General features: G+C 41.7%; 60 protein-coding genes and 1 pseudogene (2 of these 61 cut by a window edge). 59 read left to right on the top strand and 2 right to left on the bottom strand.

The window, feature by feature from the left end; translation table 11 throughout:
• From WS08_RS01745 to WS08_RS01990, 52 genes and pseudogenes are all read left to right on the top strand, one after another.
• Positions 1-774: the end of a penicillin-binding protein gene (locus tag WS08_RS01745; protein ID WP_241761917.1), read on the top strand. The gene continues 1,329 nt to the left of window position 1, outside the view; 774 of the gene's 2,103 nt are visible here — the last part of the coding sequence; its start codon lies off the left edge, out of view; it ends in the stop codon at positions 772-774.
• Between the two features lie 21 nt (positions 775-795).
• Positions 796-1,788 (top strand): phospho-N-acetylmuramoyl-pentapeptide-transferase, encoded by a 993-nt coding sequence (gene mraY / locus WS08_RS01750; RefSeq protein ID WP_009495822.1) that lies wholly within the window; start codon positions 796-798, stop codon positions 1,786-1,788.
• Positions 1,789-1,917: 129 nt separating this feature from the next.
• Complete coding sequence (gene murD, locus WS08_RS01755; RefSeq protein ID WP_009495824.1) at positions 1,918-3,249, top strand: UDP-N-acetylmuramoyl-L-alanine--D-glutamate ligase; 1,332 nt, start codon at positions 1,918-1,920, stop codon at positions 3,247-3,249.
• A 12-nt stretch (positions 3,250-3,261) separates the two neighbouring features.
• A complete protein-coding gene (murG, locus tag WS08_RS01760; protein WP_009495826.1) occupies positions 3,262-4,371 on the top strand; it encodes an undecaprenyldiphospho-muramoylpentapeptide beta-N-acetylglucosaminyltransferase in 1,110 nt (369 codons plus the stop codon).
• A gap of 38 nt (positions 4,372-4,409) precedes the next feature.
• Complete coding sequence (locus WS08_RS01765) at positions 4,410-5,396, top strand: cell division protein FtsQ/DivIB (RefSeq protein WP_009495828.1); 987 nt, start codon at positions 4,410-4,412, stop codon at positions 5,394-5,396.
• A 128-nt stretch (positions 5,397-5,524) separates the two neighbouring features.
• Complete coding sequence (ftsA, locus tag WS08_RS01770) at positions 5,525-6,898, top strand: cell division protein FtsA (RefSeq protein WP_009495830.1); 1,374 nt, start codon at positions 5,525-5,527, stop codon at positions 6,896-6,898.
• 25 nt (positions 6,899-6,923) lie between these two features.
• Positions 6,924-8,204 carry a cell division protein FtsZ gene (ftsZ, locus tag WS08_RS01775; RefSeq protein WP_009495832.1) on the top strand — a complete coding sequence of 427 codons (1,281 nt, stop codon included), beginning with the start codon at positions 6,924-6,926 and terminating at the stop codon, positions 8,202-8,204.
• Between the two features lie 10 nt (positions 8,205-8,214).
• On the top strand, positions 8,215-8,640 hold the full coding sequence (locus WS08_RS01780; protein WP_038566625.1) for a cell division protein SepF: 426 nt from the start codon (positions 8,215-8,217) through the stop codon (positions 8,638-8,640).
• Between the two features lie 21 nt (positions 8,641-8,661).
• The gene (locus WS08_RS01785) at positions 8,662-8,931 is read left to right on the top strand and encodes a YggT family protein (protein ID WP_009495836.1); all 270 of its coding nucleotides are present in this window, start codon (positions 8,662-8,664) and stop codon (positions 8,929-8,931) included.
• A pseudogene (locus WS08_RS07010) lies at positions 8,924-9,139 on the top strand (YlmH family RNA-binding protein); the annotation flags it as partial. The gene WS08_RS01785 and the pseudogene WS08_RS07010, both read left to right, overlap by 8 nt.
• Positions 9,140-9,145: 6 nt before the next feature.
• On the top strand, positions 9,146-9,706 hold the full coding sequence (locus WS08_RS01790) for a YlmH family RNA-binding protein (RefSeq protein ID WP_009495837.1): 561 nt from the start codon (positions 9,146-9,148) through the stop codon (positions 9,704-9,706).
• A 14-nt stretch (positions 9,707-9,720) separates the two neighbouring features.
• Positions 9,721-10,392, top strand: coding sequence for a DivIVA domain-containing protein (locus WS08_RS01795; RefSeq protein WP_009495839.1), 672 nt, complete (start codon positions 9,721-9,723; stop codon positions 10,390-10,392).
• Positions 10,393-10,629: 237 nt separating this feature from the next.
• Positions 10,630-13,422, top strand: coding sequence for an isoleucine--tRNA ligase (gene ileS / locus WS08_RS01800; RefSeq protein WP_009495841.1), 2,793 nt, complete (start codon positions 10,630-10,632; stop codon positions 13,420-13,422).
• Positions 13,423-13,560: 138 nt separating this feature from the next.
• A complete protein-coding gene (locus WS08_RS01805) occupies positions 13,561-14,226 on the top strand; it encodes a histidine phosphatase family protein (RefSeq protein WP_009495843.1) in 666 nt (221 codons plus the stop codon).
• 23 nt (positions 14,227-14,249) lie between these two features.
• On the top strand, positions 14,250-14,894 hold the full coding sequence (locus WS08_RS01810; protein WP_009495844.1) for a tetratricopeptide repeat protein: 645 nt from the start codon (positions 14,250-14,252) through the stop codon (positions 14,892-14,894).
• Between the two features lies 1 nt (position 14,895).
• Complete coding sequence (gene recD2 / locus WS08_RS01815) at positions 14,896-17,388, top strand: SF1B family DNA helicase RecD2 (protein WP_009495846.1); 2,493 nt, start codon at positions 14,896-14,898, stop codon at positions 17,386-17,388.
• Positions 17,389-17,474: 86 nt separating this feature from the next.
• On the top strand, positions 17,475-18,197 hold the full coding sequence (locus WS08_RS01820; protein ID WP_009495848.1) for a YebC/PmpR family DNA-binding transcriptional regulator: 723 nt from the start codon (positions 17,475-17,477) through the stop codon (positions 18,195-18,197).
• Between the two features lie 112 nt (positions 18,198-18,309).
• Positions 18,310-19,152, top strand: coding sequence for an ATPase, T2SS/T4P/T4SS family (locus WS08_RS01825; RefSeq protein ID WP_009495850.1), 843 nt, complete (start codon positions 18,310-18,312; stop codon positions 19,150-19,152).
• Positions 19,153-19,313: 161 nt separating this feature from the next.
• Entirely contained in the window at positions 19,314-20,135 is an 822-nt protein-coding gene (locus WS08_RS01830) for a type II secretion system F family protein (protein ID WP_157788560.1), read from the top strand.
• A complete protein-coding gene (locus tag WS08_RS01835) occupies positions 20,132-20,443 on the top strand; it encodes a competence type IV pilus major pilin ComGC (RefSeq protein WP_009495854.1) in 312 nt (103 codons plus the stop codon). The genes WS08_RS01830 and WS08_RS01835 overlap by 4 nt, the downstream gene beginning before the upstream one ends.
• A gap of 32 nt (positions 20,444-20,475) precedes the next feature.
• On the top strand, positions 20,476-20,829 hold the full coding sequence (locus WS08_RS01840; RefSeq protein WP_009495856.1) for a hypothetical protein: 354 nt from the start codon (positions 20,476-20,478) through the stop codon (positions 20,827-20,829).
• Between the two features lie 13 nt (positions 20,830-20,842).
• Positions 20,843-20,995 carry a hypothetical protein gene (locus tag WS08_RS06895; RefSeq protein WP_157788561.1) on the top strand — a complete coding sequence of 51 codons (153 nt, stop codon included), beginning with the start codon at positions 20,843-20,845 and terminating at the stop codon, positions 20,993-20,995.
• 50 nt (positions 20,996-21,045) lie between these two features.
• Positions 21,046-21,468 carry a hypothetical protein gene (locus WS08_RS01845; protein WP_009495858.1) on the top strand — a complete coding sequence of 141 codons (423 nt, stop codon included), beginning with the start codon at positions 21,046-21,048 and terminating at the stop codon, positions 21,466-21,468.
• 34 nt (positions 21,469-21,502) lie between these two features.
• Positions 21,503-21,691, top strand: a complete 189-nt coding sequence (locus tag WS08_RS01850) for a hypothetical protein (protein WP_144242015.1) — start codon at positions 21,503-21,505, stop codon at positions 21,689-21,691.
• Positions 21,692-21,829: 138 nt separating this feature from the next.
• Positions 21,830-22,822 carry a class I SAM-dependent methyltransferase gene (locus WS08_RS01855; protein WP_009495862.1) on the top strand — a complete coding sequence of 331 codons (993 nt, stop codon included), beginning with the start codon at positions 21,830-21,832 and terminating at the stop codon, positions 22,820-22,822.
• A gap of 108 nt (positions 22,823-22,930) precedes the next feature.
• Entirely contained in the window at positions 22,931-25,351 is a 2,421-nt protein-coding gene (gene priA, locus WS08_RS01860; protein WP_009495864.1) for a primosomal protein N', read from the top strand.
• Positions 25,352-25,407: 56 nt separating this feature from the next.
• Positions 25,408-26,370 (top strand): methionyl-tRNA formyltransferase, encoded by a 963-nt coding sequence (gene fmt, locus WS08_RS01865; protein ID WP_009495866.1) that lies wholly within the window; start codon positions 25,408-25,410, stop codon positions 26,368-26,370.
• The gene (gene rsmB, locus WS08_RS01870; protein ID WP_009495868.1) at positions 26,354-27,727 is read left to right on the top strand and encodes a 16S rRNA (cytosine(967)-C(5))-methyltransferase RsmB; all 1,374 of its coding nucleotides are present in this window, start codon (positions 26,354-26,356) and stop codon (positions 27,725-27,727) included. The genes fmt and rsmB overlap by 17 nt, the downstream gene beginning before the upstream one ends.
• A 39-nt stretch (positions 27,728-27,766) precedes the next feature.
• A complete protein-coding gene (locus WS08_RS01875) occupies positions 27,767-28,507 on the top strand; it encodes a Stp1/IreP family PP2C-type Ser/Thr phosphatase (RefSeq protein WP_009495870.1) in 741 nt (246 codons plus the stop codon).
• Positions 28,507-30,231: a Stk1 family PASTA domain-containing Ser/Thr kinase gene (gene pknB / locus WS08_RS01880; protein ID WP_009495872.1), complete on the top strand. Its 1,725-nt coding sequence runs from the start codon at positions 28,507-28,509 to the stop codon at positions 30,229-30,231. Before WS08_RS01875 ends, pknB begins: the two co-directional genes overlap by 1 nt.
• A 36-nt stretch (positions 30,232-30,267) precedes the next feature.
• On the top strand, positions 30,268-31,182 hold the full coding sequence (rsgA, locus tag WS08_RS01885; protein ID WP_009495874.1) for a ribosome small subunit-dependent GTPase A: 915 nt from the start codon (positions 30,268-30,270) through the stop codon (positions 31,180-31,182).
• Between the two features lie 26 nt (positions 31,183-31,208).
• Positions 31,209-31,868 (top strand): ribulose-phosphate 3-epimerase, encoded by a 660-nt coding sequence (gene rpe, locus WS08_RS01890; RefSeq protein WP_009495876.1) that lies wholly within the window; start codon positions 31,209-31,211, stop codon positions 31,866-31,868.
• On the top strand, positions 31,868-32,509 hold the full coding sequence (locus tag WS08_RS01895) for a thiamine diphosphokinase (RefSeq protein ID WP_009495878.1): 642 nt from the start codon (positions 31,868-31,870) through the stop codon (positions 32,507-32,509). The genes rpe and WS08_RS01895 overlap by 1 nt, the downstream gene beginning before the upstream one ends.
• A 134-nt stretch (positions 32,510-32,643) precedes the next feature.
• A complete protein-coding gene (gene rpmB / locus WS08_RS01900; protein ID WP_009495880.1) occupies positions 32,644-32,844 on the top strand; it encodes a 50S ribosomal protein L28 in 201 nt (66 codons plus the stop codon).
• Between the two features lie 144 nt (positions 32,845-32,988).
• Positions 32,989-33,351 (top strand): Asp23/Gls24 family envelope stress response protein, encoded by a 363-nt coding sequence (locus WS08_RS01905; protein WP_009495882.1) that lies wholly within the window; start codon positions 32,989-32,991, stop codon positions 33,349-33,351.
• A 26-nt stretch (positions 33,352-33,377) separates the two neighbouring features.
• Complete coding sequence (locus tag WS08_RS01910; RefSeq protein ID WP_009495884.1) at positions 33,378-35,054, top strand: DAK2 domain-containing protein; 1,677 nt, start codon at positions 33,378-33,380, stop codon at positions 35,052-35,054.
• Between the two features lie 60 nt (positions 35,055-35,114).
• Positions 35,115-37,151, top strand: a complete 2,037-nt coding sequence (recG, locus tag WS08_RS01915) for an ATP-dependent DNA helicase RecG (protein ID WP_038528119.1) — start codon at positions 35,115-35,117, stop codon at positions 37,149-37,151.
• 78 nt (positions 37,152-37,229) lie between these two features.
• Positions 37,230-38,276, top strand: a complete 1,047-nt coding sequence (gene plsX, locus WS08_RS01920) for a phosphate acyltransferase PlsX (protein WP_009495888.1) — start codon at positions 37,230-37,232, stop codon at positions 38,274-38,276.
• A gap of 12 nt (positions 38,277-38,288) precedes the next feature.
• On the top strand, positions 38,289-38,525 hold the full coding sequence (gene acpP / locus WS08_RS01925) for an acyl carrier protein (RefSeq protein ID WP_009495890.1): 237 nt from the start codon (positions 38,289-38,291) through the stop codon (positions 38,523-38,525).
• A 116-nt stretch (positions 38,526-38,641) separates the two neighbouring features.
• Positions 38,642-39,346: a ribonuclease III gene (gene rnc / locus WS08_RS01930; RefSeq protein WP_009495892.1), complete on the top strand. Its 705-nt coding sequence runs from the start codon at positions 38,642-38,644 to the stop codon at positions 39,344-39,346.
• 26 nt (positions 39,347-39,372) lie between these two features.
• Positions 39,373-42,921 carry a chromosome segregation protein SMC gene (gene smc, locus WS08_RS01935; RefSeq protein WP_038536138.1) on the top strand — a complete coding sequence of 1,183 codons (3,549 nt, stop codon included), beginning with the start codon at positions 39,373-39,375 and terminating at the stop codon, positions 42,919-42,921.
• Between the two features lie 17 nt (positions 42,922-42,938).
• Entirely contained in the window at positions 42,939-44,276 is a 1,338-nt protein-coding gene (gene ftsY, locus WS08_RS01940) for a signal recognition particle-docking protein FtsY (protein ID WP_081855543.1), read from the top strand.
• A 2-nt stretch (positions 44,277-44,278) separates the two neighbouring features.
• Positions 44,279-44,620 (top strand): putative DNA-binding protein, encoded by a 342-nt coding sequence (locus WS08_RS01945; RefSeq protein WP_009495898.1) that lies wholly within the window; start codon positions 44,279-44,281, stop codon positions 44,618-44,620.
• A 3-nt stretch (positions 44,621-44,623) separates the two neighbouring features.
• Complete coding sequence (gene ffh, locus WS08_RS01950) at positions 44,624-46,063, top strand: signal recognition particle protein (protein ID WP_009495900.1); 1,440 nt, start codon at positions 44,624-44,626, stop codon at positions 46,061-46,063.
• Between the two features lie 103 nt (positions 46,064-46,166).
• Positions 46,167-46,439, top strand: coding sequence for a 30S ribosomal protein S16 (gene rpsP / locus WS08_RS01955; protein WP_009495902.1), 273 nt, complete (start codon positions 46,167-46,169; stop codon positions 46,437-46,439).
• 162 nt (positions 46,440-46,601) lie between these two features.
• Positions 46,602-47,105 carry a ribosome maturation factor RimM gene (gene rimM / locus WS08_RS01960; RefSeq protein WP_009495904.1) on the top strand — a complete coding sequence of 168 codons (504 nt, stop codon included), beginning with the start codon at positions 46,602-46,604 and terminating at the stop codon, positions 47,103-47,105.
• Between the two features lies 1 nt (position 47,106).
• Positions 47,107-47,844, top strand: a complete 738-nt coding sequence (gene trmD, locus WS08_RS01965) for a tRNA (guanosine(37)-N1)-methyltransferase TrmD (RefSeq protein ID WP_009495906.1) — start codon at positions 47,107-47,109, stop codon at positions 47,842-47,844.
• Between the two features lie 112 nt (positions 47,845-47,956).
• Positions 47,957-48,310 (top strand): 50S ribosomal protein L19, encoded by a 354-nt coding sequence (rplS, locus tag WS08_RS01970; RefSeq protein WP_009495908.1) that lies wholly within the window; start codon positions 47,957-47,959, stop codon positions 48,308-48,310.
• A gap of 123 nt (positions 48,311-48,433) precedes the next feature.
• The gene (locus WS08_RS01975; RefSeq protein WP_009495910.1) at positions 48,434-49,384 is read left to right on the top strand and encodes a YitT family protein; all 951 of its coding nucleotides are present in this window, start codon (positions 48,434-48,436) and stop codon (positions 49,382-49,384) included.
• A gap of 31 nt (positions 49,385-49,415) precedes the next feature.
• Positions 49,416-49,601: a 2-hydroxymuconate tautomerase gene (locus tag WS08_RS01980; RefSeq protein WP_009495938.1), complete on the top strand. Its 186-nt coding sequence runs from the start codon at positions 49,416-49,418 to the stop codon at positions 49,599-49,601.
• Positions 49,602-49,700: 99 nt separating this feature from the next.
• Complete coding sequence (glpK, locus tag WS08_RS01985; RefSeq protein WP_009496073.1) at positions 49,701-51,203, top strand: glycerol kinase GlpK; 1,503 nt, start codon at positions 49,701-49,703, stop codon at positions 51,201-51,203.
• A gap of 135 nt (positions 51,204-51,338) precedes the next feature.
• Complete coding sequence (locus WS08_RS01990; RefSeq protein WP_009764922.1) at positions 51,339-51,788, top strand: NUDIX hydrolase; 450 nt, start codon at positions 51,339-51,341, stop codon at positions 51,786-51,788.
• Between the two features lie 88 nt (positions 51,789-51,876).
• Here WS08_RS01990 and WS08_RS01995 read toward each other — a convergent pair whose 3' ends face one another.
• Positions 51,877-52,521 carry a deoxynucleoside kinase gene (locus WS08_RS01995; protein WP_009764923.1) on the bottom strand — a complete coding sequence of 215 codons (645 nt, stop codon included), beginning with the start codon at positions 52,519-52,521 and terminating at the stop codon, positions 51,877-51,879.
• Between the two features lie 161 nt (positions 52,522-52,682).
• Positions 52,683-53,051 carry a large conductance mechanosensitive channel protein MscL gene (gene mscL, locus WS08_RS02000; RefSeq protein ID WP_009764924.1) on the bottom strand — a complete coding sequence of 123 codons (369 nt, stop codon included), beginning with the start codon at positions 53,049-53,051 and terminating at the stop codon, positions 52,683-52,685.
• A gap of 137 nt (positions 53,052-53,188) precedes the next feature.
• Between mscL and WS08_RS02005 the strand changes: the two genes are divergently transcribed.
• The 7 genes from WS08_RS02005 to pepF form a co-directional block, all read left to right on the top strand.
• Entirely contained in the window at positions 53,189-54,025 is an 837-nt protein-coding gene (locus tag WS08_RS02005; protein WP_009764925.1) for a Cof-type HAD-IIB family hydrolase, read from the top strand.
• Positions 54,025-54,237 (top strand): hypothetical protein, encoded by a 213-nt coding sequence (locus tag WS08_RS02010; RefSeq protein WP_009764926.1) that lies wholly within the window; start codon positions 54,025-54,027, stop codon positions 54,235-54,237. The genes WS08_RS02005 and WS08_RS02010 overlap by 1 nt, the downstream gene beginning before the upstream one ends.
• Positions 54,221-54,931, top strand: coding sequence for a CPBP family intramembrane glutamic endopeptidase (locus tag WS08_RS02015; protein ID WP_009764927.1), 711 nt, complete (start codon positions 54,221-54,223; stop codon positions 54,929-54,931). The genes WS08_RS02010 and WS08_RS02015 overlap by 17 nt, the downstream gene beginning before the upstream one ends.
• A gap of 40 nt (positions 54,932-54,971) precedes the next feature.
• On the top strand, positions 54,972-55,490 hold the full coding sequence (locus WS08_RS02020; protein ID WP_009764928.1) for an antibiotic biosynthesis monooxygenase family protein: 519 nt from the start codon (positions 54,972-54,974) through the stop codon (positions 55,488-55,490).
• 15 nt (positions 55,491-55,505) lie between these two features.
• Complete coding sequence (locus WS08_RS02025; protein WP_009764929.1) at positions 55,506-55,970, top strand: phosphate-starvation-inducible PsiE family protein; 465 nt, start codon at positions 55,506-55,508, stop codon at positions 55,968-55,970.
• A 34-nt stretch (positions 55,971-56,004) separates the two neighbouring features.
• Positions 56,005-56,694 (top strand): adaptor protein MecA, encoded by a 690-nt coding sequence (locus WS08_RS02030; protein ID WP_009764930.1) that lies wholly within the window; start codon positions 56,005-56,007, stop codon positions 56,692-56,694.
• 132 nt (positions 56,695-56,826) lie between these two features.
• A protein-coding gene (gene pepF / locus WS08_RS02035) for an oligoendopeptidase F (protein ID WP_009764931.1) crosses the window boundary here: on the top strand, positions 56,827-57,671 show its start. 967 nt of this gene lie beyond the right edge of the window; only the first 845 of its 1,812 coding nucleotides appear in the window; its start codon is at positions 56,827-56,829; the stop codon falls past the right edge of the window.

Genomic DNA, 57,671 nt, shown 5'->3' on the forward strand with positions numbered 1-57,671 from the left:
GATTCTGAAAAAGGTGACGTCTTGTTTGAGGCTAAGCGTGAAGTTGTTGATAAGCCAATCAGCGAGAAAACAGCTAAAGAAACACGAAAGCAGTTAGAAGAAGTTATCTATTCTCCGGCTGGAACAGGTAAGGAATTTGCCATACCAGATGTCCGTACATCTGGTAAGTCAGGAACGGCGCAAATTGCGACATCAAGTGGATATAGCACACCAGGAGACACGACAAACGAAATTCATTCATGGATGGGAATGGCGCCGGCAGATAAGCCACGTTATTTGATGTATGTGGTGGTTAAAAAACCAGCTAAAAATGGAGGCAATATAAATAAGTATATTGCAGACGTCTTTACACCGGTTATGCAACGTGCATTAACGATGTCTGAAGATGACAACAAGATCATTGTGAGTGAAGACCAAGAATTCGCAATGCCAGATGTCACAAATATGGCAACGAAAGAAGCGACTAAGAAATTAAAGAAGCTTGGGTTAGAACCAATTGTCATTGGAAATGGATCAACCATTAAAAAACAAGACACCCCAAGTGGACGTAAGTCCTTAGCTGCCCAGCGCGTATTTGTTGTAACGGATGGTGATATAATAACTATGCCTGATATGACTGGATGGTCAAACAGTGACGTCTTGGCATGGGGGAAGTTAGCCAACGTCGAAGTGAAAGTGAAGGGACAAGGTTTTGTTCAAAGTCAATCAGTCGATGTTGATGCTAAGTTAGATAAAAGTACTAAAGGCATAACAGTAGAATTAAAAATGCCATAAGGCAAAATAGAGGAGTTAATAATGTTTGTTTGGATGATTGGTTTAGTTGTAGGTATCATCGCCACTGCCATTTTGGTGCCGATTGTACGTGATTACTTCAAGAAGAAAAAGGTTGAGCAATTAGTCATGCGTTCTGGGGAATTTGGTCCAGATCATGCGGCCAAGGCTGGAACACCAACAATGGGTGGTGTCGCATTTATTGCTGTCGTTGTTTTGGGTTACATGATTATCGGATTGTTTACACAATCTTATGATGCAACTGCATGGGCGACACTAAGTGGAATCGTCTTATACGCCATTGTCGGTGCCATTGATGACAGCGTGAAGGTCTTTAACAGTCGTGATGAGGGATTACGTTTCCTTCCTAAGTTGAGCGTAGAAATCATCGCAGCCATTTTGGCGGTTGGTATTTTGTACGCCAATAACTTTGAATTTAGTTGGCCAATGCCATTTGGTCTAGAACCCATTCAAAGCGTGGTTATCTATACACTATTTGTGATTGTCTGGTTAGTCGGTTGGTCAAATGCGACCAACCTAACAGACGGTCTTGATGGATTGGCAACTGGGGCAAGTATCATTGCATACTTCGCATACTTGATTATTGCGATGCAAGCAGGTAACACATCAATGATGCTATTGGATGCATTGATGGTTGGAGCGCTTATTGGTTTCTTCATCTACAATCACTATCCAGCATCTATTTTCATGGGTGATACAGGTTCACTAGCGTTGGGAGCCGGACTAGCATTAAATGCTATTGTTTTGCACGTTGAATGGTCATTGTTGCTAATTGGAATTGTTTTCTTCATCGATACACTGTCTGTCATTATTCAAGTTGGAAGTTTCAAGCTACGTGGTAAGCGTGTCTTCCTAATGACACCTATTCATCACGGATTTGAAAAGGGTGGTTTGACTGGTAACACAGACAAGCCATGGAATGAATGGCAAGTTGATACTTTCTTCTGGGCAATGGGATTGCTAGGAGCCGCAGCTTACTTCATTTTCTTTAATTAAGACATACATCTGGGGCGTGGCCCCATACATAGTTTAATCGGATTGATTGCATGGGAATCGTCAATCTACACACGGGTAAATAGGCCCGTACATATATCAACAACACTCGGAGAAAGGATATATATTGTTATGAAAGCATTAGTTATTGGTTTTGCCCGATCAGGGGCAGCAGCTGCGACTTTATTAAAGGCTGAAGGGGCGGACGTCATTGTATCGGATCCTAAATTAGATTTAAATGATGAGAAAGTCCAGAAGTTGATTGAAGCGGGTGTTGTGTTTACGCAAGATCAAAGCGATGATCTGTTAACAGATATTGATGTTATTGTGAAAAACCCAGGAATTCCCTATGGTATTCCAATTTTGAAAACTGCGATGGCACGAGATATTCCGATTGAAGTAGAAGTAACTCGCGCCCAAGCGTATATCAAAGGACCTTGGATTGCGTTGACTGGATCAAATGGGAAGACAACTGCTACAAAAATGGTTGCCAGTGTACTTGAATCAGTGGCGGATGCGAAGCATCCAGTTAAAGTAGCGGGAAACATTGGTACACCTGTAAGTGAATTAGCTGCCACGTTATCAGCTGATGATACGTTGATAACAGAGCTATCTTCATTTCAATTAATGGCGATGCCAAATGCCCAACCGAATATTGCGGTGATTACCAATATTTTTGCATCACACTTAGACTTTCATGGAGATCGTGAAGGCTATGTTGCGGCTAAAATGAATATCACCATGCATCAAACGGCCAACGATTTCTTGGTTATGAATTATGACCGACCAGAATGGGCCGCAATGGTACAAGAAACAAAAGCAGAGATTGTACCATTCAGTCGTTTGAACATGACGCAAGCTGGAGCATATCAATTAGAGGGTGACCTTTACTTCCGTGAAGAACGTATTATGTCAGCTGATGAAATTGGCGTACCGGGTGATCACAATATTGAAAATGCACTGATTGCGATTGCTGTTGGGAAATTACGTGGTGTACCAAACGAGAACATCGTCACGGCATTAAAGAACTTTGGTGGGGTTGCCCACCGATTACAAAAAGTCGGCGTATTTAACGACCGTCTTGTCTTCAATGATTCAAAAGCAACAGACATTGAGGCGACTGAAAGTGCCTTATCTGGATTTAATCAACCAGTCGTATTGTTAGCCGGTGGTCTTGATCGCGGGGATGACCTAATGCGTTTGGCTCCTGTGTTGAAGGACAAAGTGAAGCAAATGATTGTATTTGGTGAAACAGCCGACCAATTGGTGGCTGTTGCAGAGGCTTGTAACATTCCGGTTGTGAAAACAGCCGACGTGAAAACAGCAACGCCGTTAGCATTTGAAACAAGTGCATCAGGGGATGTTATCTTACTTTCACCAGCAGCGGCATCATGGGATCAATATACAAACTTTGAAATCCGTGGTGATTTATTCATCGATGCGGTAAAAACATACACAAACTAGAGAGGGAAAATTATGCGAATTGTGGTATCAGGTGGTGGAACCGGTGGTCATATCTATCCGGCATTAGCAACAATTAAGAAGATGCAAGAACGTGACCCAGAGTTAGAAGTTCTGTACATTGGTGGCCAACGTGGTCTTGAAAAGGATATTGTTCCTGCCGCAGGTGTAGACTTTGAAGCAATTGAAATTCAAGGATTTAATCGTTCTGCGATTTTTGATAATTTTAAGACAATCAACTTGTTCTTAGCCGGAACAAAAAAGGTTCGTAAGATGTTACGTGACTTTAAGCCAGATGTTGTGATTGGTACAGGTGGTTATGTGTCTGGTCCTGTTTTGTATGCCGCACAAACGTTGAAGATTCCAACGGTTATTCATGAACAAAATTCTGTTGTTGGGGTAACCAATAAATTCTTAGCACGTAAAGCAACGAAGGTTGGGGTTGCCTTTCCAGCGGCTATGCCTGCGTTTAAAGAAAACCAAGCTTCTGTTGTGGGAAACCCACGTGCACAAGAAGTTGTTGAATCAGGTGGTGAGTTCGATTGGCAAGACTTGGGACTATCAGCAGATGTTCCAACGGTACTTATTTTTGGTGGGTCACAAGGAGCATTGAAGTTAAATAATGCAATGGTAGAAGCAGCCAAGGAATTTACAGGTCGTGACTATCAAGTTGTGTTTGCAACTGGATCAAAGCGTTTTGATGAAGTGCAAGCGGCTATTACAGAACAAGATGTAACTATTCCAGCCAACGTTGCGATTGTGCCATACATCAATAACATGCCAGCGCTAATGCCAGAGGTAGATTTGGTCGTTGGACGTGCGGGGGCGACAAGTTTGGCCGAACAAACAGCGCTTGGAAAGCCAATGGTGCTAATTCCAAGTCCATACGTAACAAATGATCATCAAACAAAGAATGCACAAAGCTTGGTTCAAGCAGGTGCAGCCACAATGATTACAGAACCAGAATTAGTGGGTGCGACATTGTTTGGGGCGATTGATGACATTATGTCTAACGTCACAACACGTCAAACGATGGCTGAACAAGCTAAAAAGTTGGGTGTTCCTGATGCAGCTGATCAATTCGCAGATTTGATTGAATCAACCATTATTGATTATCAAGCGTAATGTAACATAGAAAATTCCGACGTTAGGAGGGAATCTTTATGACGAAAGAAAAAGATGAAGCACAAGAACAAAGTAAAACCGCGCATATTCAAGATCATCTGAATCAACTATTAGCCGAAGAAGACCGCCTAACAGAGGAGCATGATAGCCAAAGTAATAAGAAGACGGCTATCGTACATACTGACAGTGCGGAAAAGCTATCATGGCGTGAACGTCTGGTAAAGACACTGCGTACTTTTTATAGTGACGATGGAGAAACACTACACGTGGCAACACCAGCGGAACTAAAGGAGATGGACGACAGTACCAAATCGAAACGTCAATTCTCGATTCCTGTTCTAGATACAATGGAGCAACAAGGCGTGATGACAATTGCAGGTCTATTAGTCGTTGCGGGACTATTAGGCTTTTTGGTCTCGCCTTGGGGTTCTGTTTCAACGTATAAAGTCAAAGGGAATCAAGAAGTTCCCACGGCGCAGTTGTTGGATAAATTAGAATTAGATAAAGGACAATCGTCACTTCTTTTGTTGACGGAAGAAAGAGCGTTGGCTAAAAAAGCGCATCAATTTGATCCGCAAATTCAAAATGTGAAATTCACTTTGAAGTCACCGACTGTTTTGGAAGTAAAAGTAACTGAAATTCCGAGTGTGGGATATATCAAAGAAAAAGATATGTATGTGCCATTGTTAGCTGACGGTACCCGATTAACTGAGGATGCTAAAAAATGGCCTGCTGAAAATTTCCCTGTGTACTCAGGATTTAAATCAGATGAGCAGTTAGATAATGTCTTAGAGTCGTTTGGAACGTTATCATTAGCATTACGTCAGGCTGTTTCGGAAGTTATCTGGTCACCAACAAGTGAAAATAGTAGCCGTTTAATCTTTGTAATGAACGATGGGAATCAAGTTTTTGCGAATGCTGAAAATTTTGAAAAGAAGTTTAAATATTATCCAGGAATGGCAACACAATTAAAGAAAAATGGTGTGATTGATTTACAAGTAGGAGCATATGCAAAACCCTATTAATAATCCATTTTTTAATCTTATTATTTGTGCATAAAACCTAGTGAAATCAAGGTTAAGTATGGTATCATCATAGAGAAAGTTTTATTTTCGAATGGACTAATGGTGAGTATGTAAAAAGGAGGGGACACATGGCCAATCATGGGATGATTGTTGGGCTCGATGTTGGGACCAACACAGTAAAAGTTCTGGCTGCAGATGTCCGCGATCAACAAGCGAATATTATCGCAGTAGGTCGTTCTGTTTCACATGGTGTGAATAAAGGTGTCGTTGTTGATATTGATTCAACTGCAAACGACATTCGACAAGCAGTGGCTCAAGTAAATGAACAAGCAAATGAAGCCGTAACAGATGTGATTGCGTTATTACCGGCAAAAGATATTCAAATGAGTCATGTTGAAGGGACGGTAACCGTTGAGGAAAGCCAACATATCTCTTATCATGATGTTGCCGCAGTAGTACAAGAATCTTTGAAGGGACAAGTTAGTCACGATCGCGAAGTGATTGAAATGTTACCAGAAGAATTTATCGTGGATGATTTTGATGGTATTCAAGATCCAAACGATATGGTTGGGATGCGCCTGGGAATGCGAGCAACCGTATATACTGCACCACGTAACTTAGTACGTAACTTGCGTATGGCAATTGAAAAAGCTGGTTTGAATGTACGTGACATGGTTTTGACACCTGTTGCGGAAGGTAAAACAATTCTAAGTGATGCTGAGCAAGAATTTGGCACAATCTTACTTGATATGGGTGCGGGTCAAACAACCGCAACCGTCATTCAAGATCGCATGACCAAATTCATAACGACATTTCCTGCTGGTGGAGATAACATTACGCGTGATATTAGTACGGTGTTATCAATCGGCGGGTACGATGCGGATATGCTGAAGTTAGATGCTGGAGTTGCATTGGTTGATCATGCTAACGGTGAGAATCAAGTGATGATTCAAAAAGTTGGTGAAGATGAACCAGAGCGTATCTCTGAAAAGCATTTAGCAGAAATCGTTGAAGCACGTACAATGCAAATTCTAACGAAACTTCAAGAACCGTTGGCAGAAGCTGATGCATTATCAGTTCCTGGTGGTGTGACCTTAATTGGTGGCACAGCAACGCTTCGAGGAATGCCAGATGCTGTTAGTGCAGTGTTTGACATGAAGGCGCGTGAATTCGCCCCTGATGACATTGGACTTCGTCATCCGGGTATGTCAGGTGTGTGGGCAGTTGTTCAATATGCTGCATTACAAACACCAGTACAGTTGATTGTGAAACAAGCTTTGTATGGTCTGCCGCTTTATGTGGTTGGAAAGCCCCAATTAGGAGCGCCGTTCAAGGCTGAGAAGAAAGCATTCTTTGAACCAAAGCAAGAAACGCGTACAACACGTCCGGCCATCGAACGTGAGACGATAATTGAAGATGATGAAATAGATACGAATAATCAAATTGAAGACGAGAAAAAAAGCGCTCGCGCAGTAAACTTCTTAAAAGACTTTTTTGATTAACATGTAAAAAAACGAGGAGCTCAGTATGGATTTCCAAATGGATACAGGCGCAAGCCAAGAATATGGTGCAACAATCAAGGTGATTGGTGTTGGTGGTGGTGGTGGAAACGCCGTTAACCAAATGGTCAACGCTGATGTGGAAGGTGTGGACTTTATCGTAGCAAACACTGATGCACAAGCATTAGAAAGTTCAGCTGCAGAAATTAAGATTCAAATCGGGACAAAAGCAACCCGTGGTCTTGGTGCCGGAGCAAAGCCCGAAGTAGGGGAAGTTGCGGCAAAGGAAAGTGAAACTGAAATTGCAGAAGCACTTGCTGGCGCAGACATGGTCTTTGTTACAGCAGGAATGGGTGGAGGAACTGGAACTGGTGCCGCCCCTGTTATTGCTCAAATTGCTAAGGAATCAGGTGCGTTAACAATTGGTGTTGTGACACGTCCATTCTCATTTGAAGGACCAAAGCGTGGTAAGTCTGCTGCTGAAGGTTTGGCTAAGTTGAAGGAAAACGTCGACACATTGATCGTTGTGTCAAACAACAACTTGTTGGAAATCGTTGATAAGAAGGCGCCTATCATGGAAGCCTTCCGTATGGTTGACGATGTCTTGTTGCAAGGAGTTGCCGGTATTTCAGACTTGATTACAAAGCCTGGAATCATTAACTTGGACTTTGCGGACGTTAAGACTGCTATGGCTGATCAAGGAAGTGCCCTTCTTGGAATTGGTAGTGCCAGCGGTGAAAACCGTGCGGCTGAAGCTACTAAGCAAGCAATTGCATCTCCATTGCTAGAAGCTAAGATTGAAGGGGCAAGTAATGTCTTGCTTTCAATTAAGGGTGGTATGGACATGTCATTGTTCGAAGCACAAGAAGCATCTGAAGCCATTGCGCAAGCAGCAGGAACAGATGTTGACATTATCTTCGGAACAACAATTGACATGGATGTTGAAGGCGAATTGGTGGTAACAGTTATTGCAACTGGTATCGACAAGCCTAAGAAGCAACCAGTTCGTCCAGAAATCAACTTGGGAGCTACTGCTACACCAAGCCCTTTTGAACAAGTAGCTGAACAACCAGCTGCACCTGTTCAACCAGTTGTAGAAGAAACACGTCAAGCAACTAACAATGTGGCTGATCCATTTGAAAACTGGAACATGTTGAACAAGGGAAACGGAAACGTAACACCTGAACAACCTGTTGCCCCAGAACAAGCACCTGCACCAGTAGCACCAGCACAACCTGTTGTGTCTGCAGGCGAAGAAGAATTGGAACAACCACCATACTTCAACTGGAACAAGCGTAACGAAAAGTAGGTAAATAAATATGGCATTTAATATTAAAGAATTGTTCATCCCAGCGGATGAATATGACGAAGAAATCATCGAGCAAGATGGTTCTGACAATATTGAAAATGCTGATGTAAAGGAACCCGTTACGCGTAGTAAGAAAGTGCAACGGAATGTCATCAGCATGGACGGTAACCGTTTTGCTCCATCAAAAATTGCGCTTTACGAACCTCGAACATACGCTGATGCACAAACAATCGCTACACAAATCCTGCAAGGAGAAGCGGTGATTGTTAACTTTGGTGGTATCGATGAACGTAATCAACTACGTGTATTGGACTACATAGCTGGGGCTGCATTTGCAGTTGACGGTATGGTAGAACGTGTTGGAGAACAAATTTTTCTAGCAACACCACACAATTTTGAAATTACGGGATCTATTTCGCAAAATCAAGGTCAATAAACATAAGGAGAAACAACACCAATGGGTATGATATTTTATGTCTTGAGCTTAGTACTACAAGCATTTCAAATTATTATCATTGTTTGGGCGTTGTTGTCTTGGTTACCTGGTGGACAACAATCAGGCTTTGGGCAATTACTGGGACGTATTGCTGGGCTGATTGTGGATCCAATCCGTCGTATTTTGCCAACAATTGGGATGCTTGATTTTTCACCTCTTGTGGCAATCTTGTTATTGCAAGCGGCGCAATCAGGATTGGTAAATATTGCTCGGATGGTTCTTTATGGATGATCTCAAGCAACATTTTCGACCAAGTGAAGCAGCTTTTGTGAATCAATCTCAGGGATGGGTGAATCAAGCGAGTAAAGAATATCGCCCCATCCTGACGCCTTTTCTAAATCCTCGCCAACGTTACATTCTCACCACATTAGTCAACAGGCAAGAGGAACTTAAAATTGAATCTCAAGGCATATTTAATCACGCAGAAAGTCAACGGGTGTTGATTATGCCTGATTATTATGTGTCATCACCTGATGACTTTGAGATGACATTATTAGAACTTGAGTATTCACAAAAATTTGCGACCTTACAACATCGCACTATTTTAGGTGCAATGGTTCATAGCGGACTAAAAAGGGAAAGCTTTGGCGATATCGTTGTTGATGATAATCAACGTTGGCAAATTGCAGTATCAAATCATATTGCACCGTTTGTGCAACAAGATTTGACGCGTATGGGCCGTAACAAAGTTAAACTTAAGCCAGTATCAGCAGAACAAGCGATTACGTTGGTTCAAGATTGGGTCGAATCAGATGTGACGGTAACGTCATTACGATTAGACACAGTTGTTGCCCAAGCATATCGTTTGTCGCGTACACAGGCTAAGGAACTTATTGAACGCGGGCTAGTCAAAGTTAACTGGACTGAAATCACCCAAGCTGACTTTACAATTGCGACAGATGACTTATTATCTGTCCGTGGGTATGGGCGAGTCCGAATTACGCAGAACAATGGTATCACCAAAAAAGAAAAGCATCGTTTGACGATAGCTGTTATTCAAAAGTAGAGGAGTAAGTTACGATGATCACCCCACAAGAAATTCACGCAAAACAATTTACAGAACGTTCAAATAAATGGTACGACAAGTCTGAAGTAACTGACTTCTTAGACCAATTGGCGATTCAATTAGAAGAAATGCAACAAGAAAACAACAACTTGCGTACTCGCGTAAGTGATGCAGATCAAAACTATGCACAAGTTGAAGAAATGAAGCAATCTGTTAATTCTTCTATCTTGATTGCGCAAGAAGCTGCTGAACGTTTGAAGCGTCAAACTGAAGCAGAAGCAGAGGCAACTTTGCAACAAGCGCAAATCGAAGCGCAAAAGATTGTGATGGAAGCTAACGTTAAGGCAAATGCTTTGCTAACTGAAAGCCAAGCGTCTAACGAAGAATTGGTTAAGCACCATGACGGTCTAGAAAATGAAATGGCGGCCTTCAAGGTACACGTTTCATCTTTGATGGCAAATGTACAAGAGATGTTATCATCAAAGGACTGGGCTGAATTCCAAACTAAGGGACGTCATGCAAGTATTGCGATTGTTCCTGAAGAAGTAGAAACACCAGTTTACGAAGCTGAAGCAACTGTTGTTGCTGAACCTGTAGCTGTTCCAGTGGAAGAAGATCAAACAGAAACAATGGTTATCTTCCCTGATTTAGAAGAAAATCAAGAAAACTTCTTGAATAAAGATTAATAATTCGTTATTCTTCTATATGTAGTTCTTTAACCAAACGGTAGATAGTATTCTAAAAAGCGACTTAGGGATTGGTGTGAGCCTAAGATAGTAACGCTAGCTACTTATCAGTAAAGAAATCATTTGAATAAAACTGTTGAGGCGACTATTGTCGCAAAAACGGGTGGTACCACGTTAATTAACGTCCCGGGTCAGTGTATACTGGCCTGGGACTTTTTATTTAGAAAGGGTTTTATAATGAAAATTAAAGAAACGCTAAACTTAGGAAAAACTAAGTTTCCCATGCGTGGAAACTTGCCCCAAACAGAATTGCAACGCGAAAATGTTTGGTTTGAAAACAAGGTTTACGAAGCACGTCAAAAGTTGAATGAAGGTAAGCCTTGGTTCATGTTGCATGATGGACCTCCATACGCCAACGGAAACATCCACATTGGTCACGCTTTGAACAAGATTTCTAAGGATATCTTGGTTCGATACAAGTCAATGAACGGCTTTAACGCACCATTTGTACCTGGTTGGGACACACACGGGTTGCCAATTGAACAACAATTGACAAAGGCTGGTAAGGACCGTAAGAAGGTTGGACCAGTTATCTGGCGTAAGATGGCGGCTGAATTTGCTGATAAGCAAGTGAAGAAGCAAAAGGATGATTTCAAGCGTCTTGGAATTTCTGCAGATTGGGACAACCCATATTTGACAAAGGACCAAGAATTCGAAGCAGCTGAAGTCCGTGTATTCGGAAAGATGGTTGCGCGTGATTTGATTTACCGTGGGAAGAAGCCTGTGCTTTGGTCATGGTCATCAGAATCAGCACTAGCGATGGCTGAAATTGAATATCACGATGTGACATCAACATCAGTTTCATTCTCAGAACGTGTTGTGGATGGTAAGGGTGTGTTGGATAACGACACATACTTTGTTGTTTGGACAACGACACCATGGACTATTCCAGCGTCACAAGCGATTGCGGTTAACCCAAACTTTGAATACGTTGTTGTAAAGCCAGCAAACTCAGACAAGAAGTTTGTTGTGGCAAATGCCCGATTGGCTACTGCAGCAGCTGATTTTGGTTGGGAAGAATACGAAATCATCAAGACTGTTAAGGGATCAGACATTGACCGTGTAACTGCGCAACACCCATACTTGGACCGCGAAGTTTTGGTTATCAATGGAGACCACGTTACAGATGAAGCTGGAACTGGACTTGTTCACACAGCGCCTGGATTTGGTGAAGATGACTTCTATGCAGCACAAAAGTACGATTTGCCTGTTATCATGAACGTTGATGGTCAAGGTAAGTTGACTGACGAAACTGGTGAAGACTTTGCTGGTGTGTTCTATGAAGACGCTAATGAAATTTCATTGCAAAAGTTGACTGAAAATGATGCTTTGGTTAAGGCACAAGAAATTACACACAGCTACCCATTTGACTGGCGTACAAAGAAGCCAGTTATCTACCGTGCTGTACCACAATGGTTTGCATCAATTGAACCATTCCGTCAAGAAATCTTGGACAGCCTAGACGATGTTGAATTCCAACCTGCATGGGGAAAGAAGCGTCTTGGAAACATGATTCGTGACCGTGGTGACTGGGTTATCTCACGTCAACGTGTTTGGGGAGTGCCATTGCCAATTTTCTACGCAGAAGATGGGACACCAATTCTAGATCCTGCATTGATTGACCACGTCGCAAACTTGTTTGCAGAACATGGATCAAGCATCTGGTTTGAAAAGGAAGCGGCAGAATTGTTGCCTGCAGGCTACTCAAATGAACACTCACCAAATGGTATCTTTACTAAGGAATCAGATATCATGGACGTTTGGTTTGACTCAGGTAGCTCACACGAAGGTGTGCTAAAGGAACGTTCAAACTTGAACTTCCCAGCAGACGTTGTGTTAGAAGGTTCTGACCAATACCGTGGATGGTTTAACTCATCATTGATTACATCAGTTGCGGTTAACCATAAGGCACCTTACAAGCGTGTTATCTCTCAAGGGTTCGCCTTGGACGGTAACGGGGATAAGATGTCTAAGTCAATCGGAAACACAATTGTGCCTGAAGAAATCGTTAAAGACATGGGTGCCGAAATTATCCGTCTATGGGTAACTTCAGTGGACTCATCTGCTGACGTGCGTGTATCTAAGGAAATCTTGGCAAAGACATCAGACACTTACCGTAAGATCCGTAACACAATGCGTTTCCTATTGTCTAACGTTGATGACTTTAACCCAGAAACAGATGCGGTCGCATTTGCCGACATGACACCTGTTGACCAATACTTCTATGCACGTTTCAATGAATTTGTACGTGACGTTAAGGCTGCTTACGACGCCTACGATTTCCAAGCAATCAACAAGTTGATTATCAACTTTATCAACGTTGATTTGTCTGCATTCTACTTGGACTTCGCTAAGGACATTTTGTATGTTGAAGCACCTAAGGGTGAATTGCGTCGTTCATTGCAAACAGTGTTGTACAAGATTTTGGTAGACATGAACAAGATGTTGTTGCCAATTTTGCCACACACTGCAGAAGAAATCTTTGAATACATGCCATTTGAAACAGCTGAATTTGCCTACCTTACAGAAATGGCTGAAGTTGAAGATCTTGGTGACACAACGACTTTGATTGCAAACTGGCAACAATTTATGACATTGCGTGACGCAGCCAACAAGGCGCTTGAAGTTGCACGTGATGCTAAGTTGATTGGTAAGCCAGCTGAAGCTGCATTGACTGTTTACTTGACTGCTGAACAAGCTGAATTGTTGTCAGCGCTTGGTCAAGATGTTCGTGTCTTGTTGTTGGTTTCTCAACTACACTTAGCTGATATCGCCGATGCACCAGCTGATACACCAGTATTCGATGAATACACAATCGCAGTGGCACATGCCGAAGGTGAAGTTTCACCTCGTGACCGTATGTACCACACTGATTTGGGTACCGATGCTGACTTCCCTATGTTGTCAGCACACGAAGCACAAATCGTGCGTGAAAACTACCCTGAAGCAGTTGCTGAAGGTCTAGAATAATTAAGAAAGCCTCTACGTCTTGTAGAGGCTTTTTTATTTCGCTGATTGCGTAAATTAAACATGTTGCACAAGCAAAGCTGTGGCATAATTAGAACATATATATAAGCGAGTGTTTGCGGAAAAGGATGTACATGAGAAATGACAAAGTTATATTTTATTCGCCACGGTAAGACAGAGTGGAATCAAGAAGGACGTTTTCAAGGAAAAGATGGAGATTCACCATTATTAGCAGAGTCATTCGATCAAATTAAGCTATTAGGTGGTGCATTAGCTGATGTTTCATTTGATCATGCATTTACAAGTCCAATTAAGCGTGCAGTAGATACAGCAGAGCTAACATTAGAAGCCATGCATCAAGCAAATGTACCTTTGACAAAATTATCAGGTCTTGCAGAATTTGGTATGGGTGTTTGGGAAGGGATGCGCTTTGTGGATGTAGAAGCGGGTTGGCCTGAAATGCTCTATGCATACCGCCATCAACCAGAACTATTTGACGCGACACAAGTCGAAGGCGCAGAAACATTTGCCCAAGTACAAGGTCGTTTCATGGACGCTGTAAATGAAGCGGTGGCTGAATTTGGTGGTCCAGATGTCAATTTAATTTTCTTTAGTCATGGTATGTCTTTGACGGCAGGAATGGCTGCATTGGTGGAACTACCCTTGTCAGAAACACGTGCTCGTGGCGGGCTATCAAATACGAGTACCTCAATTTTAGAAACTAGTGACGGTATCAATTACGTTGAATTATCACGTAATGATACGAGTTATTTAAATCTTGGTGATGACAGTACAAACACTGTTTAATCCAGCAGTGAAGGAGTAAAGCAATGCCAGAAACAAATGCAATGGAACGAAGCGTTAGTGAATTAGTACAATTAATCGAGATGGACGCGGACAATTGGTCTGCCTATGTGGATTTAATTGGTGCTTTGGTATTATCTAATGCTTTGCCTGAAGCAGAAGAATTAGGCTTGAAGAGTCTGACGTTATTTGCAGATAATCCTGAAGCTGTTGATCATTTGTTGTATGCGGTTGGAAATGTCTATTACACAGCGGGAGCCTATGACCGTGCACAAACATTTTTTGATCGCATCACACTTGAGTCATTACGATTGGATGCTGCATTAATGCAGGCACAAAGTTTATATGGACAAGGGCAATATAAAAAAGCGTTGGCCTTTGCATTAACATACACTGAAAAAGTGCCCACAGACGTTGATGGGCATGTCCTTTTGGGACGTGTTTGGTTAGCGCTGAATAATCTAGATACGGCTAAGGACATGTTTGATAAAGCCTTAGGATTAGATGCGGATCATTATGGTGCTAATTTTGGTCGTGGAGTTGTGGCAGTCTCTAATGGGGATGCGCAACATAATGAATGGTTAGAAAAAGCCAAGCAATTGAATCCTGTCCAATTTAAATCAGATGCAGAACAATTAGATGGACTATTAACGGTGTTAGGAGGCAATTGATATGAATCAAGAAGCCAATTCGAATCAAGCAACAGTTCAAGGTCGGGTTGAACATATTGTGTTCGCCGCACAAGATTCTTTTTATAAGGTCTTAGCCATTGAAGTTGATGATAATAATTTTGATTATGATGATACTGTCTTAACCGTTACAGGAAATTTTGGTGATATTCAACTGGATGGTGAATATGAATTCTTTGGTCGCGTGACGACGCATGCCAAATATGGTCGTCAATTTTTAGCGGAGAATTATCAACGTATTTCAACGGGGACAATTTCTGGATTAGTCCAATATCTATCAAGTGAGCGTTTCAAAGGGATTGGAGAAGCGACAGCGCAAAAAATCGTGGATGATTTGGGGATTAATGCTGTTGAATTAATTTTAGATGATCCCGATGTGTTGGCTGATATTAATGTATCGGACAAAATTAAACAAACATTGTACGCACAATTACAACAATCTGATGGGATGGAACGCGCTATTTATGCGTTAAATACCTTTGGATTTGGTGCGACATTGGCCACGAAAATTTACGAGATGTACCAGTTAGAAACATTGCAGGTCTTGAAGGCGAATCCATATCAGCTTGTGCAAGATGTTGATGGGGTATCTTTCAAGCGAATTGATCAATTAGCTCAGCAACAAGGGATTTCTTTTGATGATGAACGTCGTGTACGTGCCGCTGTGATTGCTGCGTTAAACGCTGTGACATTTGATTCAGGTGATACGTATATTGATGTCACACAATTAATGCAAGCGACTCAGCGTTTGCTAGGGAGTCGTGTGTCTGGAGAGCAAATTAAGGATGCTTTCGAGAATTTACTGGCTAATGACTATATCGTTCAAGAAGGTGAACACGTCTATATTGAAGCGGTGTATGAAGCAGAAAAAGCCATTGCACAAAAAATGTTACGCATGACAAAGCACAATCGGGTTTCTTTTGATCGTCAAACTGTCGTTAAAGAATTGAGTGTTGTTGAAAAGAATAATCAATTTACGTACGATGAGGACCAAAAAGAAGCCATCATTGCAGCATTGACCAATCGTTTGTTTATTTTGACCGGGGGACCTGGAACGGGTAAAACGACGATTGTGAATGCGATTGTTGCAACATACAAGCGATTGTTACGTGCCGAAGGGTTAAAAGAAGATGCTGTACAAGCCAATATTCTTTTAGCAGCGCCAACTGGTCGTGCTGCCAAACGTTTATCTGAAGCAACAGATATGCCAGCTTCTACCATTCATCGTTTGTTAGGTATCACTGGTCGTGAGAATTTAGATGCGATTGATATCGAGCCACTCGAAGGTCGTTTGTTAGTTATCGATGAAATGTCGATGGTGGATACACAATTATTTGCCTTATTAGTTGAAGCAATTGCTTCAAACATGCATGTTATTTTAGTGGGTGATAAGGACCAATTGCCATCAGTTGGGCCAGGACGTGTCTTTTATGATTTGTTAGCAAGTGGCTTATTGAGTTATCGTGAGTTAGAAATTATTCATCGCCAAGGTAAAGGGTCAACAATTATTGAGCTGGCTAATGAAGTGAAACAAGGTCGTTTACCTGATAATTTGACGGAACGTCAAGTGGATCGTTCTTTCTTTCCAGCGTCTGGTACGCAAGTACGTGATATTGTCCAAAAAATTGCTGAGACGTGGCAGAAACGTGGATTTAGTGTCGCGGATATGCAAATTTTGTCACCGATGTATCGTTCAGCCGCTGGGGTGAATGAGTTAAATGAATTAGCACAAGAAATCTTTAACCCACTTACCGGGAAAAAGCGTGAAATTGTGATTAAAACAGGTGAGATGCCAACGAGTTTCCGTGTTGGTGATAAAGTGATGCAAACGGCTAATGATCCAGAAAACAACGTGTTTAATGGGGATATTGGTTACATCAAAACCATCATGTATGCCAAAGATAAAGAAAATGATGCTAAAGAAGACATTGTGACGGTTGAATTTGATACTGGGGTGGTTGATTATCCACGTCAGAATTTGATTCAATTACGTTTAGCATATGCAACGACGATTCACAAAGCGCAAGGGGCTGAATATAAATTAGTTATTATGCCAATGGTTGGTGCGTTTTCTCGTATGTTACAACGAAATTTGTTGTATACAGGTTTAACACGTGCGAGTGAGTCATTGGTGTTGATTGGGGAACAATCAGCCTTCATGCAAGCTGCACAAACTGAAGGTATTAAGCGTCAAACTACTTTGAAAGAACGACTACTCCAATTTGATTTGGGAGAAATTGTGGAAGTGACCTCAGAACCGGAGATGGTTGAAACACCAACGACTAAGGTGGCTGATGATAGCATTACTGAGGTCGTTCAGGATACGCCCGTTGAACCGATGGATGTTGCGAAAAAGGCGGTAAATGATGCACCCATTACTGGACCACTTACCGCTGAAATAATTATGGCCGAAATTATTGATCCTAATATTGGGATGATGGGGATGAAACCAGAAGATTTTGTTTCCGTTGACTAGATGTGAATCTGAACTAAAAACTAGGCACATAAAAAAAATTATGATAAAATAAGTTGATAAATTTTCGAAGAAACGGGGTTTTTGATATGTCAGGACACAGTAAATGGCACAATATTCAAGGACGTAAGAACGCCCAAGATGCAAAGCGTGGAAAGATCTTCCAAAAGATCTCACGTGACCTATACACGGTAGCGAAAGATGGTGGAGCAGATCCTGCATCAAACGCATCATTGCGTTTGGTTATGGATAAGGCTAAGGCCGCTAACATGCCAAAGGAAAACATCCAACGTGCATTGGACAAGGCGTCTGGTGCTGGTGGAGCGAACTACCAAGAATTGACATATGAAGGATACGGACCAGCTGGTTTGGCCGTATTGGTTCAAGCATTGACGGATAACACAAACCGTACTGCTGCATCAATTCGTGCTAGTTTCAAGCACTTCGGTGGAGAATTGGGAGCTACTGGATCAGTTGCTTACCAATTCGAACGTAAGGGATACATTGAAATTCCTCGTGATGGAGAAACTGAAATCGACGAAGACCAATTGTTTGAAGACATGCTTGAAGCAGGTGCAGATGACATGAAGACTTACGATGACCAATTCGAAATCTACACAGAACCTAAGGCATTCCCTGAAGTTCGTGATGCGTTGACTGAAAAGGGATACACTCTAGTGAACGATGAAGTAACAATGATTGCTGAAAACCCAATGGAAGTTCCAGCGGACAAGCAAGAAACATTGGTTAACTTGGTTGACGAACTAGAAGCAAACGATGACGTTGTGGCTGTATTTACAACTGCTGAATAATCATTTGCACTTATAAGTAAAATTAAGAGCCTTGGACAGGTAAAACTGTTCAAGGTTTTTTTGTGTCTTTCAACCAAACCTGGTGCTTTCTTTAGATGTTAGGAGGGTAAGTATGAAGACACAAATTCAAGCATTAATCGAAGCTGCGTATGCACAAAAAGCCAGTGATATCTATCTCATCCCCGACATCCAAGGTTATCGTTGTGGCTTTTACACTCGGACTGGTATCACCTGGCAAGAAACACTCACGCAAAGTGAAGGCGAGCATATGATTCGCTATCTTAAATACAAGGGTGGATTAGATTTATCAGATGGGCGTCGACCACAAGATGGCAGGATTCGATTTAATATCAATCAAGGGACGATCTATGGTCGGATTTCTTGTGTTGGGGATTATCAGTTACGAGAAATGTTGGTGCTGCGTTTAATCTATGCCTTATCGGCGGAATGGTTGTCTTGGGAGAATGACCAAGCGTTGAATCGTTTGGGTACACAGTTACAGGATGCAAATGGGTTGATTTTATTTGCAGGTAAGATGGGGAGTGGGAAAACCACAACAATGCACTACACGCTACAAACGTATTTGAAAGATAAATTAGTCCTGACGATTGAAGACCCCGTCGAAATTGTCCAAGCTGATTTTATGCAATTGGAAGTGAATGAGTTAGCTGGTATGACCTATGAACAATTATTGCGAGTGGCTTTACGACATCATCCAGAAGTATTAGTCATTGGTGAAATCCGTGATGCTGCCACAGCGGCGTGTGCGATTAAAGCGGCGTTAAGTGGGCATCTTGTATTGGCAACCATCCATGCGAAATCAGATGGCGATATCAAGGCACGCTTACATACCTTAGGTGTTAAACGTGCCTTAGCAGAACAAGCAATGACAGCGACTGTCTTTACACAAAAGCAAGCCGATAGTCAGCTTGTTCATTTGGAGGTCAATCGTTGATGCGACTAACCTCAAAAAAATGGACCAGAAAGACGGAACATCAATTTTTTCAGTCCTTACGCGACTTACAACAAAATGGCTATAGCTTATGTCGTAGCCTAGATGTCTTACAGGCGATGTACCCTAAAATAAGTGCGGATTTATTGGTCGTTAGACGTATATTGGCCCAGGGACGCCCCTTAACAGAAGCGCTAGCAACATTTGTGCGCCAGGGAATTTTAGATGAATTGTCATTAGTCTCTTTACATGGTTATCAGTTGGCATTATTAAGCGTGATTGGTCAACGTGAGCGACAGCAACTCCTACAACGAAAACGATTAATCACGGTCTTATGTTATCCAGTTCTGTTACTGCTGTTACTGAGTATTCTTGGTGCCTATTTAAGTTTCTGCCTCATGCCACAGATAGGCGCAAAGTTCTGTGACCAAATGACGTGGTGGGGCATTGGTATCGTTTGTATGAGTAGCTATTTGATTCCAGCGTGGTTTAAGCGCTTATCAAAGCGCCAACAATTGGCATGGGTACAACGTATCCCCGTGATTGGACCAATAATTCAATTGAGCGTCCAACAAGGTTTATGTATTCAGATTGGTTATTTGTTAATGAGTGGGGTGAATTTATATGACGTTGTGACCTATTGTCAGGGGCATCAGCGGTATTGGTTATGTCAATTAATCGGCCCGTCAGTGGCAAATGCTTGGGAACAAGGGCAAACATTAGAGCGCGGACTAAATCAGGTGCAATATCTACCGACAGAAGCAAAGACCTTATTCATGCGGGGGAATCCAACGCAACAAGTCGGTCGTGATTTAGTGCAATTAGCTGAGCACCTAAATGTCCGCCAAGAACAACGTATTCAAGCGGGTTTGGCCTCGGTACAACCACTATTATTTTTGGTGATTGGTCTGTTGGTAGTTGGACTTTATATGATGTTATTGTTGCCGATTTACGATCAAATGTTAACAATGGGAGGGCCGGAATGAAAAAGAAACGTCGTGGATTTACATTGATTGAAACAGTGACAACCTTATTTATCGTGTCATTATTAGCGATGTTGATTATTCCCAATGTCGCTAATGTTCGTCAAGCCGCGAATAAACGACAGTCAGACGCAATGGTTCATATGATTCAAGGTCAAATTGCGATGTATTATGAAGGCTCAAATAAAGCGAACGTGAATTACAAAGAATTAATTGATGGTGGTTATTTATCAGAAGCACAGGTGAAATCAGCCGAAGAAGCCGATATTTACATTAAGAATGGTCAGGCGATTAAAGGAGATTTGAAATAAGGCGCCAAGGTTTCTTACTAAATGAATGGTGTTTGGCGCTGGTATTACTGGGAACCATAATCGGTTTTACACCGACCTATCAGCGATACGCTGAGCAACTTGCTTGGCAAGGCTTTGAACAACAAATTCGTATGATGCAACACCGTGCTTTAATGCAGATGCGCTATGATAAAACACGCCATTATTTATATTTAGCAGAGACAACAGTGCAATTAGATAATGGCATCGCGATATCATTACCTGATGGTTGGCATATCGCGCAAGCGTGTCGGATTGAAATTAGTCGGGCGCATCCCCAAGCTGGGAAAGTACAATTAATGAATCAAACCAAACGGAAAGCCGTGGTATTTCAACTGGGAGGTGGCACGTTTGATATTCAAGGTTAGGCGGGGGTTCATATTGAGTGAAGCATTGATTAGTTTAATGATTGTTTGTTTGGCCATCAATATGACGGTGATGCTATTAAGCCAACAACGTACGCAACTAAAACGAGAACAAGACTTATTACGGGCCGCAGAAGTACGGTGGGAATCATTACGAACAATACGATAGCTAACCAATTAAAGGGAACTAGCCGTCATTTGCGTCAGGGCTATATTTTGATGGAAGTTGTGCTGAGCCTAGCGATTTTAAGTATGTTATGTCAGTTAGGGACACAGATGTTAAGCAGCGTCCGCTTAGACATTCATCAAACAATCCAACAAGTACGAGCACGTGAAATGACGGATTTAATTTGGCGTCTAAATAACATTGCACCGAAAATGACGCAGGTCAGGATTACATCAGATCAATTGACCTTTTACAACGCCAAAGTGCGCGATGATTGTACTTTAGGTTTGAATAAACAACGTCTCGTATATCGCAAACATGATCGTGGGTATTATGTGTGTTGTACGCAAGTTGATGCGGTCAATTTTCAGCGAATCTCGGCACACATAGTTTTGTTAAAAATCACATTTTTAGATGGCACCAAAGGAGAGGCTCAATTAGCTATCCATACTTGGGACAAAAGCAGAAGGAGCTGAGGACGTGATACAAAAACGAAAAGGCTGTTTGTTAATGACAAGTATTGGTTTGGCGATGATCATCAGTGTGGCAACATGCCTCTTACTGCCCATAAAGCAACATGAAATGCTGATTGTCCGCGATAAGCGACAATACCTAGAAAAACAAGCGCAACAGTTACAAGCTATCCGTCATGAACGGGCAAAGGGGAATGCATCTAAGCAGGCGTTAAGTGAACCATGATACCCCAGAAGTGTAAGACGAAAGTGAATACAGCATCATCTGGCTAAATTTAGCGGCGTGATAGTGATTTAAGCATTGAGTCAGGGGTGAAACTTGATACAATGGAAGTAACAAAAACTGATAAAAGAGGATGAAACCATGTTTGAAGCCATTGAGCAAGCAATTAAGCAATTACAAAAAGTGCAAGAAATGATTGGTGAAGTGATGGAAGGTCCAGCAATTGAAGCCCACATTGGGGTCTACGAATTATTGCTTGGTCAACCGGATACTTGGTTTACTGATTTACCAGCCGATATTCAAGCCCAAATTCAAGATGCCTTAAAGGAAAGTGGTTTCTTTGAATTAAATGCTGAACAACGTCGCCAAGTGTTGCAACTACAACTAGTTGCAACGATGCGTGCCGACAGTTTGCCATCAAACTACCAAGTCACACCTGATGCCATTGGTTTGTGGTTCACAGTTTTGGCTGAAACTTACTTTGCTAAGCAAGAAACTGTTGAAATCTTAGACACAACTGTGGGAACAGGAAACTTGTTAGCCACTGTTGCCTTGAGTTTGCAACAAAAGGGTAAGGAAGTGCATGCTAGCGGAATCGAAAACGATGATACGATGATTACCATCGCTAGTGGTATGGCTGCGTTAACTGATATGGATTGGGACTTGGTACATGAAGATGCTATGGTCGCGAATATGCCTAATCAACAATTGGTTATCGGTGATTTACCAATTGGTTACTATCCAAATGAAGTGGCCGATAACTTCATTACGAAGGCACCAGAAGGACGTTCATTCGTGCACCAAGTTTTGATTGAGCAAGCGATGCACCAAGTTCGTCCAGGTGGATTGGGATTGTTCTTGGTACCTGTTAATGCATTGGAAAATAAAGAATTGTTGGCATACTTTGCGGCCGATGCAGTACATTTCCAAGGGATGGTGCAATTGCCAGATAAGTTGTTTACAGATGCCAAGCAAGCCAAGAGTATCTTGATGTTACAAAAGGCCGGGGATGATTCACAACAAGCATCACCAGCCATGATTGGACTTGCGCCTGAAATGCGTGATTTAGATGGTATCCGTGATTTCGTTAAGCGTCTGCAAAAGTGGATGATTGAAAATAAGATTCAAGCGTAAACACTTGATAATTAAGGGATGACAATGAATAATTGTTGTCCCTTTTTTTCGTTTTGGCCTGTTTTTTTGGTACAATAGATAAGTGTACCGAAAAAAGGAGGACTTAGAATGCAAGCTCAAGTTGTAGTTGATGTACCGACCATGCAGACTAATCAACCTTATACTTATCAGATTCCAACCCATTTAGAAGAAATGGTGGAAGCGGGTATGCGTGTGATTGTGCCTTTTGGAAAAGGGAATCGTCGTGTACAAGGATTTGTCGTCGAAACAAGTCTAAGTGAAACGGACACAACAAATAAGATAAAAGAAATCGATGAAGTACTTGATTTGGCTCCAGTGTTAAATCAAGAGATGTTAGAACTTGGTGCGTGGATTGCACAGGAAACATTTGCATTTCAAATTAATGTGTTTCAAGCCATGCTGCCCAATGTGATGCGTGCAAAATATTCAAAAACGCTGCAATTGATTGATGGCGTTGATTTACATGATTATCCAGAAATAGCAGATTTGTTTGTGGATCGTTATGAAATTCCGTTTAATGCGGAAGAAGTTGATCCAGCTTGGTGGCCACAATTACAACGTCTACAAAAAAAGCAAATGATTCAATTTGGTTATTATGTGGATGATCGTGCGCAAGCCAAAATGGTAACGGCACTACGTCCAACGAAAGATGCGGCATTTTATGAAAACGAATTAACGCAGTTACGTAAAAATGCGGTGAAACAAGCGCGATTGTTACGCTATCTGGCTCAAGCAGAGTCTGTCTACCAACCACAACGAGAAATCGTGGCGGCATTAGAATTGGATTATGCGAGCTTGCAAAAAGCAGAAGATAATGGCTGGATTGAACGTACTGAAATCGAGCAATATCGTTTACCAAAGTTAACGAGTGCGATTGAACGAACTGAACCATTAGTATTAAATTCTGAGCAAGAAATTGCGTATGCAGCAATTACGGATAGCTTAGTCAATGAGCCCAAAACTTTCTTATTAGAAGGTGTCACCGGTTCAGGAAAAACGGAAGTCTATCTGCAAAGTATTGCGCAGACCTTAGCACAAGGTAAGACCGCCTTGATGTTAGTACCTGAAATTACGCTAACACCACAAATGGTGCGTCGTGTGAAAGGCCGTTTTGGTGACGCAGTTGCGGTGATGCATAGTGGACTCTCAGATGGTGAGCGATTTGACGAATGGCGTCGCATTGAACGTCAAGAAGTTAACGTCGTGGTTGGGGCGCGTTCAGCTGTATTTGCTCCTTTGGCAAATATTGGGCTAATCATCATGGATGAAGAGCACGAAGCAACTTATAAACAAGATGAAAATCCCCGCTATCATGCTCGGGATGTTGCCTTGTGGCGAGCCAAATATCATGGTGCTGTCAGCGTCTTAGGTTCAGCAACGCCTTCGTTGGAAAGTCGCGCACGTGCACAAAAAGGTGTCTATGGTTTGTTGACGATGACAAAACGTGCCCTGAATAATCCATTGCCGGAAACAACGATTGTGGATATGCGTGAAGCAGTCAAAGTAACTGGGGATGATTTGTTTTCACCGGAATTAATGACGGCAATACAGACACGCTTAGACCGTAAGGAACAAAGTGTCTTGATGTTGAATCGTCGTGGGTTTGCGAATTTTGTGACCTGTCGTGATTGTGGTGAGACACCAACCTGTGTGAACTGTGATTTGGCATTGACGATGCATGCACATCAAGGACAACTTGTTTGTCACTATTGTGGATATAGCCAGGCCATTCCAACAGCTTGCCCAGCTTGTGGCTCAAACCGTATTCGTCCGTTTGGAACTGGGACGGAGAAAGTGGAACAAGAATTACAGGCTCGTTTCCCTGAAGCGCGTATTTTACGTATGGACGCTGATACAACCCGTCGTAAAGGGGCGAGTGACGCCTTATTAGAAACCTTTGGTGCTGGTAAGGCAGATATCTTATTGGGAACGCAAATGATTGCGAAAGGATTAGATTTTCCAAATGTCACATTAGTCGGTGTTTTAAACGCCGATACAACATTGGGATTACCTGATTTTCGAGCGGCTGAGCGTACATTCCAATTGTTAACTCAGGTATCGGGTCGTGCCGGTCGTGCGGATAAATTAGGTGAAGTCGTGATTCAAACCTTTAATCCAGATCATTATGCGATTCAATTCGCACAGGCACATGACTATGAAGGTTTTTATGGTCAAGAAATGAGTTTACGTCGTGAATGGCGATATGCACCGTATTTCTATACGATACAGATTAAGATTGGTCATCAAGATGAAGCACATGCGGCTAAAGTGGCGTATCAATTAGCTGAATGGCTAAAGCCACAGATGGGTTCTCAAACAATTATGCTTGGCCCATCAACAGGAGCCGTCGCACGGTTAAAAAATAAATATTATTATCGTTTGGTTTTGAAGTATCGTAATGGTACCGAACTATTTAATGCATTGACTGAATTAATGCAAAAAGGCCAAGTATTACAAAGAGAAAAAGTCACCTTAGTGATTGACCGTGAACCGGTTAGTTTCATCTAAGGTGTGTAAAAGGAGTCAGTATGACAACAAAGATAAGGTGTGTAAAAGGAGTCAGTATGACAACAAAGATTATTTTTATGGGTACACCTGATTTTTCAGTGCCAATTTTGAATGCCTTGATTGCGGCACCAGAATATGATGTGATCGCAGCCGTAACACAACCTGATCGTCCAGTAGGGCGTAAGAAGGTATTACAACCAACGCCAATTAAGGCAGCTGCATTGGCTGGTGACGTGCCAGTGTTCCAACCCGTTAAATTGGGTGGTTCTGACGAATTGGACCAACTAATCGCGATGGAACCAGATTTGATTGTGACAGCTGCTTATGGCCAATTTTTGCCTACGCGTTTCTTAGAATCAGCCAAGATTGCAGCCATTAATGTGCATGCATCATTGTTACCTAAGTACCGTGGTGGGGCGCCAATTCATTACGCTGTGATGAATGGTGATGCCAAAACCGGTGTCTCAATCATGTACATGGTCAAGAAGATGGATGCGGGTGATGTTTTGTCACAAGCTGAAATTGCAATTCCTGAAAATGCAACAACAGGTGAGATGTTTGCGGATCTAAGTACTTTGGGGCGTGATACATTGTTAGCAACTTTGCCAGGCTTGATTGCTGGTGAAATTGAAGGGACACCACAAGATGCAGAATTGGTCAGTTTCTCACCAAACATTGCACCAGAAGAAGAAATTCTTGATTTCACAGGGTCAGCTCAATCAGTACATAACCATGTGCGTGGGTTAAACCCATTCCCAACTGCCCACACAACAATTAATGGTGTGCGCACAAAGATTCAACAAACACATTTGACTGGTGAAACAACAGAGTTGCCTGCCGGAGCAATTGTTAAAAAGACGAAAAAAGAATTGTGGTTAGCGGCTGGAGATGGTCAAGTTATCGCAATCGATGAACTACAACCAGCAGGTAAGCCTAAGATGGCCGTTGCTGCATACTTAAATGGCCATGCGGCCTTCAACGAAGGAGATATTGTAATTACTCATGACGAACCAAAGTAAAGGTAAGATCCCACAATGGGAAAAGAACAATGCACGTGCATTAGCCGTACGCACATTGGAAAAGGTCCAAAATGGTGCCTACTCTAATCTACAATTGAATGCGATTGTGAAGCAATCAGAACTAGATAGTCGTGACATCGCCTTTATGACAAACATGGTTTATGGGGTGATTCAACATCGTTTGACATTGAATTACTGGTTGACGAGTTTTGTTAAGAACCCAGACAAGTTGGATCCATGGGTTCGTGAATTGTTGTTGATTTCAATGTTCCAAATGGTTTACATGGACAAGGTTCCTAAGCACGCCATTTTTGACGAAGCAATTGAATTAGCAAAGCGTCGTGGGCACGCTGGAATTCGTAAGTTGGTGACGGGTGTCTTGCATGCCATTGATCGTGAAGGTTTGTCAGACTTTTCTGAATTAACAAACTTGTCAGAACGTCTGTCAATTCAATACTCAATGCCAGAATGGTTAGTGGAATCTTTCTTGAACGATTACGGACAAGAACGTACAGAACAACTGTTGACGAGTGTTAATGAAGCACCTAAGCAATCAGCTCGAGTGAATACAGTTATGAATACAGTTGAAGAAGCCATTGAAACTTTGACAGCTGAAGGCTTCACCGTTGAACGTTCTGAAGTGAGCCCAGTTGGTTTGTTGTTGAGCGGCGGTCATGTGGCCAGTTCAGATGCTTTTGCAAATGGACTTGTGACATTACAAGACGAATCAGCTATGTTGATGGCGCCAGCGATGACATTGACAGAAAGCATGCAAGTGCTTGATGCTGCAGCTGCACCAGGTGGAAAGACAACACAAATTGCCACATACCTTGACCCTGCGCAAGGTGGGATGGTCACAGCGTTGGATATCCATGAACATAAGGTCTCATTGATTGAAGATAATGCAGCGCGTTTGGCCGTTGCTAAGCAAGTTGATGCACGTTTGCTTGATGCACGTAAGGTTGATGAAGCCTTTGCAGATGCAACTTTCGACCGTATCTTGGTTGACGCACCATGTTCAGGATTTGGACTATTGCGTCGTAAGCCAGAAATTCGTTACGACAAGTCAATTGCAGATAGTCAAAACTTGCAACGTATTCAATTAGCCATTTTGGACGCAGTGGCGGACAAGGTTAAGGTTAACGGGGATATTGTTTACGGTACTTGTACAATTTTGAAGTTGGAAAACACAGACGTTGTGGATGCCTTTTTGGCCACACACGATGACTTTGAAGTAGTGCCAACATTCTTGGACAATGACTTAGACGTTCGTACAGCTGATGGTAGCGTACAAATTTTGCCAGATGATTTTGGTTCAGACGGTTTCTTTATTGCAACACTACGTCGAACAAAGTAAAACGTTCGATTGCTTAAAGAAACGTAGAAAGGAACAAATATGAAAATTTCATATGCGACAGATATTGGTCGTGTTCGAACGAATAATCAAGACTATGTTGGCGTCTACATGAATCAATTTGGGGCACAATTAGCTATCGTGGCTGATGGTGTCGGCGGAAGTCGTGGTGGAGATGTTGCATCAACGATGTTGGTGTCAGAATTAGGTCAACTGTGGCAAGCAACTGAATTTGTGAATGCAAGTGATGCACATGAATGGATTTCACAACAAACAGTGGAAGTAAATCACCACATTGTGGAAGCCTCTAAGCAATCAGCTAATTTAGAGGGGATGGCAACAACCATGGTGCTGGCTGCTATCTTTGAAAAGTCAGTTTTGATTGCCAATATTGGGGATTCACGTGCTTACCTGATTCGTCAACAAGTACTTCACCAAATTACTGAAGATCATAATATGGCAGCTGAATTGCTAAAAGAAGGTGCCATTACAGAAGCTGAAGTGGAAGTACACCCTGGCCGTAATGTGATTACACGTCAATTAGGTTTGGATGACATGGTTGATTTGGATATGTATGGCGTTGATTTAGAACCAGATGATCTACTACTGCTAACAACTGACGGGATGCTAAAGCATGTCCCTGAAACGCAAATTATGGATGTTATCCAACAAAGTGACGACTTGTCCGCAAGTGTTGAACAATTAATTTTGGACACAAATGCGGCAGGTGGAACCGATAATGTCACGGTCTTGCTTGGTCACCAAGAAAGCGAGGGCGCATAATGTTAACTGGACACTTAATTGGTGATCGTTATCGTATGATTTCTCGTTTAGGAAAAGGTGGAATGGCGAATGTCTATCGTGCCTTTGACACCATCCTAGAGCGTGAAGTTGCGGTTAAATTTATGCGCTTGGACTTGAAAGATGATCCGATGGTTCAAAAGCGTTTTCAAAATGAAATTCAAGCATCATCTGACTTAGTAAATCCACATATTACGCAAGTTTATGACTACGGTGAAGAAAATGGTAGCCAATACTTGGTCACTGAATTTGTGGATGGTAAAGATTTAAAGCGATATGAACTAACAGAAAGCCCAATCCCATTAACGAAGATTGTTGACTTGATGTCACAAATTTTGTTGGGGGTTGAAGCCGCGCATGAACAACACATTATTCATCGTGACTTGAAGCCGCAGAATATTTTGATTTCACTTGATGGTGAAGCTAAAATTACTGACTTTGGAATTGCTCGTGCGCAGTCTAGCTACGGTATGACGCAAACAAATACGGCCATTGGGTCGGTGCACTACATGGCACCGGAACAAGTCCGTGGTGAAACGGCTAGTGTTCGTAGTGACATTTATTCACTAGGAATTATGTTATTTGAACTTCTAACGGGTGATGTGCCTTACACAGGCGAAACATCAGTTGCGGTCGCTGTGAAGCACACGACTGAAACGATGCCTTCAGTTCGTGAGCAAGATCCACGTATCCCACAAGCTTTAGAAAATGTTGTGTTAAAAGCCACTGCTAAGCATCCAGCTGATCGTTATGCCAGCGCTGAAGAGATGCGCGAAGACTTGGAGACGGTGTTGTCACCTGATCGTGTTAATGAAGCAAAGTGGGTTGAATCACGTGTAAGCGAAGATTCAACGGTTACAAAGGTGTTGAATTTGTCAGGCGCTGATCGTCATGGTCAAGCCACACAAATGACAACAACGATTGCGACGCAAGTAGTACCTGATCGTGATGAGATAACGGTTGCACCTATTGGTGATGTGAAGAAACGTCAACCAAAAAAGACATCAAGAAAGCGTTGGTTGATTGCTTTGATTGGTGTTTTGTTGGTATCAATTGTGGCCGCTGCCTTTATGATTAAAGCGCAACCGCAAACCTATACGGTACCTGATGTTAAGACGATGAACTTGTCACAAGCTAAGGCGGCCTTGGCAGCTAGTAATTTAGCGTTGGGGGATGTCAAAGAAGAATATTCATCAACGTTAGCTAAGGATATGATCATTGCGTCAACACCAGGATCTGGCACGAAAGTTCGTAAAGATGCCAAGGTTGATTTGGTTATTTCTAAAGGTCCTGAAAAAGTGCGCTTTGGTGACTATGTGAATGCGAAGTACGCGGATGTTTCCGACGAATTAAAGCGTAAAGGTTATTTGATTAATCACGATTATCAATATAGCAATTACTATCCTGCGGGTTACATTATTAGTCAAAGCGTGAAGGCTGATGCTAAGGTTATTCCTGGTGATACAAATGTCACTTTTGTCGTATCAAATGGACCTTTGCCAGTTACACCAACATTGCCATCGACTCGACCAGAGACAAATAGTGGGGCAAGCGAAAGCAAAGATGAGCCGTCGTCCGAAACGTCTTCATCAGCAGAAGAATCTAAGTCAGAAGACAAAGACTCTGCCAAAGATGACAAAAACACTGACGATACAAAAGATGTAGAATCAGAAAAAGAAACAACACCTAAAGACGATAAAGACTAATTTATTGTCGTTAAGAACATTATAAGGAGGAAACATATGCCAAATTATCATGGACAAATCCAATTATCATTAGCCGGATTTTATGACGTTATGACAGATGATGGACAATTAATCCGTACACGTGCACGTGGGAATTTTCGTAAGCGTGATATTAAGCCAATGGTTGGTGACTTTGTTGAATTTTCAGTAGAACCACCTGAGGATGGATACATTCTAAGTATTGATGAACGTCGCAATAGTTTAGTACGACCACCTGTTTCTAACGTGGATCAAGCCATTGTGGTGACATCAGTGAAGATTCCTGAGTTTTCAACGAACTTGTTGGATCGCCAACTAGTTGCTTTGGAAGAAAAAAGTATTGAACCAGTTATCTACATTTCTAAGACTGACTTGTTGTCAGCCGAAGAATTTGCGGAACTATCTGAAATTATTGACGGTTACCGTGCGGCTGGATACGATGCAATTTTGCCAGAGAGTTCATTTGATGATGCTAGCTTAGCTGAAGTCAAAGAACGTATGCCTAATCAATTAACAGTATTGATGGGACAAACTGGGGCGGGGAAGAGTACACTGCTTAACCATCTGGTTCCTGGTTTGGAACTTGAAACGGGTGAGGTTTCTGAAGCCTTGATGCGTGGAAAGCACACGACCCGTCAAGTTGGTTTGATTGAAATGTTTGATGGACTTGTAGCGGACACACCTGGATTCTCAGCTTTTGAGGTCTTTGATATGGACGCTCGCGATTTGACACATTATTTCCGTGAATTTAATCGCTTAAGCCCAATGTGTAAGTACCGTGGATGTGTTCATTTAAACGAACCTGAATGTGCGGTTAAGGAAGCTTTGGAAGCTGGTGACATTATGGCTTCACGTTATCATAACTATAAAGAATTTTATGATTTGATTGAAGGCCGTCGACCGGTTTATAATAAGCATGATAAGAAACATTAAAAATTAATTTGGAAGAGGTAAATATTATGGCTATTAAAGTTGCTCCATCAATTTTGTCTGCAGATTACATGAACTTGCAAAAGGATGTTGAACTAGTTGAACAAGCTGGTGCAGAAATGTTGCACATCGACGTTATGGACGGAATGTTCGTACCATCAATCTCATTTGGTCCAAACTGGGTTAAGGGATTGAAGGAATTCGCTAACATTGAATTGGACGTACACTTGATGGTTGAAGAACCTGGTCGTTACGTAGATGTATTTGCTGATGCAGGTGCGGACATCATCGGTGTTCACTACGAAGCGACACAACACATTCACCGTGTTTTGCAACAAATTAAGAACCGTGGATTGAAGGCTGAAGTTGTCATCAACCCAGGAACATCTGTTGAATTGTTGGCCCCTGTCTTGGATATGGTTGATCAAGTTTTGATCATGACTGTTAACCCTGGATTTGGTGGACAAAAGTTCTTGCCTGCATCAATCGCTAAGATTGCACGTTTGCACGAAATGAAGCTTGAAGGTGGTTACGACTTTGATATCCAAGTTGACGGTGGTATCAATGACGAAAGCGCTAAGCTAGTTTACGATGCAGGTGCAACTGTTGCGGTTGCCGGATCATATGTTTACGACAAGGTTGATCCAGCTGCTAAGATTGCACGTTTGAAGGAAGTTACGGCTGACTAATGAAACGCATGCGTTTATTAGCTGCAGGTCCTAAGTCAGATTGGCCTGATGCTTTGGTAGAAGGTCAATTAGCAGGTCCGTGGGCTGGGGCTGATCGTGGTGCATTACGCTTATTAGCGTTAGGTCAGACGCCTGTCATGGCTGTTGGTGATTTTGATTCCTTAACGGAAGAAGAAGCACAGGTTGTTTTGCCGCAAATTGACCATGTTTTTCGTTCGATTCCGGAAAAAGATTATACTGATACTGAACGTTTAGTACGTGAGGTAGAGGAGATGTATCATCCAGATGAAATTGAGATTTATGGTGCAACAGGAGGTCGAATCGACCAAATGTTGTCAAATTTGTTTATTTTTGCCACCCCTGAGTTACAAGAAATTGCAACAAAGGTACGCTTGATTGATCGTCGCAATGATATTCGTTTCTATCTACCAGGTGAACATGCCATTACGCATGTGCCGGGGATGAAATATGTGTGTTTCATGCCTTTGACGCCGGTAGAAGAGCTCGACTTAATGGATGAGAAGTATCCATTAAAGTGGTCGGGGAATCCATATGCCTGGTCTTCAAATGAATTTACTTCTGAAGTAAATCATTTTAGGTTCAAAACAGGCGTTGTGGCAGTCATTCAAAGCCGTGATTAAAAGAAGTTTCCTGTAAAGTAAAAATACTTTACACAAAACCCTTGCACAAGGGTGATTGGTTTGATATTATTATTCAAGTAAATAAAAGCACTGAATGTAGAAATTTAAGAGCTTAAGATAGGAGGGGTTAACTTATGGCAGTTGATGCAATTACTGGAAAGCGTACTCGCTTTGGTAACCAACGTTCACACGCCCTTAACTCAAGTCGTCGTAGCTGGAAGCCAAATTTGCAAAAGGTAACCGTTAAGATTAACGGTTCTGCACCAAAGAAGGTTTACTTGTCAGCTCGTACTTTGAAGGCTGGATTGAAGAACGGTTCAATCGAACGTGTTTAATAGATAAAGCTACCAATTTTGGTAGCTTTTTTCTTTTTCTAAGATAAAAAAATGTGTTTGTCACAATAAATATGATGACATTTTTTAACGTCTGTTTTCAGGATGTGATAAAATAGACTATAGTCTAAATGGAGGTCATTAAACATGGCAGTTAAAATTCAAATGAATCAAGGAACGATTGAAATTGAAAATGACGTCATTGCAACGATTGTGGGAGCAGCCGCAACGGATAACTATGGTGTTATTGGTATGGCAAGTCAAACCCCATTGCGAGATGGCTTCAACCAAATTTTAAATGGAGACAACTTCGCTAAGGGTGTTGTTGTGCGCCAAAATACAAATGGGGTCGCCGTTGATGTATATATCATCACTGGCTATGGGATGAAAATTTCTGAAATTTCAAAGAGTGTACAAGCACGTGTCAAGAATGATTTAAACGTGATGCTTGGCATTATTGCAGACGAAGTCAATGTTATTGTGCAAGGTGTACGCATGTTGGAAGACTAATGCCAACACCATAAGGAGTTTAAATCGTGGAAGTTGTAACGAATATTACTGATGTTGAATTCAGTAAGATGATCAAAGCTGCAGCCGGTGCGTTGCAGGAAAATGCTGAAAAAATTAATGAATTGAACGTGTTCCCTGTGCCTGATGGTGACACAGGAACCAACATGATGCTTTCTATGGCCAGTGGGGCTGAATATGAAGCAGCTGAAGCTGACACCAAGGTAGGGGCTTTGGCAAAGGCGACATCAAAGGGATTGTTGATGGGAGCACGTGGTAACTCAGGTGTTATCTTGTCACAAATCTTCCGTGGGTTTGCAACAACAATTGCAGACAAGGATGTTTTGACAGCTCGTGATTTGGCAGACGCCTTCATGGGTGGAGCTGAAACAGCTTATAAAGCAGTTATGAAGCCAACTGAAGGTACAATTTTGACTGTTATCCGTGAAGGGGCTGCAGCAGCTAACCGCTCTGCTAACCAAACAGATAACGCAGTTGAAGTGATGCACGCTACTATGGAAGCTGCTGAAAAGGCATTGGCCTCAACACCAGATCTATTGCCAGTTTTGAAAGAAGTTGGTGTGGTTGACTCAGGTGGACAAGGATTAACAATTGTTTTCCAAGCTTTCTATGCAGCCTTGTCAGGTGAAGAAATCAGCTACACAGTATCTGAAGCAGCCGGACTAGAAGCTAAAGTTAAAGAAGTTCATGGTGGTGCACAAGCACAAATTAACCCTGAAGATATTGAATTTAGTTACTGTACAGAAATCATGGTCGGTATTGGTGAAGGAACAACCTACACTAAGGACTTTGATTACGACGAATTCTACGCACATCTAGCTGATCTTGGTGACTCATTGTTGGTTATCAATGATGATGCTGTTGTGAAGGTTCACGTACACACTGAAAACCCAGGAGCCGTTATCTCATGGGGAACGCAATACGGTGATTTGCAAAAGGTTAAGGTCGACAACATGCGTGAGCAACAAGTTGACGCAACTGGTGGGCAAGCCCAAAAAGCAAACGCTAAGCCAAAGCAAGACGCTGTTGACTTGGCCATCGTAACAATCGCAAGTGGTGAAGGATTCAATAAGTTGTTCACTGCAGCTGGTGCAACTGTTATCCTTGATGGAAGCAGTGCACCATCAACGCAAGACCTAGTTAAGGCAGTTAATGCTACTGGGGCCAAGCGTGCGATTATCTTGCCTAACGATAGCAATATCTTCATGGCAGCTGATCAAGCAATCGAACTAACTGATATTCCAACTGCTGTTGTACGTACACGTACAATGCAACAAGGATTAACATCAATGGTTGTTGGTTACACACCTGAAGGTGAACTAGAAGGTACTGTTACGGCTATGACAGGAACTCTAGCAGATATCCAATCAGGAGCGGTTACAACTTCAGTTCGTGATACAACATTGAATGGATTAGAAATCCACACTGGTGATGCGATTGGATTGCTTGACGGTAAGATTATCGTGGCAGTTCCAGATGCTGATATCATGACAGCTGCTAAGCAATTGATGGCTGAAATGTTGGATGAAGATTCAGAACTAGTGACAATTTACTATGGTGAAGAAGCAACACTAGAAATGGCACAAGAACTAGAATCTTATGCTGTTGAAGTTGATGACGAATTGGAAGCAGAAACATACGATGGTGGTCAACCATTGTACCCAATTTTGATGTCAGTTGAATAAAGATAAAAACGTAAAGAGTTAGCCTTGGCTAGCTCTTTTTTCGTAAAGTAGGTGATGAATATGATGAGCTTAATGGATTCAGTTGCCGTTTTAAGTGGTGTGGGACCTAAGCGTGAACAAGCGTTGAATGAATTAGACATTTATACAATTGCGGATTTATTGAGTTACTACCCAAAACGATATACAGATTTGAGTGAAAAGACGCCAGCGGAAACGCAAAACGGAGAAAAGATTACGTTTAAAGGTGTGGTCACATCAGATCCTGTTATTTCACGATTTGGTCGGGCTAAAGCGCGTGTAACATTCCGATTAACAGTATCGCCAGATACGATTAGTGTGTCTTTTTTTAATCAACCTTGGATTGCGAAGCAAATTGAAATTGGGCAAGAAATCGCGGTTTATGGGACATATGATCAACCACGTCAAAGTTTAAGTGGTATTAAGTTGATGAAGAATGAAGATGAGGACAGCCTACAAGGTGTATATCCATCTTCTAAGCAGATTAAGGCAGGGACCATTAAAGAGCTTGTACAGCAAGCCCTAGGCCGTTATGACCGTTTAATTCGCCAAGAGTTTGTACCGCAACATATTCGGGAACAGTACAAGCTAATGCCCCACTATACGATGATCCACACGATGCATGAACCACAGGATGCTTACACGCTAGAAAAAGCACAGCGTACCGCGAGTTTTGAGGAATTCTTTATTTTTCAGATGCGCCTGCAATTGATTAAGCAAATGAATCAATCTAATCAAGGTCGTGCTGTGTTATTTGATAATGAAACATTAAAGGCCTTCATTCAAACATTACCGTTTGAATTAACAGATGCGCAGAAGAAAGTGGTCAATGAGATTCTACGTGACATGCGTCGTCCTTTGCACATGAATCGTTTGTTGCAAGGGGATGTGGGGTCTGGGAAGACTGTGGTGGCTGCGTTAGCCATGTATGGCGCAATTACAGCCAATATGCAGGCTGCGATGATGGCGCCAACCGAAATCTTGGCACAACAACATGCAAAAACAGTTGGTAAGTTTTTTGATCCGAATGAGGTCAGGGTTGAATTATTGACAGGTTCAACCAAAGCAGCGGCTCGTCGCCAAATTTTAGAAGACTTAGAAAATGGCGAGATTGATATTTTGATTGGAACGCATGCGTTAATCCAACCAGATGTTGCCTTTCATAATTTAGGCTTAGCGATTATCGATGAACAGCATCGTTTTGGGGTGAAGCAACGTGCGGCCTTACGTGAAATTGGCATGAATCCAGATGTGTTAGCGATGACAGCGACACCAATTCCGCGAACATTGGCCATTACGGCCTATGGGGAAATGGATGTTTCGGTAATTGATCAATTGCCAGCAGGACGTAAACCAATTGAAACGAAATGGGTTCGTCACCATCAAATGGAGGATACATTCCAATTTGTCCGTGGTCAGTTAGATCAAGGCGCACAAGCCTATGTTGTCACGCCGTTGATTGAGGAATCTGAAGTATTAGATGCACAGAATGCACAAGCAATGTATGAAGAACTCGCCACAGAATTTGCCCCTGAATATAAGGTGGGACTTTTGCATGGGCGTATGACGAATGATGAAAAAGAAACGGTCATGGCCGCTTTTAAAGCCAATGAATACCAAGTATTGGTTTCAACAACAGTTATTGAAGTTGGGGTCGATGTGCCTAATTCATCTGTCATGATTATTTTAGATGCAGATCGATTTGGTCTATCACAATTACATCAATTACGTGGTCGTGTTGGGCGTGGTTCACGTCAGTCATATACTTTCCTAGTGAGTGATCCTAAGACACAATACGGTGTTGAGCGGATGGATGCGATGGTCAGCACGACAGATGGATTTGTCCTGGCCCAAAAAGATTTGGAATTACGTGGTGCGGGTGATATATTAGGAAAGCGTCAATCCGGTGTACCAGAGTTCCGTGTTGGTGACCCGGTGCAAGATATTCAAATGATGTCTGTTGCCCAAGAAGAGGCGATTACCGTTGTTAGCCAACCGGATTGGGATAAAAATCCAGAGATCACTGGTTTGGTTGAACTACTTGATGAAACAATGGTTCGTTACCGAAACTTTGACTAATAGGCGGACAGTTTATATAATTGATTGTATTAATCAAAAGAAAACTTGAAATTTCGAAGAAAACGTTGAGGAAAAAACATGTTTAAAATTGCAGTTGATGCAATGGGGGGCGATAATGCCCCGGCAGAGATTGTTGCTGGTGTTGAACTAGCACGTGATGCCATGCCAAATATGGCATTCCAACTTTACGGTGATCAAGCGCAAATTGAAGCGGTCCTAGTAAACAATGATCGTATCGAAATTATGCATGCAGCAGAAATGATTGAAATGGCTGAAGAACCAGTCCGTGCTATCCGTAAGAAGAAGCAAAGCTCATTGGTGTTAGCAGCGCAAGCTGTTAAGTCTGGTGAAGCAGATGCCTTGTTCTCAGCTGGGAACACAGGTGCTTTGTTAGCTGCTGGAATCTTTATTGTGGGTCGTATGAAGGGGATTGATCGTCCTGCTTTGATGACGACTTTGCCAGCTTTTGATGGACCACATCAAGCATTTACAATGATGGACGTGGGTGCCAATGCTGAAAATAAGGCCACGCACTTGTACCAATATGGTATCTTGGGATCATTTTATGCCCGCGAAATTCTAGAATTCGATAACCCACGTGTGGGATTGTTGAACAATGGAAGTGAAGCCGACAAGGGTGACGCCCTACACAAGGAAGCCTATGGTCTTCTTGCGCACGGTGGTGAACAAGGTTACTTGAACTTCATCGGTAACGTTGAATCTCGTGACTTGTTGCAAGGTGCTGCTGATGTTGTGGTTGCAGATGGATTTTCTGGAAACGCAACTTTGAAGGCGATTGAAGGTACTGCGAAGACAATGCTACGCGTGTTGAAGAGTACAATCATGGATGCTGGCTTGCGTGAAAAGATTGGTGGTGCTTTGCTAAAGCCAGGACTAAAGCGTGTTGCAGCCCGTTTGGATTATTCTGAATACGGTGGCGCAGTGGTGATTGGAACTAATCAACCGGTTGTTAAGACTCACGGGTCAGCATCCGCACAAGAAGTAGCCAATACCTTTACTCAAATTCACACAATGCTAGATGTCGATTTGACAGGTAAAATTCAACGTTTTGTGACGGACCATGCAGATGAATTAGCTGCACGTCCTGAAACTGAAGAAAAATAAAAGGAGGCTCCCATGAGTCGCGAAGAAGTATTTACAAAAGTAACTGGATTGATTGCTGACCATTTTGAATTGGATCAAGCAAATATTCAAGGATCAATGGATTTGATGGCAGATGTTGACGCCGATTCAATTGATTTTGTGGAATTAGTTTTGGAAATGGAAGACGAATTTGACGCTGAAATTTCTGATGACGATGCTGCCAACTTGAAGACAGTTGATGACATTGTTAACTACATTGCAAGCAAGTAATTTTAATTAAAAGACACAGCCAAAATGGTTGTGTCTTTTTTTGTATCATCCGCCATACAATGCCGTTTTCTGCTATAATTGTAGTTAACTATAGATTAAAAATGGGGGTAATTTCGATGTTTGACGTATTACAACAAGAATTAGCAACAAAGTATGATATTCGCTTTGACAATGAATCACTGTTGGAAGAAGCGTTTACGCAAGCCAACTATATCAATGAACACCCAGACTATGTGGGAAATGATTATCAACGTTTAGAATTTTTGGGTGATGCCGTGATGCAACAATCAACGGCCGTTTATTTGTTTAAACGCTACCCAGAATGGGATGAAGGTCGCTTGACAGAATTGCGGATTTCAATGGTGCAAACCCGTTCATTTGCAATTTTGTCACGTGAGTTACATCTAGATGAATATGTCCGCTTAGGGCGTGGAGAAGAACTATCTGGTGCTCGTAAGCGTGACTCATTGTTGGAAGACATTTGGGAAGCCTTTATTGGTGCTTTGTATTTGGATCAAGGTTCAGATACTGTCATGGATTTCTTAGAACAAATTATGTTCAAAAAGATTGATGAAGGTTTTTATGAACAATTTGTCGATTATAAGTCAAAGCTTCAAGAATTGTTGCAACAAAAAGGGGCAGTCACGATTAAGTATGCAAAGATTGCAGAAGAGCGTATCGAAAATAACAATCAATTGTTTACAGTGGCGGTTACATTAGATGGGCAACAATTAGGCACAGGTCAAGGTACTTCAACCAAGGCGGCAGAAAAAGATGCGGCACGACAAGCCTATCAACGTCTGAGTCAAGAGGCGAAATAACTCATTAGTTAGCGTTAGGGAAAACAATGAAACTTAAAAGTTTAGAAATTAGCGGCTTTAAATCTTTTGCGGAGCGAACCAAAATTGATTTCATGCCTGGAATTACAGGTGTGGTTGGACCCAATGGGTCTGGAAAATCAAATATTATTGAAGCCATTCGTTGGGTCATGGGAGAACAATCTGCACGTGGATTACGTGGGGATAAAATGGCTGACGTTATTTTTGGTGGAAGTGGTAAACGTGCTGCTTTGAATCGCGCGGAAGTATCAATTACATTCGATAATACAGATCGCTATTTAAAGTCTGAGTATAATGAAATTCGCATTACGCGTACGTTATACCGTAATGGAGATTCGAAATACCAAATTAATGGGACAACTGTTCGTTTACGTGATATTCAAGAATTGTTCATGGATTCAGGACTAGGACGTGAAAGTTTTTCAATTATCTCTCAGGGGCGTGTTGAAAGTATTTTTAGTGCTAAGCCAGAAGAACGTCGTACGATTATTGAAGATGTGGCTGGTGTCTATAAGTACAAGAAGAATAAAGACAAGGCAACCAAAGAACTAGATAGTGTGCATGATAGTTTGACGCGTGTTGAAGATATTCTGTTTGAATTAAATCAACGTATTGAACCTTTGGCTGAGCAAAGCGCAGTTGCACAAGATTATGTCGATCAAAAGGCAAAATTTACGAGTTTAGACCAAGACCGTTTGATTTTGTCATTGAATACTTGGCATCAAGAATTGGCGGATTTGCAAACGCAAGTGCATACACAGACTAATCAACGTGAACAAGTCACAACGGATGTAACTGATTTAGAAAAACAGTTAGCTAGTCATCAAGAGATGCAAGCAACACATGAAAATCAATTGACTGAGTTGCAACAAGCACTATTGACGTGTACAACACAAGTTGAACGTTTGACGGGAGATTTAAATCTGCAAGAAGAACGTCAAGCCAATCGTGAGCACGTCCGTCAGGAATTACAGGCAAAGCTTGGTGATGTTGAAAATGAATTAGCTGAGTTAACGGAGCAAATGACAACGCTGGTTGCACAAATAACGCAAACCAATGATGCCATTGAACAGTTATCTAGTGAATTAACAGCGCTACGCGTTGATCATCCACAACAAAATGTGAGCCAATTAAGTCAACGTATTGAAGAGGTGCGTAGTGACCTGGTTGAAACCTTACAAGCATTAGCGACGGCCAAGAATCAACAACAACACTTAACGCAAGAGAATCAACGTCAGGGTGCGCAAAGTGATCGTTTGGTTCATCGCCAAGAGACACTGCAAGCACAGGTTCAAAATACCCAAGTACAACAACGTGAACTGACCGATGTTCATCACGCTGCCCAAGCGGAATTAGAAACGGTTCAAACGCAATTAGATAAACTACAGGCGGATGGCAAGTCACAACAAGAGACTTATCAAGCAGCGCGCCAACAATGGTATGAAGGATTAAATGGCCAACAACGTTTGGAAGCCCGTTATGAATCACTTGTCCGTCTAACCGAAAATTATGATGGCTATTACCAAGGTGTGAAACGCTTGATGCAACAGCGTGACCAATTCCCCGGAATTCATGGTGCAGTTGCTGAGATGATGACGGTCTCAAATGAACATCAAGTAGCGATTGAAACGGCACTAGGAAACGCCTTGCAACAAATCATTGTGGATACAACGCGCACAGCTAAAGAAGTGATTCAATACATGACGAAAAATCGTTATGGTCGTGTGACCTTGTTGCCAATTGAAACCATGCAAAGTCGTCAATTACGTCCGGACCAAATTACGACAGTGGAACAACAAGCAGGTTTTGTTGGGATTGGGTCTGATTTAGTTAAAACTAAAGATGACTATGCTAAAATCATGCAGAACTTGCTTGGAACGACAGTCATCATGGATACTTTGGATCATGCAGTGCAAGCTAGTCGCGCGCTACAGCAACGTGTTCGACTTGTGACACTAGATGGACAAGTGATGAATCCAGGTGGGTCAATGACCGGTGGTGCAAATAAGCAAAACGGTAATGGTCTGCTTGCACAACAAGCCGAAACTGAAAAAGTTCAAGCTGATTTGACGCAACAAAAGACAGTGGTTTTGGCATTGGAAGAAACGGTTCGTGAGGCGGAAGCAGCATTGAACATGGCATCTGAAACATACCAGGCCGAACAAAAGCAAGTGATGTTAGTGCATGAAAAGGTCCAACAAGCGGTTGCGAATATGCAAGTTGGGGCTGACCGTTTGACACAATTAGAAAAAGAATTAACTGCTGTTAATTACGAATTACGTCAATTACAAGCAACCACAGAAGATGCAGACTTAGCGTCGAATTTAGATGCGATTGCCATGCATACACAAGCACAAGCAGACTTACAGCAACAATTGGATGACTTGCAATTGCAACGTCAACAAGCAGAGCGTGATGGCCAAGATGTAGATGCGCAAATCGCACAGATTCAAACAGTGTTGGCCACTGAAAAAGCCAATCTGATTGCGCAACAAGATCGTCAGTATGAGTTAGAGCGTCAAGTTAACAAATGGCAACAAACACAAAATGACGTGACGCAACAATTAGCGGACCTAACAGCAAATCAAGCTGACGTTCAGGCACGTTTAGAACACGAATTGCAACATACTAAAGCGCAACGTGAAGAATTAGTACAGCGTCAAGTCGTAACAGATACCAGCCTGCAACAAGAAAAGCGTGTTGTGCAAGAATTGCAGATGACTTTGCAAGAAACGCAACAGAAATTGCAGACCCAACAAGCAGATGAAAATGCTGTCCAGGTAAAATTGACGCAACGTACAACGCAATTTGAGCTAGCCCAACAAGAATTGTTGGAAAACTATGAGTTAACATTTGAACAAATTGTCGGGACGGATGTCACTGATAAGCCGCTGGCAGATATTCAACAAGAGTTAAAGCTTATCAAACGTGGCTTAGCTGATATTGGGGATGTTAACGTTGGGGCAATCCAAGAGTATGAAGAAGTGAAATCACGTCATGATTTCTTGCAGCAACAAAAGGATGACCTGTTATCTGCGCGTACGAACTTGCAACAAACAATGGATGAGATGGATCAAGAAGTGGAACGTCGTTTCGCTGAAACATTCCATGCCATTGCGACGGCTTTCGAAGCCATCTACGTCAAGATGTTTGGTGGTGGTCAAGCAAAGCTGATTTTGACTGACCCAGAGCATTTGCTAACAACAGGTGTGGATATTAAGGCCCAACCACCGGGAAAGAAGTTCCAACAAATGAGCTTGCTATCTGGTGGAGAAAAAGCATTAACGGCCATTAGCTTGTTGTTTGCGATTCTTGCTGTTCGACCGGTACCGTTTGCAGTATTGGACGAAACAGAAGCTGCCTTGGATGAAGCCAATGTTGATCGTTTTGCCGAGTATTTGCATGAGGTAAATGCGCATACACAATTTATTGTGATTACGCATCGTAAGGGAACTATGACCAATGCTGATGTCTTGTATGGTGTTACAATGCAAGAGCCAGGTGTGTCAACGATGGTCTCTGTCGATTTGACTGATGTCACAACACAAACAAATTAGAAACGAGGATACTTATCATGGGATTATTTGATTTTCTGAAAACACCAAAGCAACCAGCACAACCTAAGGTTGAAGTTGAAATTTTGTATCCACGTGCATTGAATGAAGATGTTAACGCTGAGCTAGCCGAAGTAGTGGTCGTTGAATTGCTACCAACACCTGGCATGGCCGTTGAAATTAAATTACCAACTGAAGAAGTGGCACCAGTGATGCCGATTGTTCCGGAAGAAATTGTGGTGGTAGAACTACAACCAACACCGGGGATGGCAGTAGACGTTAAGTTGCCAACTGAAGTAGTTGAAGAAACACCAGTCATTGAAGACACTACAGAAGCAGAAGCAGAAGCAGAAGCAGAAGCAGAAGCAGAAGCAGAAGCAGAAGCAGAAGCAGAAGCAGAAGCAGAAGCAGAAGCAGAAGTTGTCAGTGATACTAATTTGGAAGCTGGATTGACGAAGACACGTAAGACATGGGCAGATCGTTGGAATCAATTTATGTCTAACTTCCGAAGTGTTGATGAAGACTTCTTTGATGATTTGGAAGAAACATTGATTGGTGCCGATGTTGGGGCCAAGACAGCCTTGCAACTGACGGATGAATTACGTGATGAAGTGAAGCTGAAAAATGCGAAGAGCAAGCAAGAAGTTTCACGTATCATCATGGACAAGTTGATTGCACTGTACCAATCACAAGGTATCGATGAAGATACAAGCATGCATTTTGCCCCTGAAGGACCAACAGTAATCATGTTTGTTGGTGTTAATGGAGTGGGAAAGACAACAACGATTGGAAAGTTGTCTGCACGCTATAAGGCCGAAGGTAAGAAAGTCGTCTTGGCTGCAGCGGACACATTCCGTGCCGGAGCGACTGAACAACTAGAAGAATGGGGCCGTCGCAATGACATTCCTGTTGTGAGTGGTAAGCCACAAGTTGACCCAGCATCTGTTGTTTATGATGGTGTTCGTACTGCAATTGATACACAAGCAGATGTTTTGTTTGTTGATACGGCTGGTCGTTTGCAAAACAATGTGAACTTGATGCAAGAATTGGCAAAGATGAAGCGTATTATTTCGCGTGAATTACCCGCTGAACCACAAGAAGTGTTGTTGGTATTGGATTCAACAACCGGGCAAAATGCCTTGCAACAAGCACGTTTGTTTAAGGATTCAACTGACGTCACTGGAATTGTTCTAACAAAGCTTGATGGAACTGCTAAGGGTGGAATCATCTTGCCAATTCGTAATGAATTACATTTGCCAGTTAAGTGGGTTGGTCTGGGTGAACAAGTGGGTGACTTACAACCATTTAAGGCAGATGAGTTCACTAAGGGCTTGTTTAGTGGTTTAATTGAGGAGTAGTTATGGAAATTGAAAAGACAACGCGATTAAATGCGCTATTTGATTTCTATCAACCGCTATTAACAACGCGCCAAAAAGATTATCTGCAATTGTATTATGCAGACGATTTCTCATTGGGTGAAATTGCCGAAGAATTCGATATTTCACGCCAAGCGGTTTATGATAATTTGAAACGCAGTACACAATTACTAGAAGACTATGAAGCTAAGTTACACATGTTTGAGGATTACTTGAAGCGTGAAGCAGCAGCGACAGCATTGACTAGTTACATTAACGATAAGTATGCCGATGATGCGCAATTAGCTGGGCTAGTTGCGGAATTAGGCTTGCTAGAAGAGGAGTAAACAATGGCATTTGAAGGATTAACAGAACGCATTCAAAATGCGATGACAGGTCTTCGCCGTAAGGGGAAGGTTACTGAAGCTGATCTACGTGAGTCATTACGTGAGATCCGTATGGCTATGTTAGATGCCGACGTGAACTACACGGTTGTTAAGGAATTTATCCGTAACGTCCGTGAAAAGGCCGCCGGTGCTAAGGTGCTTGATGGATTAAACCCAGCACAACAAATCGTTTCTATCGTTAATGAAGAAATGGTTGCGATGATGGGAGAGACAGACGTCCCATTGAACAAGTCACCAAAGATTCCAACTGTTATTATGATGGTAGGTCTACAAGGGGCTGGTAAGACAACAACAGCTGGTAAGCTTGCTTACAAGTTGAAGGAAGAAAACAATGCACGTCCATTTATGATCGCAGCTGACATTTACCGTCCAGCGGCCATTGATCAATTAAAGGTTTTGGGACAACAAATTGACGTACCTGTCTTTGACTTAGGGACTGATGTTGACCCACGTGAAATTGTTCGTCAAGGTATGGACGCTGCCCGCGAAGCTAAGGCTGACTATGTCTTCATTGATGCGGCTGGTCGTTTACAAATCGATGAAGCTTTGATGCAAGAATTGGCTGACATTAAGGAAATTGCACAACCAGATGAAATCATGTTGGTTGTTGATGCAATGACTGGGCAAAATGCCACAGAAACAGCTGAAGGATTTAACGAACGTCTAGGTATTACTGGGGTAACACTAACGAAGTTAGATGGTGACACACGTGGTGGAGCCGCTTTGTCAATTCGTGCCGTGACAGGACAACCAATCAAGTTCGTTGGTCAAGGTGAAAAGATGACTGATCTGGATGTCTTCCATCCAGATCGTATGGCAAGTCGTATCCTAGGTATGGGTGACATGCTGACTTTGATTGAAAAGGCCCAAAAGGACTTTGATGAAAAGCAAGCACAAGCCACAATGGAAAAGATGAAGGACAAGACTTTTGACTTCAACGATTTCTTGGATCAAATGCAACAAGTACAAAACATGGGACCGATGGAAGATATCTTGAAGATGATTCCAGGTATGGCAAATAACCCAGCTTTGCAAAATGTTCAAATCAACGATAAGGACATGGCGCACATTAAGGCGATTGTTTATTCAATGACACCAGCCGAACGTGAAAACCCAGATTTGTTGAACCCATCTCGTCGTCGTCGTTTAGCAGCTGGAGCAGGTCGTCCAGTTGTTGAAGTTAACAAGCTTATCAAACAATTCAATGAAATGAAGAAGATGATGGGACAAGTTATGAACGGTAATATGGCTGGTATGGAACAAATGATGGGTGCCATGGGAATGGGCGGTCAAGGTTCTGGTATGAAGGGTAAGATGGCTAATATGGCGATGAAGCAAATGGCTCGTCGTGTTCAAAAGGCCAAGAAAAAGCGTAAGCGTTAAGCAAAATAATATTTTTTTACAAGTGTAAAGGAAAAACACTTTACACACATGGAAAGTCCTGTTATATTATTACTTGTAGAAAAATTACTGGAGGAAATTACACATGGCTACAAAGATCCGTTTGAAGCGTATGGGTTCAAAGAAGCGCCCATTTTACCGTGTTGTAGTGGCTGACTCACGTGCACCTCGTGATGGTCGCTTTATCGAAACTGTTGGAACATACAACCCATTGACTCAACCTGCAGAGGTTAAGTTGGATGAAGAAGTTGTACTTTCATGGTTGAGCAAGGGTGCTCAACCTTCAGATACTGTTAAGAACTTGTTCTCTAACGCTGGTATCATGAAGAAGTTCCACGAATCAAAGCTTGCTAAGTAATTAGTTGCTTGATTTAAAAAAAGAGTTACTCATCTGAGTAGCTCTTTTTTTGTTTTATTCAAGCATTAAGAATTAGTCTTTGGTGTGGAAACTACACTACATAGATGTTTTTATTTTATGCTATACTGATATACATAATTTTAAACACTTGAAGGAGCAATTATGACTTTATATAAAGTAGGAAATATCGTGAACACACACGGTATTCGTGGCGAATTGAAAGTAATGGCAACAACTGATTTTCCAGAAGAGCGTTTCGTAAAGGGACAAGAATTGGTAATCGATGGGCAAACACCTGTTAACGTAACTATTCAAACTGTTCGTCAACACAAGCAATTCTTCTTGATTTCATTCAAGGATATGCAAAACATCAACGACGTTGAAAAGTACAAGGGTCGTGAATTGATGATCGATGGTGAAGAACTACAAGATCTAGATGATGATGAATTCTACTACCACGAAATTGTTGGTTTGACTGTTATCGATAACGAAAACGGTGAAACACTTGGAACAGTTAAGGAAATCATGGAATTACCAGCGAACGACGTTTGGGTTGTTAGCCGTAAGGGACATGATGACATTTACTTGCCATACATCGAATCTGTTGTGACAGAAATCGATTTGGATGCCAAGACAGCTCACGTGACACAACTAGAGGAAATCTAACATGCGTATTGATGTTTTAAGTTTGTTCCCAAATATGTTTGCGCCAATGCGTGAATCAATTATTGGTAAGACAGTTGAAAAAGGACTAGTCGACTTTAATGTTGTGGACTTCCGTGATCACACAGATAACAAGCACAACAAAGTAGATGATGAAATTTACGGTGGTGGTCAAGGGATGCTTTTGATGCCACAACCCATCTATGCTGCAATGGATGCCATTGAAGCAGAAGCAGGTTCACGTGGGCGTGTTATCTTGTTGGATCCAGCAGGAGAAACATTTACGCAAGCCAAGGCAGAAGAATTTGCTAAGGAAGAGCATTTGACGTTTATTGCAGGGCATTACGAAGGTTATGACGAGCGTATTCGTGACTTAGTGACAGATGAAATCTCATTGGGTGACTTTGTTCTAACTGGTGGTGAATTAGGTGCCATGACAGTGATTGACGCTACAGTTCGTCTATTAGATGAAGCGTTGGGTGATCAAATGTCAGCCGTTGATGATTCATTTTCAACAGGGCTATTAGAATATCCACAATATACACGACCTGCTGATTTTCAAGGTAAGAAGGTGCCTGAAGTGCTAACTTCTGGACATCATGCGAATATTAAAAAGTGGAAGCAAAAAGAATCATTACGACGTACATACTTGCGTCGTCCAGATTTGTTAGAGAGTTACGACTTGTCAAAAGAAGAAGCTATTCTATTAGCCGAAGTTAAGGCAGAAGAATCTGAAAAATAATGTCTTGCACTTTAATAGTATAAGCGTTATATTTATATACGGTGTTCGCACCAAAATAAAACCCAATAATCCGCTGGCCAAATGGTGAAAGATTGTTGATGAGGAGATTAACATGCGTCAAAATGCTTTGTTGGAAAAGTTAACTGCAGATCAACTACGTACGGACTTGCCTGAATTCCGTGCAGGAGATACTGTTCGTGTACACGCCCGTATCGTCGAAGGAACACGTGAACGTGTTCAATTGTTCGAAGGGGTTGTTATCAAGCGTCAAGGTACTGGTATCCAAGCTACGTACACTGTTCGTAAGATTTCAAGTGGTGTTGGTGTGGAACGTACATTCCCACTACACTCACCACGTGTAGATAAGATTGAAGTAGTACGTTACGGTCGCGTTCGTCGTGCCAAGTTGTACTACCTACGTGCATTGCACGGTAAGGCTGCTCGTATTCCTGAAGCACGCCGTTAATCCTAGGATTAACAAAAACCATCTCATTCGTGAGGTGGTTTTTTTATTGTTTTGGCATAAAAGACTAGCCGGAAGTGTAAAATTATTGCATAATTAAACAACGACTAAAAGTGAGGTGTCTTTATGGACTTTTTACAGTTAAAAACATGGTTAACGCGCATTGCCGTCTTTATTTTCTCAGGCGTCATCGTAGCCATTGCCATGAATAACTTTTTGATCCCAAATAATATTTTCTCAAGTGGATTTAATGGGGTCGCACAATTGATAGCACTCTTTATTGAAGCTGTGTTCCATACACAAGTGGATGTTGGAGTTATTATTATGATTTTCAATCTACCTATTTTGTTGATTGGATTGAAATTTGCGGGTAAGCGATTTACATTAATTTCATTTTTAAACAGTTTCTTTATTTCATTCATGATGATTGTTATGCCACAAGGATCAGTTGTTGATCACGAACCTATTTTAGCTGGTTTGTTTGGTGGATTATTGGTCGGAGTGGCAATTGGACTAACCTTTAAGTTTGGTTTTTCTACAGGTGGTATGGATATTATTGCCATGGCTGTACAAAAGGCAACTGGTAAGTCAATTGGAAGTATCAGTATGTTTATCAATGGAGCCATCGTTATTATTGCTGGAGCTTTTATTGGTTGGCAAAATGCGATGTACACAATTATTGGTATCTACGCGACTTCAGTAGCGATTGATTCGATTCACACACGTTACCAAAAGTTGACCGTATTTATTGTGACACGTCGTGCAAACGAAGTAGCCGAAGCGCTACAAAACCGTTTGATCCGTGGTATCACGATCATGCCATCAATGGGTGCCTTCTCACATGAAGCGTCATCAACATTGATGATGGTTATTTCAAAGTACGAAGTAGCCGAAGTAACTGAAGTAACTAAGATGGTTGACCAAGATGCCTTCTTAAACATCGTTGAAACGGTGGAAGTGCCACAGAACTTCTATAATGAAGATCTACAAGCACAAATCCGTAACGAACGTCGTGCGGCAAAGAATCAAATCGATGCGGCATTAAATGTTGAAGAAACAATGGAACAAGGTCAATAACACGAATTTTGAATCTCAAAGGAGTAAGAAGATGCCATTTGTACATGTAGAACTTGTTGAAGGCCGTTCTGACGAACAATTGAAGGCTATGATGGCTGATATTACAACAGCCGTTGAAAAGAATACTGGGGCACCTCGTGAAGCGATTAAGGTAATCGTAAATGAAATGTCTGCAAATCGCTTTATGGACGGTGGAACTTTGCGTTCAGAGAAGTAATTCAGTACAATAAAAGGAGTTGATTATTTAATCAACTCCTTTTAATTTTATAAAAAATAATTTGTCAAAAAACTAACTGAAGAAACTAGGAGTAACGCCATGGCTGATCAATATATTTTATCTATTGACCAAGGGACAACAAGCACCCGTGCTATTTTGTTTGATCATGATGGTCAAGCAGTTGCAAGTGCACAAAAAGAACTACCACAAATCTTTAAACAACCGGGTTGGGTTGAACATGACGCTGAAACAATTTGGGATGATACACGCCAAGTAATGGCAGAAGTGATTATTAAAACCAATATTGAACCATACAAAGTAGCTGGAATTGGATTAACAAATCAACGTGAGACAACTGTGATTTGGGATCGTATTACTGGTGAACCGATTGCACCGGCAGTCGTATGGCAATCAAAGCAAAGTGATGGCTTTGCTCAAGCGTTAAAAGATGCTGGGCATGCAGACATGATCTACGAGAAGACTGGACTATGGGTTGATGCGTATTTCTCTGCAACAAAGATTATGTGGTTGTTAGATACTGTTCCTGGTGCACGTGAACGTGCTGAACGTGGTGAACTACTGTTTGGAACAATTGATACATGGTTGTTGTATAAGCTAACTGGTGGGGCAGTACACGCTACTGACGTATCGAATGCTTCACGTACAATGATGTTTAATATTCACACATTGGCATGGGATCAAGAATTACTAGACCTATTTGATATTCCTGCTGCAATGTTGCCAAAGGTAAAAGATTCTTCAGGACATTTTGGTCATACTGCTGACTTTGCTTTCTTTGGGATTCAAGTTCCTATTTCAGGAATTGCCGGTGACCAACAAGCAGCATTGTTTGGACACCATGCTTTTAATGCAGGGGATGTTAAGAATACGTATGGAACTGGATCATTTATTATGATGAATACAGGGGATACGATTTCAACGTCTGATAACGGTTTGCTAACAACGATTGGTTACGGTTTGAATGGAAAAGTGACTTATGCGTTAGAAGGATCTGTCTTTATCGCTGGGGCAGCCATTCAATGGTTGCGTGATGGGTTAGAGTTGATTTCAGATGCGCGTGAAACGGCAGAATTAGCCGCTGTGTCGCGTGAACGTCATCCTGAACGTATTTATATGGTACCAGCCTTTACCGGGCTAGGAGCGCCGTATTGGGACCAAAATACACGTGGTGCTATGTTTGGGCTAACACGTGCGACATCTAAAGCAGATTTGGTCCGTGCGACGATTGAAGCTTTGGCTTATCAGACCAAAGATGTGTTGCTTGCGATGGAAAATGATACGCAATTACACGTTGGAAGTTTGGTAATTGACGGTGGTGCGGCCGCTAATACGTATCTACAACAATTCCAAGCTGATTTGATTAATGTGCCAGTTCAACGACCTGCCCATCTAGAAACAACTGCACTTGGGGCAGCTTTCTTAGCTGGGCTTGGTGTTGGTTTCTGGGAGAATCAAGCGGATTTGCCGGTTACAACTGATGGACAACACAGTTATCCGGATGCAACGCGTGAAGAGGAAATGGTTACGGCCTATAAGGGATGGTTGAAAGCTGTTGCTGCGGCACGTACATTCCAAGATTAATCACAACATAATGAATAAACAAAAACCCGTTAGGATAGTCTGACGGGTTTTTCTGTGCATGTGAATCCATCTAATGATAGACTTTAAGTAAGTAGAAAAATTGATTATTGTATTGGGGATGAATAGGGGGAGAATATGTCACATTACGAGAATCCGTCGGCCGTATATGCTTTTATGTTTGATGAAGCTAAAGAGCATATTTTAGTCCATCAACGAATGAATACAGGGAAGCGTGATGGCTTTTACGATGTGGCCGCATCAGGTCATGTGGATGAAAATGAAGCCATGAAAACCGCGTTAGTACGTGAGTTAAAAGAAGAAATTGGTATTGATGTTGCTGAAGAAGATCTCACATTTGCGGTGATGATACATCAACGTTATGGCTCAGCTGGTTTGATTTACTATAACGGATATTTCGTTGTAGAAAAGTATGCGGGAATTCCAACGGTCAAAGAACCGCATAAAAGTGGTGGATTAAAGTGGGTGCCGATTAATGATTTGCCTGAGCAATTTATTCCTGATCGCAAATTAGCGCTAGATAGTTATTTCAAAGGCATACCTTATGTTGAAAATGGTTGGTCATAAGACGACGACTATTACATGCGAAATGATTATGCTGCAATAAAAAAACTCGAAATTGACGGTTAGGTCAGTTTCGAGTTTTTTGTTAGCATTATTTTTGATCAGCGTCTAATTCAGCCAAACGTGCATCAATTTCTGCCAAGATAACAGCTTGGTTATCTGGATTTTCTAGGTCGTACTTTTGCAAATCAACCATCATCTTTGGTGAAGCATCATAGTCTTCATACCATTGTTGGTAGGCTGTCCACATCTTGAAGTAGTAATCACGCAATTCTTCGTTATCGTCGAATTGTTCGTAATCACGTCCACGCTTCTTGATACGGTACAAAATCGTTTCAAAATCAGCGTTAGCAAAAACCATCAAATCAGGACGGCGCTTTTCCATCGTTTGCAATTCAGCCATCATGTTGTCTAACAACTTCATGTAGACGTCCATTTCAGCGTCTGAAATGTTTCCTTCACGGTGATTTTCTTTTGTAAACAACGCATCTTCATAGATTGAACGATCAAGAATGTTATTGTCTGCGCTCAAGGCCTTCTTAATCATCGCGAAACGCTTATTCAAGAAATAAATTTGTAGTAGGAATCCGTATTGCTTTGGATCTGCGTAATAAAGAGGGAGTACTGGATTTTCACCAACGGGCTCAAAGAAAGCCTCTGTTCCCAAATGTTCTGCTAATAAACCTGTTAATGTTGTCTTACCGACACCAATCATCCCAGCTGTGATAATCACCATGGTCGACCTTCTTCTTCTAAAATTTCGTTTTGATTATGTGAATCAATTCGTTGTTCCTATCTTAGCTAAAAGAAAACTTGAATGCAATTCTTGACATTAGAAAAAGGTACTGGGTCAAAGACTCAGTACCTTGTTTTGAGCGGTTTATCCGCACATATAAATTACTTTTGGCGTGCCAATTCGTCACGAATTTCAGTCAAAAGTGCAACCGTAGGGTCGATTTCTTCTTCGGCAGGCTTACGCAACTTGTTCATGATCTTTACCAAGATAAAGACAACGAATCCAGTTAGGATGAAGATAATCATGTTGCTCAAGAATGAACCAATCTTAACTTCAGCGGCACCGATAACCCAAACCATATCGTTCAAGGCAATTGAACCAGTCAATACACCGATGAATGGCATGAAGATGTCATTAACCAATGATGTTAGTAGAACTTGGAAAGCTCCTCCAACGATAAAGGCAATTGCCATGTCTAACATGCTTCCTTGTGTCAAGAAAGTCTTAAATTCTGAGATAAACTTACGCATTTTGTGCTCCTTTTCTATTAGAACCGTATAATATTTCTTATCTGTTTAATTTTAAAACAAAAGCCGTGAAATGCCAAACGGAAAGGTGAATTTCTGGTAAAATAGACATATAAATGTAGCGAAGCGGGGAAATGAAAATGACTTATAAAATGTTGGTATCCGATTTAGACGAAACATTGTTGAACAACGATGGGACTGTTCATGCAGAAAATGTACGTGCAATCAAAGAAGCGATTGCGCAAGGTTTTAAATTTGTCCCCAATACTGGACGTGCATTTAGTTCAGTACAAGAATTGTTGAAAACATTAGGATTGTATGATGAAGCCGGACAATATGTGATTTCATACAATGGTGCTGCAATTGTTGAAAATGAAGGGAATAAAGTCCTAGTAACACGCGGAATGAAATTACCTTTAGCGCAACGTATTTTAGATGCTGGTTTGATTGATGAGACAGTTGATGCCCACATCTACACAGTGGACACATTGTTTATTTACAATATTTCAGCATCTGACGCAAAGTACATGGCTGAACGTGGCGTGTCATACAAAGAAGTCGAAACATCAGATTTGTCATTCCTAGTGAATGAAGCACCGGTGATGAAGGTTATTTTTGAACACGAAGATTTAGCAGTTCGCGAAGCAATTAAGGCGTCTGTACTAGCGGCCGTGGGTGAAGAAACTGTGGAAGCAACATTCTCATCAGGTCGTTACATTGAATTTAATATGGCAGGTGTCGATAAGGGAAGTGCAAGTTTGATGCTTGGTGAGCGCCTAGGAATCACACGTGATGAAATTATTGCAGCTGGTGATAATAACAATGATTTGAAGATGCTAACTGCAGTTGGACTAGGGGTTAGTGTTGCCAACGGAATCCCAGCAGTTCAAGAAGCCGCTGACATTGTTACTGAACGTACAAATAACGAAGGTGCTGTTGCTGAAATCTTGGATCGTTTCGTGCTTGGAAAAGACTAATGATTAAATTAATGTACGTACTCTCAAGCGTGGTGACGATACTGGTATTAATTGGTATTGCACTGCTTGGTGAACATCTTGCTTGGTCGCCAATGATGTTTATGAGTATGATATTGATTGGAGCGGTTGGTATGACTGTTCTGATGACAGCTATCACGATATTATTGCAACGGTGGCAAAAGGAGCGTGAACAAAATGACGACAAGAGATGATTGGCTGAATGGTGCCTTGTGGTTGATTGGTGGGATTATTTTAGATTTCGCCATTCAAATTTTAGGTGTTGGTGCTAGCCAAGGGTTAGCCATGGTCTTTGGACAACCGGCAAATGGACTATTAGCAACTGTATTACTGATTTTGATTGTGTTAGCGATGACTTACGGGATTGCAACATTACTGATTTATGCGGTCAGACTAAAGTCACCAAATTTACGTTTACATCCGATTAAGTGGGATCGATTGAAGTATGTATTCCTAGGATATGTTGGGATTGTTGTCGGGATTATGTTGGTCAATTTTGTCCGTGTGTTACTGACCGGTGATGTAGATGTTGCGACTAACCAACAAGTCTTACAAGATACGTTCAATCAAGGTCCATACGGGATTGTATTTGTTGGGGTACTAGCGATTATTGTGGCGCCGATTGTGGAAGAATTGATTTTCCGTGGGATTGTGATGAACTACTTTTTTAAAAATAAGGGGTGGTGGTGGAATATTATCTTATCAGCTGGTCTGTTTGGTTATTTCCACGTCTATGCGGCTTTCAATCCATTCGACTTTTTACAATACGCCTTAATGGGTGGTATCCTAGCATATATCTACAAAAAGACGCATCAACTCCAATATGCAATGTTGGCGCATGCGTTGAACAACACACTTTCATTCCTAGCCATGATGGCAATGCTATAAACGTTTAACTGGGAATTAAGCACAATATAGGAGGCATGACATGACAGAATATCTATACACAACTTTTGGTAGTGAAGAAGTTTTACAAATGGTTCGAGAAGCTAATCCCGAACGTGGGTTAATGTTGACGGTGGACGATACTGATCCATTGCGTTACCAACTGCTTGATAAGACGACAGCTAAGTCTGTGTTCAGTACACCAACAAGTTATGAAATTTTATCTCAAACAGGTAAGTCTAAGGAAATTCGTGGATGGATGAATTTCACATTTTTGACTATTTCAGACCAAGAACGTGCCAACTTTATCCGTCGTTGGGAAACATTCCAAACACATGGATTTGATCAAGTTGATGGTTTCATGAGCGCCTTCTTGCTACAACGTACTGATGAACCGCAACAAATGGCTATTTTGACAACGTGGACGTTAAAGGAATTCTGGACAATTTGGGATGATGAAACAGAAAATCCATTAACACCATATGAAGCTATGGCATCACGTTACGGACTACGTAATAGTCAATACTCATTTGCTGCCTTTAGTAAGCAAACGCTAGATTAGACAGGAAAGTAACACATGAAAAAAATTGTAACTGGCTTTTATGAACACACGCTTGAATGGGGAATGTTAGCGTTAGGAGTGATCTTGTTAGGTTTCTTTTTCCGCGACACCTTCTTATTGGCACAAATGGTGTTCACGGCCAACATGACAGCAGATTTTTATGCTATCAGTGAATTAGTTTTAGAAACATTTTTGTTTTTTGAATTTGTGGTTTTGACGCGTGAATATTTCATCACCAACCATATTTCATTAACAAACTTTATGTACATCGGAATTACAGCCATGTTACGTAATTTATTGGTCAATCATGCCAACGCAACTGAAGTGTTGATTCAAGCGTTTGCTATTGTGGTACTATTGCTTGGGTTGATGGGATATTTGTTGGTTAACCAACGCCTAACGAACTTAAAGCATGCGGATGAACGTGATACGATTGACTTTGAAATCAAGCATGAAGCCGATCGCTTAAAGCGCGACTAAAGAATGATAAATAGCACTGAAAGGAGCAGTTTAAATGGATTACGAACGAATTAATGAAGATACTATTCGTGTGATGATGACACCAGATGATTTATCTGATTACGATGTTGCACTAATGGACTTATTAGAAAGCCAAGAAAAAATGGAACGTTTCTTCTACTCAGTGCTGGAAGACGTTGATGCTGATCACGACTTTATGGATAATGATGCCGTAACGTTCCAAATTTTGCCGAGTGGTCAAGGCTTAGAACTCTTTATTTCTAAGAACCTAAGTGACCATACGGGGATGAGTAAGGCTGTTGCAAATGCATTGAATCAAACAGAAGGTGATGAGCCTGATGATGATGTTAAGGAAGAACTATTGAATCGCTTATTGGGATTTGATGATACGACACCTAAGCATGATGATCGTAAAACAGTCGTTGCAGATGAAACGGTGGAAACACAAATCCAAGTTGAATTTGCCACGTTTGAAGATGTTTTGCATTTCGCGCAAATGCAACCTAAGCTATATGCAACTGAACAATTGTTCCGTTACCAAGATAAATATTATTTGGTTATGACCTTTGATGAAGCACATGAAATGGCAACAATCAAAGATAGCACAGCAATTGCCCGTGAATATGGGACAGTAAGTCCAGTTTCAGCGGATGTTTTGCATGAACACGGTGAACAGATTTTTGCGGAAGAGGCAACGAGCCAATTACGCCATTATTTTGACTAAAAATAGCATGCAATATTTAGAAGAATCGCCTTAGGGCGATTTTTTTATTGGCTAAAAAATTAGAGGGAACCCACGAAAGACTCTGTAAAAATGGTACAATACTAGCAATAAAATTAATTGGAGGACCGATAGATGAGTCAAGAACTTTTACAACGAGATGAATTGCCAACGGCAATGACTTGGGATCTCGCAACTATTTTTCCAAATGATGATGCTTGGGAAGATTTATTTGAAGATGTTGCTGAACGTCTAGAGTCAGCTGAATACTTTGCCGGAACTGTTACAAATTCAGGACCACAATTGTTAGGTGCCTTACAATATGGTTTGAACTTGATGCGTGACTTAGAAAAAGTTTACGTATATGCATCAATGAAAAGTGACCAAGATACAGCGAATGGTTATTACCAAGCGATGAATAATCGTGCGGAAGCGTTGGGTGCCCAAGTTGGTGCAGCGATTGCTTTCTTTGATCCAGCTATCTTGGCCTTAACAGAAGCAGAATTAGCGGCTTTGTTTGAAGAGACACCAGAATTAGCACAATTCGAACATTACTTTGAAAGCCTATTAACACAACGTGGCCACGTGTTACCAGCGGAACAAGAAACATTATTGGCTGCGGCTGGAGATATCTTTGGTGCCTCACAACGTACCTTTAGTGTCTTAGACAACGCTGACATTCAATTTGGGCGTGTTGAAAACGCTGATGGTGAATGGGAACAATTGTCAAATGGTGTGTATTCAAAGTTACTAGAATCAACAGATGGGCGTGTTCGTCAAGATGCCTTCCAAACATTCTATGAATCATATATCGCTTTAGAAAACACATTGGCCTCAACATTAGCTAGTCATGTTAAGGGACACAATTATATGGCTCGTGTTCATAATTATGAAACAGCCCGTCAATCTTCATTGGCAAGTAACCATGTACCAGAAGCAGTGTATGAAACATTGGTGACAGAAACAAACAAGGCACTACC

Source organism: Weissella tructae, from assembly GCF_000732905.1.
Lineage (GTDB): Bacteria > Bacillota > Bacilli > Lactobacillales > Lactobacillaceae > Weissella > Weissella tructae.

Coding starts and splice junctions, on each gene's coding strand:
- mraY (WP_009495822.1), top strand. CDS start 796: ATGTTTGTTTGGATGATTGGTTTAGTTGTAGGTATCATCGCCACTGCC.
- murD (WP_009495824.1), top strand. CDS start 1,918: ATGAAAGCATTAGTTATTGGTTTTGCCCGATCAGGGGCAGCAGCTGCG.
- murG (WP_009495826.1), top strand. CDS start 3,262: ATGCGAATTGTGGTATCAGGTGGTGGAACCGGTGGTCATATCTATCCG.
- WS08_RS01765 (WP_009495828.1), top strand. CDS start 4,410: ATGACGAAAGAAAAAGATGAAGCACAAGAACAAAGTAAAACCGCGCAT.
- ftsA (WP_009495830.1), top strand. CDS start 5,525: ATGGCCAATCATGGGATGATTGTTGGGCTCGATGTTGGGACCAACACA.
- ftsZ (WP_009495832.1), top strand. CDS start 6,924: ATGGATTTCCAAATGGATACAGGCGCAAGCCAAGAATATGGTGCAACA.
- WS08_RS01780 (WP_038566625.1), top strand. CDS start 8,215: ATGGCATTTAATATTAAAGAATTGTTCATCCCAGCGGATGAATATGAC.
- WS08_RS01785 (WP_009495836.1), top strand. CDS start 8,662: ATGGGTATGATATTTTATGTCTTGAGCTTAGTACTACAAGCATTTCAA.
- WS08_RS01790 (WP_009495837.1), top strand. CDS start 9,146: ATGCCTGATTATTATGTGTCATCACCTGATGACTTTGAGATGACATTA.
- WS08_RS01795 (WP_009495839.1), top strand. CDS start 9,721: ATGATCACCCCACAAGAAATTCACGCAAAACAATTTACAGAACGTTCA.
- ileS (WP_009495841.1), top strand. CDS start 10,630: ATGAAAATTAAAGAAACGCTAAACTTAGGAAAAACTAAGTTTCCCATG.
- WS08_RS01805 (WP_009495843.1), top strand. CDS start 13,561: ATGACAAAGTTATATTTTATTCGCCACGGTAAGACAGAGTGGAATCAA.
- WS08_RS01810 (WP_009495844.1), top strand. CDS start 14,250: ATGCCAGAAACAAATGCAATGGAACGAAGCGTTAGTGAATTAGTACAA.
- recD2 (WP_009495846.1), top strand. CDS start 14,896: ATGAATCAAGAAGCCAATTCGAATCAAGCAACAGTTCAAGGTCGGGTT.
- WS08_RS01820 (WP_009495848.1), top strand. CDS start 17,475: ATGTCAGGACACAGTAAATGGCACAATATTCAAGGACGTAAGAACGCC.
- WS08_RS01825 (WP_009495850.1), top strand. CDS start 18,310: ATGAAGACACAAATTCAAGCATTAATCGAAGCTGCGTATGCACAAAAA.
- WS08_RS01835 (WP_009495854.1), top strand. CDS start 20,132: ATGAAAAAGAAACGTCGTGGATTTACATTGATTGAAACAGTGACAACC.
- WS08_RS01845 (WP_009495858.1), top strand. CDS start 21,046: ATGGAAGTTGTGCTGAGCCTAGCGATTTTAAGTATGTTATGTCAGTTA.
- WS08_RS01850 (WP_144242015.1), top strand. CDS start 21,503: ATGACAAGTATTGGTTTGGCGATGATCATCAGTGTGGCAACATGCCTC.
- WS08_RS01855 (WP_009495862.1), top strand. CDS start 21,830: ATGTTTGAAGCCATTGAGCAAGCAATTAAGCAATTACAAAAAGTGCAA.
- priA (WP_009495864.1), top strand. CDS start 22,931: ATGCAAGCTCAAGTTGTAGTTGATGTACCGACCATGCAGACTAATCAA.
- fmt (WP_009495866.1), top strand. CDS start 25,408: ATGACAACAAAGATTATTTTTATGGGTACACCTGATTTTTCAGTGCCA.
- rsmB (WP_009495868.1), top strand. CDS start 26,354: ATGACGAACCAAAGTAAAGGTAAGATCCCACAATGGGAAAAGAACAAT.
- WS08_RS01875 (WP_009495870.1), top strand. CDS start 27,767: ATGAAAATTTCATATGCGACAGATATTGGTCGTGTTCGAACGAATAAT.
- pknB (WP_009495872.1), top strand. CDS start 28,507: ATGTTAACTGGACACTTAATTGGTGATCGTTATCGTATGATTTCTCGT.
- rsgA (WP_009495874.1), top strand. CDS start 30,268: ATGCCAAATTATCATGGACAAATCCAATTATCATTAGCCGGATTTTAT.
- rpe (WP_009495876.1), top strand. CDS start 31,209: ATGGCTATTAAAGTTGCTCCATCAATTTTGTCTGCAGATTACATGAAC.
- WS08_RS01895 (WP_009495878.1), top strand. CDS start 31,868: ATGAAACGCATGCGTTTATTAGCTGCAGGTCCTAAGTCAGATTGGCCT.
- rpmB (WP_009495880.1), top strand. CDS start 32,644: ATGGCAGTTGATGCAATTACTGGAAAGCGTACTCGCTTTGGTAACCAA.
- WS08_RS01905 (WP_009495882.1), top strand. CDS start 32,989: ATGGCAGTTAAAATTCAAATGAATCAAGGAACGATTGAAATTGAAAAT.
- recG (WP_038528119.1), top strand. CDS start 35,115: ATGATGAGCTTAATGGATTCAGTTGCCGTTTTAAGTGGTGTGGGACCT.
- plsX (WP_009495888.1), top strand. CDS start 37,230: ATGTTTAAAATTGCAGTTGATGCAATGGGGGGCGATAATGCCCCGGCA.
- acpP (WP_009495890.1), top strand. CDS start 38,289: ATGAGTCGCGAAGAAGTATTTACAAAAGTAACTGGATTGATTGCTGAC.
- rnc (WP_009495892.1), top strand. CDS start 38,642: ATGTTTGACGTATTACAACAAGAATTAGCAACAAAGTATGATATTCGC.
- smc (WP_038536138.1), top strand. CDS start 39,373: ATGAAACTTAAAAGTTTAGAAATTAGCGGCTTTAAATCTTTTGCGGAG.
- ftsY (WP_081855543.1), top strand. CDS start 42,939: ATGGGATTATTTGATTTTCTGAAAACACCAAAGCAACCAGCACAACCT.
- WS08_RS01945 (WP_009495898.1), top strand. CDS start 44,279: ATGGAAATTGAAAAGACAACGCGATTAAATGCGCTATTTGATTTCTAT.
- ffh (WP_009495900.1), top strand. CDS start 44,624: ATGGCATTTGAAGGATTAACAGAACGCATTCAAAATGCGATGACAGGT.
- rpsP (WP_009495902.1), top strand. CDS start 46,167: ATGGCTACAAAGATCCGTTTGAAGCGTATGGGTTCAAAGAAGCGCCCA.
- rimM (WP_009495904.1), top strand. CDS start 46,602: ATGACTTTATATAAAGTAGGAAATATCGTGAACACACACGGTATTCGT.
- trmD (WP_009495906.1), top strand. CDS start 47,107: ATGCGTATTGATGTTTTAAGTTTGTTCCCAAATATGTTTGCGCCAATG.
- rplS (WP_009495908.1), top strand. CDS start 47,957: ATGCGTCAAAATGCTTTGTTGGAAAAGTTAACTGCAGATCAACTACGT.
- WS08_RS01975 (WP_009495910.1), top strand. CDS start 48,434: ATGGACTTTTTACAGTTAAAAACATGGTTAACGCGCATTGCCGTCTTT.
- WS08_RS01980 (WP_009495938.1), top strand. CDS start 49,416: ATGCCATTTGTACATGTAGAACTTGTTGAAGGCCGTTCTGACGAACAA.
- glpK (WP_009496073.1), top strand. CDS start 49,701: ATGGCTGATCAATATATTTTATCTATTGACCAAGGGACAACAAGCACC.
- WS08_RS01990 (WP_009764922.1), top strand. CDS start 51,339: ATGTCACATTACGAGAATCCGTCGGCCGTATATGCTTTTATGTTTGAT.
- WS08_RS01995 (WP_009764923.1), bottom strand. CDS start 52,521: ATGGTGATTATCACAGCTGGGATGATTGGTGTCGGTAAGACAACATTA.
- mscL (WP_009764924.1), bottom strand. CDS start 53,051: ATGCGTAAGTTTATCTCAGAATTTAAGACTTTCTTGACACAAGGAAGC.
- WS08_RS02005 (WP_009764925.1), top strand. CDS start 53,189: ATGACTTATAAAATGTTGGTATCCGATTTAGACGAAACATTGTTGAAC.
- WS08_RS02010 (WP_009764926.1), top strand. CDS start 54,025: ATGATTAAATTAATGTACGTACTCTCAAGCGTGGTGACGATACTGGTA.
- WS08_RS02015 (WP_009764927.1), top strand. CDS start 54,221: ATGACGACAAGAGATGATTGGCTGAATGGTGCCTTGTGGTTGATTGGT.
- WS08_RS02020 (WP_009764928.1), top strand. CDS start 54,972: ATGACAGAATATCTATACACAACTTTTGGTAGTGAAGAAGTTTTACAA.
- WS08_RS02025 (WP_009764929.1), top strand. CDS start 55,506: ATGAAAAAAATTGTAACTGGCTTTTATGAACACACGCTTGAATGGGGA.
- WS08_RS02030 (WP_009764930.1), top strand. CDS start 56,005: ATGGATTACGAACGAATTAATGAAGATACTATTCGTGTGATGATGACA.